Source organism: Amycolatopsis sp. w19, from assembly GCF_051373225.1.
Lineage (GTDB): Bacteria > Actinomycetota > Actinomycetes > Mycobacteriales > Pseudonocardiaceae > Amycolatopsis > Amycolatopsis japonica.
This window is the reverse complement of sequence record NZ_JBPQFM010000006.1, coordinates 169,585-227,255: the sequence shown is the minus strand read 5'-3', so window position 1 is coordinate 227,255 and position 57,671 is coordinate 169,585. Positions and strand designations below refer to the sequence as shown.

The following is a 57,671-nucleotide window of genomic DNA, read 5'->3' as shown; positions in this document are numbered from 1 at the left end:
TCACGCGGCCGCCGTTGCTGCGGTTGATGCTGATCCGGCTCGGCCCGGACAAGCACTGTCTGGTGACCACGAGCCATCATCTGCTCATCGACGGCTGGTCGCGGGCGATCATGGAGGCGGACCTCCTGGAGATCTACGCGACGGGTGGCGTCGCGCGTGCCCCTGGTTCCTACGGGAACTACCTGGCCTGGCTGGGAAAGCAGGACAAGGAGGCGGCCAAGGCGGCTTGGCGCACGGAGCTGGACGGAGCGGACGGCTCGGCGCTCGGTTTGCCGGAAAACCCCGGCAAGGCGCACGGGCTGCCGTCGAGCGAGGTGGTCCGTCATTCGCCGGAGTTCACCACCGCGCTGGCCGAGTTCGCTCGTGGCAACGGTTTGACGTTCAACACGCTCGTTCAGGGCGCGTGGTCGCTGGTGCTGGCGAGGCTTTCCCGCCGTCAGGACGTGGTGTTCGGCGCGGTGGTCTCCGGACGGCCCGCCGAACTGCCCGGTGCGGAACAGACCGTGGGCCTGTTCATCAACACCGTGCCGGTGAGGGTGCGGTTGGACGCGGCTCAGCCGGTCTTGGGGATGCTCACGGAGCTTCAGGGGCGGCAGTCGGAGATGATGGCGCACCACCATCTCGGCCTTCCGGAGATCCAGAAACTGGGCGAGGCGGGCTTCGACACGATCGTCGTGTTCGAGAACTACGCCGACCCGGCGAGCGACTCGCCGTCCGCGCTCAGCCTGACCTTGCGGGACTTCAACCAGGCGACGCCGTACGCGATCACGCTGGGTGTCATGCCGGGCGAAAGCCTCGAAATCGAACTGCAGTATCACGCGGACGTCGTCGAAGACTCCGTCGCCAAGGCGGCGCTGGACGGGCTCACCCTGGTGCTGGAGCAGATCATCGCGGAGCCGGGGACGCCGGTCGGCAGGCTGGACGTGCTGGACGCCGCCGGGCGTGCGCTGGTGGTCGAGCGCTGGAACGAAACGGACGACATCGTCGACGCGGCGTCGGCGGTGGAGATGTTCGGCCGTCAGGTGAAACGGACCCCGCACGCGACGGCGATCGTGGCCGCGGACCGGGAATGGTCGTTCGCGGAACTCGACGAATGGTCCGGGAAACTCGCCACGGTGCTGACAGCCCGGGGTGTGCGGCGCGGCGACCGTGTCGGCGTGGTGGTCGAAAGGTCGGCGGAGCTGCTGGCGGCCTGGCTCGCGGTCTGGAAGGCCGGGGCGGTGTACGTGCCGATCGATCCGGACTATCCGGCCGAGCGGGTCGCGTTCATGCTGGAGGATTCCTCGGCGGCCGCGGTGGTGTGCCGGGCCGGGACCGCGACGCCGTCCGGATATCAGCGGATCCTCGTGGACGATCGCGTTTCCGGTGAGGCTTCGCTGGTACCGGTCGGTGCGAACGATCTGGCGTACGTGATGTACACGTCCGGGTCGACCGGGACACCGAAGGGCGTGGCCGTCTCGCACGGCGGCGTCGCGGCGCTGCTGGGGTACAAGGTGTGGGACCTGCACCCCGGCGACGCGGTGCTGATGCACGCGCCGCACACGTTCGACCCGGCGTTGTACGAGGTCTTGGTACCGCTCGTGGCGGGGGCGCGGGTGATCCTCGCCGGCCCTGGTGTGATCGACGCGGACCGGCTCGCCGCCCACGCGGCGGAAGGCCTCACCTCGGTGAACTTCACCGCCGGGCAGTTCCGCGCGCTGGTGCAGGAGAAGCCGGACTGCTTCGCGGGGCTGCGGTACTTCCAGACCGGCGGGGACGTGGTGCCGCTCGGTGCCGTGGAGCGGGTGCGGCAGGCCTGTCCGGATCTGCGCGTGCTCCACACTTACGGTCCGACGGAAACGACGTTCTGCGCGTCGTGGAAGGTGATCGAGCCCGGTGACGAGCTGGGCACGACGCTGCCGATCGGGAAGCCGCATCCGGGACGGCGGCTGTACGTACTGGACGTCTTCCTGCGGCCGCTGCCGCCGGGCGTCGCGGGCGACCTGTACATCGCGGGCGCCGGGGTGGCGCACGGCTACCTGGGCCGGACGGCGCTGACGGCCGAACGGTTCGTCGCCGACCCGTTCGCGTCCGGCGAGCGCATGTACCGGACGGGGGACCTGGCCTACTGGAACGACGAAGGCGAGCTGGTCTTCGCCGGACGGGCGGACACGCAGGTCAAGATCCGCGGCTATCGCGTGGAACCGGGCGAGGTCGAGGCGGTACTGGCGGACCAGCCGGGCGTCGACCAGGCGGTGGTGGCGGTCCGTGATGGACGGCTGATCGGGTACGTCGTGTCCGGCGCGGGGGTGGATCCGGTGCGGCTGCGGGAGCGGATCGCCGGGCTGTTGCCGGAGTACATGGTGCCGTCGGTGGTGATGGCGCTGGCCGCGCTGCCGGTGAACGCGAACGGCAAGGTCGACCGAAAGTCGTTGCCGGAACCCGATTTCAGCGGGCACATCGCCGGCAGGGAACCGGTCACGGAGATCGAACGGCTGCTGTGTGAGCTGTTCGCCGAGATGCTCGGGCTGGCGCGGGTCGGCGCGGACGACAGTTTCTTCGAGCTGGGCGGCGATTCGATCGTCTCGATGCAGCTGGCGGCGCGGGCGCGGCGCGAGGGGATGACCTTCGGCGCGCGGGAGGTGTTCGAGTACCGGACCCCGGCGGGGCTCGCGTCGTTCGTCGAGCTGGGGGAGGAGCCGGACGAGGTCCCCGCGGCGCGGAAACCCGCCGCCGACTTCGAACTGGTCGACATGGGGAAGGACGAGATCGAGGAACTGGAGTCGGAGTTCGACACCGTGTGAGGCTCGCTTTTCGCCCGGTGAGGGCCAACGGTTCCTGGACGAAGGGGACTTTCGCCGCATGGGATGCGGCGAAAGTCCCCTTCGGCACATCCGGCACCTTGGCCACGTGAAGCGTTGTGAAAGCCACTTTCCCAATCTTCAAGGTTGCGAAAGTGGCTTTCGCAACACCGTCGGCTGGACGCCTCCGCGCCGCAGTCCCTTTCACCGCAGGAAAAGCGGCCGTTGGACATGTTGTCCGTGCCGACCCTTCGGGCGACGATTCTGTGGGGGGACATGCCGCGTTCGACGTCGGCTCTTCGACTTCGCGCAGGACGGGATTCGCCGAAGGACTTCGCTGATCGAGGGAGAAATTGATGGCTCAGTCGCGGATCGAGGACATCTGGCCGCTGTCGCCGTTGCAGGCAGGGCTGGTCTTCCACGCGGTCTACGACGGTGAGGGGCTCGACGTCTACATCGGACATTGGGTCCTGGAGCTGGACGGGCCCGTGGACGCGGCGAGGTTGCGCGCGGCGTGGGAGGCGCTGCTGGCCCGGCACGCTTCACTGCGGGCCTGCTTCCGGCAGCGCAAAACCGGTGAGACCGTGCAGATCATCGCCAGGCAGGTCGAACTGCCGTGGCGCGAGATCGACCTGTCCCACCTCGAAAACCCCGAATCCGCCGTGCACGAGCTGGCCGAAGAGGACCGGACGAAGCGGTTCGACCTCGCGACGGCGCCGTTGCTGCGGCTGACCTTGATCCGGCTCGGCGACGACAGCCATCGCCTCGTGGTGACCTGCCATCACGCGATCATGGACGCCTGGTCGCTGCCGATCGTGTTCGACGAGCTGTCGGCGTTGTACGCGGCGGCGGAGCTGCCGGAAGTGACGCCGTATCGCGAATATCTCGCGTGGCTGAGCCGTCAGGACAAGACGAAGGCGCTTTCGGCCTGGACGAAGGAACTGGGCGATCTCGAGTCGCAGACGCTGGTCGCGCCCGCCGATCCGGGACGGGCGCCCGGAATTCCCGAGAGCGTCACGGTCGAACTTCCCTCGGAGCTCACCCGCTCGCTGGAGGAGCTGGCCCGCGGCAACGGGCTCACGCTGAACACGGTGGTGCAGGGCGCGTGGGCGCTGGTGCTCGCCCAGTTGTCCGGTCGCACCGACGTCGTGTTCGGCGCGGTGGTCTCGGCGCGCCCGCCGGATCTGCCCGGCGTGGAAGGAATGGTGGGGCTGTTCCTCAACACCGTCCCGGTGCGCGCGCGGCTGCGTGGTTCGGCGCCGGTCGTCGAGATGCTGGCGGAGCTGCAGAAGCGGCAGTCGGCGCTCATCCCCGACCAGTTCGTCGGGCTGGCGGACATCCAGCAGGCGGCCGGTCCCGGCGCGAGCTTCGACACGATGATCGTCTTCGAGAACTTCCCGCGTGAGCTCGGCGGGCCGGAGTCCGCCGCCCCGTTCGGCATTCGCGTGAACCAGGGCCAGGAAGCGGCCCACTATCCGCTGACGCTGGTCGCCGTTCCCGGCGAGTCGATGCTCGTCAAACTCGACTACCTCACGGATCTCTTCGACGAGGCCGCCGCGTTCGCCATCGTCGAACGGTTCACCGGTGTGCTGCGGCAGCTGACGCGTGGTCTCACCGTCGCCGACATCGAGGTCATCAGCGAGGCCGAGCGCGAAACGGTCGGTCAGTGGGGCGTTTCGTCCGAGGCACCGCCGAATGTCCTGGCGCCGGATCTGTTCTCGCGTCAGGACGAAAGCGCGGTGGCCGTCGTCGCCGGTGACGAGACGCTGTCGTACGGAGAGCTGGCCGAGCGCGCCGAGCGGCTCGCCGGGTACCTGAGCGGCAACGGAGTCCGGCGCGGAGACCGCGTCGCCGTCGTGATGGACCGGTCGCCCGACCTGATCGCGACCCTGCTCGCCGTGTGGAAGGCGGGTGCCGCGTACATCCCGCTGGACCCCGCGTACCCGGCGGAACGCGTGAAGTTCATGCTGGCGGACGCCGAACCGGCGGCGGTGGTGTGCACGGAAGCCCACCGGAGCGCCGTGCTGGACGGCGGGCTCGCCCCGATCGTCCTCGACGAGCCGGAAACCCGGCGAGCGGTCGCGGAGTCCGCGCGGCGGTCGATCGGCGTCACGGCCGACGACGTCGCGTACGTGATGTACACGTCGGGCTCGACGGGCACGCCCAAGGGTGTCGCGGTGTCGCACGGCAACGTCGCGGCACTGGTCGGCGAGCCCGGCTGGGACGTCGGTCCCGAAGACGCCGTGCTGATGCACGCCTCACACGCCTTCGACATCTCCCTGTTCGAGATGTGGGTGCCGTTGCTGACGGGCGCGCGGCTGGTGCTCGCCGGATCGGGGGCGGTGGACGGCGAGGCGCTGGCCGGTTACGTGGCCTCCGGGGTCACGGCCGCGCACCTGACCGCCGGCAGTTTCCGGGTGCTGGCCGAGGAGGCGCCGGAATCGGTGGCCGGGCTGCGTGAAGTGCTGACCGGCGGCGACGCGGTGCCGCCCGCAGCGGTCGAGCGTGTCCGGCGGACCTGCCCGGACGTGCGGGTGCGGCATCTGTACGGGCCCACCGAGGCCACGCTGTGCGCGACGTGGTGGCTGCTCGAACCCGGTGCCGAGATGGGGGCGGTGCTGCCGATCGGCCGTCCGCTCGCGGGACGCCGGGTCTACGTGCTCGACGCGTTCCTGCGGCCCGTTCCGCAAGGCCTGCCTGGCGAGCTGTACGTCGCCGGAGCCGGTGTGGCGCAAGGCTATCTGGGCCGGTCGACGCTGACGGCCGAGCGGTTCGTCGCGGATCCGTTCGTCGCGGGCGGCCGGATGTACCGGACCGGCGACCTGGCGTACTGGACGGAGAACGGCACGCTGGCGTTCGCCGGCCGCGCCGACGACCAGGTGAAGATCCGCGGCTACCGCGTGGAGCCCGGGGAGATCGAGGTGGCGCTCGCCCGGCTGCCCGGGGTCGCGCAGGCCGTGGTCGTCGCCCGGGGCGAGCACCTGATCGGCTACGCAGTCCCCGAAGCGGGGCAGGCCCTGGACCCGGCGCACCTGAGCGGACAGCTCGCCGAGACGCTGCCCGAGTTCATGATCCCGGCCGCGATGCTGGTGCTGGACGACTTGCCGCTGACCGTCAACGGGAAGGTGGACCGGCAGGCGCTGCCCGAACCGGACTTCTCCGCGAAGGCGGCGGGCCGCGAGCCCGCGACCGAGGACGAACGAGTCCTTTGTGGAGTGTTCGCCGACGTCCTCGGGCTGGAGCGGGTCGGTGTCGAGGACAGCTTCTTCGAGCTGGGCGGCGACTCGATCTCGTCGATGCAGGTGGCCGCCCGCGCCCGGCGCGAGGGCATCTCCCTGACCCCGCGGCTGGTGTTCGAGCACCGGACGCCCGAACGGCTGGCGGCGCTGGCCAAGGAAACCGCGGTACCGTCCACAGTGGAGTCCGGCGTGGGCGAGATCCCGATGACGCCGGTGATGCTCGCCCTCGGCGAGAACGCCGTGCGGCAGGGCTTCGCGCAGGCCAGAGTCCTCGTCACCCCGGAAGGATTCAGGCAGGAAGCGCTGGTCAAGGCGCTGCAGGCCGTGCTGGACACGCACGATCTGCTGCGGGCGCGCGTGGACGCGGGACGGCTGATCGTGCCCGAGCCGGGTGCGGTGGACGCGGCCGGTCTGGTGACGCGCGTCGAGGCCCGAGACCTGGACGAGGCCGCCGGACGCGAGGTCCGGAAGGCGACGGCCACGCTGGATCCGGCGGCCGGGACCATGCTGCGCGCGGTGTGGATCGACGATCCGCAATCCGGGCAGGGCAGGCTCGCGCTCGTGGCGCATCACCTGGCCGTCGACGCGGTCTCGTGGGGAATCCTGCTGCCCGATCTGCGGTCGGCCTACGAAGGCGCGGCGCTCGAACCCGTGACGACGTCGTACCGACACTGGGCGCGGCGGCTGGCCGCGCAGGCGCGCGACGAGCGTGCCGTGGCCGAAACCGGCCGCTGGCTCGCCCTCCTCGACGGGGCGGAACCGGCCGTGGACCTGAGCGCGGGCAAGACGCACTCGTGGTCCGCGACGCTGTCCGGCGCCGTGGCGGACGACCTGCTGACCCGGCTGCCGAACGCCTTCCACTGCGGGATCCAGGACGTCCTGCTGGCGGGTCTCGCGGGTGCGGTGACGAGACTGCGCGGGACCGGCGCGCTGCTGGTGGACGTCGAAGGACACGGGCGCGAGGCCGCCGACGACGAGGACCTGCTGCGTACCGTGGGCTGGTTCACCAGCGTGCACCCGGTCCGCTTCGACGTCTCGTCGGGGAATCTGCTGAAGACCGCCAAGGAACAGATCCGCGCGGTCCCCGGCGACGGACTCGGCTACGGGCTGCTGCGGTACCTCAACCCCGAGACCGGCGCCCGGCTGGCGGAGTCGCCGTCCGCGCAGATCGGCTTCAACTATCTCGGCCGCACAAGTCTTTCCGCCAAGGACCGTGCGTGGCAGCAGGCGGGCGAAGGGCCGCTCGGCGGTGGGCCGGACATGATCCTGGCCCATCCCGTCGAGGTCGGCGCCGAGGTGCAGGACACGCCGGACGGGCCGCGGCTCGGGCTCGCCATCGACGGCCGGGATGTCGATCCCGCCACGGTCGAGCGTCTCGGTGAGGCCTGGCTGGCGACGCTGAACGCGCTCGCCGACGATCGCGCGGCGGGCGGGTACACGCCGTCCGACTTCGCTCTCGTCGAGCTGGCGCAGCAGGACGTGACGGAGCTGGAAGCCGCGACGCCGGGGCTGACCGACATCTGGCCGCTTTCGCCGCTCCAGGAAGGCATGCTCTTCGAGCGGGCCGTCGCCGACGACGGCGTCGACGTCTACCAGAGCCAACGGATCCTGGACCTCGACGGACCGCTCGACGCGGACCGGCTGCGGGCCGCGTGGAACCAGGTGGTCGCCCGGCACGATTCGCTCCGGGCGGGCTTCCACCAGCTGGGTTCCGGCACGCCGGTGCAGGTCGTCGCCGCCGAGGCCGAAATCCCTTGGCGCACGGTCGATCTGTCGCACGTCGGCGAGGAGGACGCGGCCGCGGAGATCGAGCGACTGCTCGCCGAGGACCAGGCCGAGCGGTTCGACGTGACGAAGGCGCCGCTGCTCCGGCTGATGCTGATCAAGCTGAGCCCGGTGCGGCACCGGTTCGTGCTGACGTCGCACCACGTTCTTTTGGACGGCTGGTCGACGCCGCTCGTCCTGGGCGAGGTGTCGATCGCGTACGCGGGTGGACGAGGCCCGGCGAAGACACCGTCCTATAAGGACTATCTGAGCTGGCTGAGCCGCCAGGACGAGCAGGCGACCCAGGAGGCCTGGCGCGCCGAACTCGCCGGTTCCGACGAGCCGACCGTGGTGGACGCCGACGCGGACAAGGCGATGGTCGTTCCGGGCGAGCACGCCGAATGGCTGCCTGAGGCGGCGACACGGGCGCTCACCGGATTCGCCCGCGGACACGGCCTGACGCTGAGCACGATCGTGCAGGGCGCGTGGGCGCTGGTGCTGTCGCGGCTCGCGGGCCGGACGGACGTCGTGTTCGGGACGGTCGTCTCCGGCCGTCCGGCGGATGTGCCGGACGTGGAGCAGATGGTGGGGATGTTCATCAACACCGTCCCGGTCCGCGTGCGGCTCGACGGTGACCTGCCGGTGCTGGAACTGCTCCAGGACCTGCAGAGCCGTCAGTCCGCGTTGACCGAGCACCAGTACTTGGGGCTGTCGCAGGTGCAGCGCGCGGCCGGGGCGGGCGCGGTCTTCGACACCATCGTGATGATCGAGAACTATCCGCACGACGCCGACGGTCTCGGCGACGACGGCGGGGTGTCGATCAGTTCGGTCGTGACCAGGACCGGCACCGGCTATCCGCTGACCATGAGCGTTTCGCCCGGCAAGACCCTGCAGATCCGCGTGGCCTACCGGCCCGACCGGATCGAGGCTGCGACGGCGGCCGAGGTCGCCAGGCAGGTCGTGCGGGTGCTGGAGCGGGTGTCGGCGGAGGCCTCGCTTCCCGTGGGCCGGCTCGGCGTGACGAGCGAACCGGCGCGCGCTTCCGTGGTGGAGCGCTGGAACGCGACGGGCGAGGCGACGTCCGGGACCACGGTGCCGGAGCTGTTCCGGCGGCGGGTCGCGGAATCGCCGGACACGGTCGCTGTCGTCGACGGGGATCGCACGCTGTCCTACGCCGAACTCGACCGGGAATCCGATGGGCTGGCCGGGTATCTGGCCTCGCGAGGGGTGCGGCGCGGTGACCGCGTCGGTGTCGTGATGGAACGCGGTGCGGATCTGCTCGTCGCCCTGCTCGCGGTCTGGAAGGCCGGCGCGGCCCAGGTTCCGGTGAACGTGGACTACCCCGCGGAGCGGATCGAGCGGATGCTGGCCGATTCCGGTGCGGCGCTGGCGATCTGCGTGGCGGCGAGCCTCGACGCGGTGCCGCAGGGGATCGAGCCGGTCGTCATGGGCGCGAGGGAGTACGCGGCGCCGCCCCTCCTCGTCGGCGCGCACGACACGGCGTACGTGATGTACACGTCGGGATCGACCGGCGTGCCCAAGGGTGTCGCGGTGCCGCACGGCAGTGTCGCGGCGCTGGCAGGCGACCCTGGCTGGTCGCAGGGAGCCGGGGATCGCGTGCTGCTGCACGCTTCCCACGCTTTCGACGCGTCACTGGTCGAGATCTGGGTGCCGCTGGTGAGCGGGGCCACCGTCGTGGTCGCGGAACCGGGCGCGGTCGACGCGCAGCGGGTGCGGGAGGCGATCGAGCGCGGCGTCACCACCATCCACCTGACCGCCGGGACTTTCCGTGTGGTGGCCGAGGAAGCGCCGGAGTCGTTCGTCGGGCTGCGGGAGATCCTGACCGGCGGCGACGCGGTGCCTCTCGCGTCCGTGGAGCGGATGCGCCGTGCCTGCCCGGACGTGCGATTCCGTCAGCTGTACGGCCCCACCGAGATCACTCTGTGCGCCACGTGGCTCGTCCTCGAACCGGGTGCGGAAACGGGTGATGTCCTGCCGATCGGCGGACCGCTGGCCGGCCGCCAGGCGTATGTGCTCGACGCGTTCCTGCAGCCGGTGGCGCCGGGGGTGACCGGCGAGCTCTATCTCGCCGGTGCCGGTCTGGCACACGGCTATCTGGGTGCTCCGGACGCGACGGCCCAGCGTTTCGTCGCGAATCCGTTCGCGGCCGGTGAGCGCCTGTACCGCACCGGTGACCTCGCGCGCTGGACCGAGGACGGCGAACTGCTGTTCGGCGGCCGGGCCGACTCCCAGGTGAAGATCCGGGGCTACCGCGTCGAACCGGGCGAGATCGAGGCCGTGCTGACCGCACTGCCCGACGTCGCCCAGGCCGTCGTGGTCGCTCGGGAGGAACGACCCGGCGAGAAGCGGCTGATCGCCTACGTCACCGCGGAATCGGAGCTGGACGCCGGGACGGTCCGCGCGCGGCTCGCCGAACGGCTGCCGGAGTTCATGGTGCCCGCGGTGGTGCTCGTGCTCGACACCTTCCCGTTGACCCTCAACGGAAAGATCGACCGCGCAGCCCTGCCCGCGCCCGAATTCGCCGGGAAGCCAGCCGGCCGTGAACCGCGCACCGAGGCCGAACGCGTGCTGACCGATCTGTTCGCCGAGATCCTCGGCGTGGACCGGGTCGGCGCGGACGACAGCTTCTTCGAACTGGGCGGCGACTCGATCCTCTCGATGCGGCTGGCCGCCCGCGCCCGGCGCGAGGACTACGTCTTCGGTGCCAAGCAGGTCTTCGAGCAGAAGACCCCCGCGGGGATCGCGGCGGTCGCCGGACGTGGTGTGCGGCAGGCGGAGGTCGCCGACGGCGTCGGCGAGGTGCCGTGGACGCCGGTCGTGCGGGCGCTGCTCGAACGCGATCCCGGCGCGATGTCCCGGGGCGCGCTGGCGCAATGGGTGACCGCGGGAGTGCCCGGCGACCTGACCGAGACGGCGCTGACGGCCGGCCTGCGTGCGGTGATCGACACGCACGACCTGCTGCGGAGCCGGGTGATCGACTCCAGTCTGGTCGTGGCGGAGCGGGGAACCGTCGACGTCGCCACAGTGCTTCAGCGGGTCGAGGTGGGCGACGGTGACCTCGACGAGATCGCGGAGCGCCACGCCCACGAGGCGGCCGGACGGCTCGATCCCGTCACGGGTGTGATGCTCCAGGCCGTTTGGGTGGACGCGGGAACCAAGGGGCGGCTCGTGCTGGCCGCCCATCACCTCGCGGTCGACGTCGTGTCGTGGCGTGTCCTGGTGGCCGATCTGCAGGCGGCGTGCGAGGAACCGGTGCTCGACCCGCCGCCCGTCTCGTTCCGGCGCTGGGCGCGGACACTGGCCGGGCAGGCCGCGCGGCGGACCGGGGAACTGGAGACCTGGAAGGAAATCCTCGACGGCGCGCGGGCGCGGGTCGGCGTACTCGACCCGAAACGCGACACCATCGCGACCTCCGGCCGCCGCTCGTGGACGTTGCCGCGGGACCGCGCGAGCGTCCTGGCGGAGAAGGCGACGGCGGCGTTCCACTGCGGCATCCACGAGGTGCTGCTGGCCACCCTCGCCGGTGCGGTCACCCGATGGCGCGGCGGCACTGCCGTCGTGGTGGACGTCGAAGGCCATGGCCGTGAGCCCCTCGAAGACATGGACCTTTCGCGGACGCTCGGCTGGTTCACCGATGTCCACCCGCTGAGGTTGGACACCGCCGGGGCGGACACGCCTGGCCAGTTGATGAAGCAGGTCAAGGAAAACGTGCGTTCGGTCCCCGACGGCGGGCTCGGCTTCGGGATGCTGCGGTATCTCGACGACGAAGCCGGGAAGGTGCTGGCGGCGCTGCCATCGCCGGAGATCGGGTTCAACTACCTCGGCCGGTTCTCGCCCCGGTCCGACGGTGACGCGGAACCCTGGCAGCTGGCCGGAACCATCGGCGGCACGGCGGAGGACGACCTGCCGCTGCGGCACGCCGTCGAAATCGACGCGGTGGTGCTCGACGGCGACGCCGGACCCGAGTTCACCCTCACCATCACCTGGGCCGAACGGCTGCTCACCGAAACCGACGCGGAATCGCTCGGCAAGGCGTGGCTGGACGCGCTGACCGGGCTCGCCATCCACGCCGAGGGCGGCGCGGGAGGACACACGCCATCCGACTTCCCGCTCATCGAACTGACGCAGCAGGACGTGGCGGACGTCGAGGCGCTCGTCCCGAGCCTGCACGACATCTGGCCGCTTTCCCCGCTGCAGGAAGGGTTGCTGTTCCACGCGGTCGACGAGCGCGGCCCGGACGTCTACGCCGGTATCCGCGACATCATCCTCGACGGTCCGCTCGACGTCGCCCGGTTCCGCGCGTCGTGGCAGACCCTGCTCGACCGGCATCCCGCGCTACGGGCGGGTTTCCACCGGCTCGGCTCCGGCACGGCCGTCCAGGCGGTCGTCCGCGATGTTCCGGTGCCGTGGCAGGAAACCGACCTGTCCCACCTGCCCGAGGCCGAGGCACTGGCGGAGTTCGAGCGGCTCGCGGCGGAGTCCCACGCCGAGCGGTTCGACCTGGCGAAGGCGCCGCTGCTGCACCTGCACCTGGTGCGGTTCGGCGACCGCAGGCACCGGCTGGTGCTCCGGTCGCACCACATCTCGGCCGACGGCTGGTCGCTTCCGGTCTTCCTCGGCGAGGTGATGGCGGCGTACGAAGGCGAGCGGACGCTTCCCACCCCGACGTCGTACCGGGAGTATCTCGCCTGGCTTTCCCGTCAGGACAAGGCGGCCGCGAAGGAGGCGTGGCGGACCGAACTCGCCGGGCTCGACGAGGCGACCCACGTGGTGCCGCCGGACACGATCGCCGTGCCCATCGAGCCGGACCGCGTCCGCTTCGAACTCGACGCCGAACTCGGCGCCCGTCTGATGGAGTTCACGCGGCGCCACGGCGTCACGACGAACACGCTTTTCCAAGGTGTCTGGGCACTTCTGCTGGCCAGGCTGACCGGACGCGACGACGTCGTCTTCGGGACCACGGTGGCCGGACGGCCGATCGAGATCCCGGGTGTCGAATCCGCGGTCGGCCTGTTCATGAACATGCTGCCGGTCCGTGCCCGGCTCACCGGCGCCCAGCCGTTCCTGGAGATGCTGACCGATCTGCAGGAACGCCAGGTCGCCCTCATGCCGCATCAGCATGTCGGGCTGACCGAGATCAACCAGCTCGCCGGTCCCGGCGCGGCCTTCGACACGATCGTGGTGTTCGAGAACTACCCGCCGCCGCCCCCGCCGTCCGACGATCCCGACGTCCTCGCGTTGCGCCCGGCGGGGATCCCGGACGACACCGGGCACTATCCGTTGTCCATCCGCGCTTCCGAAGGCGGTGGCGTGCACGGTGAGGTGATCTACCGGCCGGACGTGTTCGACCGGACGCGGATCGAGGAGATCGTCGCCTCGATCGTCCGGGCGCTCGACCAGGTCGTGACCGAACCGCGGGTGCCGGTCGGGCGGGTCGCCCTGATCGGGCCGGAGCAGCGCCGCCTGGTGATCGACGAGTGGAACCGGACCGAGGTGCCGTTCGAGGCCGAAGCCCTGCCGGTGCTGTTCCGCCGTCAGGTGGAGAAGTCTCGTGACGCCGTGGCGATCGAGGACGCGAAGCGGACCCTGACCTTCGGCGGGCTGCTCGGCGAGGTCGAGACGCTGGCGCGGTTGCTCGTCGGGCTCGGTGTCCGGCGGGAGACCCGGGTCGGTGTCCTGGTGGAGCGGTCGGCCGAACTCGTGGTGACGATGATGGGCGTGTCGTTCTCCGGCGGCGCTTTCGTGCCGGTCGACCCGGACTATCCGGCCGAGCGCATCGAGCTGATGCTGACGAGTTCGGCGCCGCAGGTGCTGGTGTGCACGGCGGCCACGCGGGCGGTGGTGCCGTCGACGTTCGACGGCGAAATCCTGATGCTGGAAGAACTTCCGGCCGCGGATCCGGCTGTCGTGCTGCCGCCGGTGAAGCCGACCGACGCGGCGTACGTGATCTACACGTCGGGGTCGACGGGGGTGCCGAAGGGTGTCATGGTCACCCATTCCGGGCTCGGGAACCTGGCGACGGCGCATATCGAACGCCTCGGTGTGACGTCGTCCTCACGGGTTCTGCAGCTGTCCGCGATCGGCTTCGACGCGATCGTCTCCGAGCTGTACATGTCGCTGCTGGCCGGCGCGACCCTCGTGCTGGCCGGCGCGGAGACCATGCCGCCGCGGGTGACGCTCGGCGACGCGTTGCGGCGCTGGGGGATCACCCATCTCACGGTGTCGCCGAGTGTGCTGGCGGTGGAGGAGGATCTGCCGGACACGCTGCGCGGCGTGCTGACCGGCGGCGAGGTGTGCACGCCCGCGCTGGTCGACCGCTGGTCGCCGGGCCGCCGGTTCATCAACGCCTACGGCCCGACCGAGACGACGATCTGCTCGACCATGAGCGCCCCGTTGTCGCCGGGACACGAGGTGGTCCCGCTCGGTGGCCCGATCCGGAACGTGAAGCACTACATCCTCGACGCGTACCTGCAGCCGGTGCCGCCGGGTGTCGACGGCGAGCTGTACATCGCCGGTGCCGGGCTCGCTCGCGGGTACCTGGGGCGGCCGGGCCTGACCTCGGAACGGTTCGTCGCGGACCCGTTCACCCCTGGCGAGCGCATGTACCGCTCCGGCGACCGGTTCCGCTGGGACCCCGACGGCGAACTGATCTTCGTCGGCCGGGTCGACGCGCAGGTCAAGGTGCGCGGCTACCGGGTCGAGCCCGCGGAGATCGAGAACGTGCTCGCCGAACATCCGGGCGTCGCGCAGGCGGCGGTCGCCGTGCACCGGGACGGGCCGGGCGACAAACGGCTCGTGGCCTACGTCGTGCCGTCGGACGGCGCCGACGGCTCGCTGACGTCGGTGCTGCGCGAGATGGCGGCGGAACGCCTGCCGGAGTACATGATGCCCGCGGCGTTCGTGGCGCTGGAGAAGATGCCGCTCACCCCGAACGGCAAACTCGACCACCGGGCGCTGCGGGCACCCGACTTCTCCGGCATGTCCTCCGGACGCGATCCGCGCACGGCCATGGAGGCGAGGCTGTGCGACCTGTTCGCGGAGGTGCTCGGCCTGGAGCAGGTCGGGCCCGACGACAGCTTCTTCGAACTCGGCGGCGACTCGATCATCTCGATGCAGCTGTCGGCCCGCGCCCGCCGCGAAGGGCTCGAACTGAGCCCGTGGCAGGTGTTCGAAGAGAAGACACCGGAACGGCTGGCGACGCTCGTCAAGGAGATCCCGGCCGAAGGCGAAAGCACCCCGGAACCGGAGCCCGCCGGGGGCTCGCTCCTCGCCCTTTCCCCTGACCAGCTGGACCAACTCGAGGCCGGGTTCTCGTGAGTGGCAAGGACGGTTCCAGTGAGAGGTAAGTCAAATGTGGCGTGGAGATGGCGGCGAGAGCTTGCTCGCCATGGAGACCTCGCGCGCACCCTTGACTGTCCACAAGGGACGCCAGGTCGGGTTTTGCCGTCCGCTTTGAGCACTTTGTGTCGTATCGCCTGGGGGTCGTGAGTGGCGATGGTCGTTCTAACCCTCTTTGTCACTCACGACCCCGCGCAGAAACGTACATATATGCATCAATCGGACGCCAGGTCGACACGAGCTGTCCCTTGTGGACACTCGGAGCCGGTCTGCCCGCATCGCCAGTCCGGACTCGCGCCGCATAGGCCTTCCTGCCCGCCTGAAGCAAGCGAAGAAGACCTCCGCGGCAACGGCGCGGACGCGCTCACCTGCAGCTCGATGGAACGACCATTGCCACTCACGAGCCCCATCGCGAACGCGAGTTCACCCACCCACCAAGGAGCAGATCGTGACCGTTGACGACACTCGCGCGAAACCGCGTTCCAGCGTGGAGGACGTCTGGCCTCTTTCCCCGCTGCAGGAGGGAATGCTCTACCACACCGCGCTCGACGACGACGGGCCGGACACGTACACCGTGCAGACCGTCTATGGCATCGACGGCCCGCTGGACGCCGCGCTGCTACGCGCGACGTGGCAGGCACTGGTCGATCGGCACGCCGCGCTGCGGGCCTGTTTCCGGTACGTCAGCGGCGCGCAGATGGTGCAGGTCATCACCCGCGACGCGCAGATCCCTTGGCGGGAAACGGATCTGACCGGGCTGCCGGAGGAGATCCTCGAAAGCGAAGTGGACCGGCTGGCCGCGGACGAGCTGGCCGAGCGGCTCCGCATCGAGGTGGCGCCGCTGATGAAGCTGCACCTGATCCGGCTCGGCCCGGACCGCCACCGGCTCGTGCACACGCTGCACCACGTGCTGACCGACGGCTGGTCGATGCCGATCATCCACCGCGAGCTCGCCGCGATCTACGCCGCGGGCGGGGACGCGTCCGGGCTGCCGCCCACAGTGTCCTATCGGGACTATCTCGCCTGGCTCGGCAAGCAGGACAAGGAAATCGCCCGCGCGGCCTGGCGCGAGGAGTTCGCCGGGATCGACACGCCCACCGCGGTCGCGCCCGCCGATCCCGGCCGGGTGCCGGAGATCGACACCGAGATCGTCGAGCTGTCGACGGAACTCACCGACGGGCTGGCGAATCTGGCGCGCGGACACGACCTCACACTGAACACCGTCGTGCAGGGTGCGTGGGCCGTCGTGCTGTCGCAGCTCGCCGGCCGCACCGAGGTCGTGTTCGGCGCGACGGCGTCGGGTCGTCCCGCCGAATTGGCCGGTGTCGAGTCGATGGTCGGCCAGCTGCTCAACACCCTGCCGGTGCGTGTGCGGCTCGACGGCGCCCGGCGCGCGGTCGACCTGTTCGCCGAACTGCAGCGCGACCAGTCGGCGCTCATGGCCCACCAGCATCTCGGCCTGCAGGACGTCCAGGCCGTGGTCGGTCCCGGCGCGGTCTTCGACACGCTGGTCATCTACGAGAACTTCCCCCGCAAGGGGCTCGGCCAGGCCCACGACGGCCTGACCCTGCGTCCGGTCAAACGCGGGCGCAACTCGTCGCACTACCCGTTCACGCTGGTCACCGGTCCGGGTGAGCAGATGCCGCTCATCCTCGATTACGACCGCGGCTTGTTCGACGAGAAGGTCGCCGGATCGGTCGTCGGCGCGCTGGCCCGCGTGCTGGAGCGGCTGGTCGCCGAACCCGACGTCCTCGTCGGCCGGCTGACCCTGCTGAGCGAGGCCGAACGCGCCCTGGTGGTGGACGAATTCAACGCGACCGAAGGCCCGGTCCCGGGGGAATCCGTCGTCGAATTGTTCGCGCGGCGGGTGACCGAGGCGCCCGAGGCGGTGGCGATCACCGACGCCGACGGCGCGGATCTGACCTACGCCGCCCTCGATCAGGCCTCGAACCGGCTGTCCGCGCACCTCGCCGCCCGTGGCGTCGGCCGCGGCGACCGCGTGGGTGTCGCCATGGAAAGGTCGCCGGAGCTGCTGATCGCGTTCCTGGCGATCTGGAAGGCGGGCGCCGCGTACGTCCCGGTGGACGTCGAGTACCCGGCCGAGCGGATCGCGTTCATCCTCGAAGACTCCGGGGTCTCGGTCGTCGTGTGCACCCAGGCCACCAGCGGGGTCGCGCCGGAGGACGCGATCGTCCTCGACGCGCCGGAGACACGCGCCGCCATCGACTCTTTCGCCGGAACGGCAACGGAATTCCGGCCGAGCGCGGACGACCTGGCGTACGTCATGTACACCTCCGGATCCACCGGTCTGCCCAAGGGCGTCGGCATTCCGCACGGCGGCGTGGCGGGACTGGCGGGCGACCGGGGCTGGCAGATCGGCCCCGGCGACGGCGTGCTGATGCACGCGACGCACGTCTTCGACCCGTCGCTGTACGCGATGTGGGTGCCGCTCTCGACCGGTGCGCGTGTCCTGCTCACCGAGCCGGGTGTCCTCGACGCGGCGGGGGTGCGGCAGGCCGTCGCGCGCGGCGCGAACTACGTCCACCTCACCGCCGGGACCTTCCGCGCCCTGGCGGAGACGTCGCCGGAATGCTTCGACGGCCTGGTCGAGATCGGCACCGGCGGCGACATCGTTCCCGCGCAGTCCGTGGAAAACCTGCGGCGGGCCCAGCCGAACCTTCGGGTGCGCAACACCTACGGGCCGACCGAGACCACGCTGTGCGCGACGTGGCTCCCGATCGAACCCGGTGACGTCGTCGATCGGGAACTGCCGATCGGGCACCCCATGACCAACCGCAGGATCTACATCCTCGACGCCTTCCTGCGGCCGGTCGCGCCGGGTGTGGCGGGCGAGCTGTACATCGCGGGAACGGGACTGGCGCGGGGATATCTCGACAGCCCGGGCCTGACGTCGGAGCGGTTCGTGGCGTGCCCGTTCCTGCCGGGCGAACGTATGTACCGCACCGGCGACCTGGCCCGCTGGACCCGCGGCGGCGAGGTGGTGTTCCTCGAACGCGCCGACGACCAGGTGAAGATCCGCGGCTACCGCGTCGAACTGGGCGAGGTCGAATCCGTGCTGGCCGCGCAGCCGGGCGTGGTCGAGGCCGTCGTCATGGCGCGTGAGGACCAGCCGGGGGAGAAGCGGCTGGCCGGGTACTTCGTCTCCGACGGCGGCGACGCCGGCCCGGAGGAGATCAAGCGGCAGATGGGTCTGGTGCTGCCCGCGTACATGGTCCCCATGGCGGTCGTCGCGCTGCCCGGCCTTCCGGTCACGCCCAACGGAAAGGTGGACCGCAGGGCACTGCCCGCCCCGGATCTCGCGGGCCGCGCGTCGGAGAAGGCGCCCGAGAGCGAGTCCGAGAAGGTGCTCTGCGACCTGTTCTCGGAGATCCTCGGCGTCGACAACGTCGGTGTCGACGACGCCTTCCACGACCTCGGCGGCAGTTCGGCGCTGGCGATGCGGCTCATCGCGCGGATCCGCGAGGTGATCGGCGTGGATCTGCCCATCCGGCAGCTGTTCTCCTCGCCGACGCCCGCCGGTGTCGCCAGGGCGCTCGCCGCGAAGTCGCGGCCCGCGCTGGAACCCGCCGAGCGGCCCGAGCGGGTTCCGCTGACCGCGCGGCAGCTGCGTGCCTGGCTGCTGGCCAGCCCCGGCGAGGAGACCGCCGGACTGCAGATCTCGGTCGCGCTGCGCCTGCGCGGCAGGCTCGACGTGGCCGCGCTGGGGGCGGCACTCGGCGACATCGCCGCCCGGCACGAGGTGCTGCGCACGACCTTCCCCGGAGACGCGCAGAACGTCCGGCAGCTCGTCCACGAGCCCGCGGCCATCGAGCTGTCCCCGGTGCCCACCACCGAGGAGGAGCTTCCCGGGCTGCTCGCCGGGCTGCGTGCGTCGGTCTTCGATCTCACCAGCGAAGTTCCTTGGCGCTGCGACCTTTTCGCGCTCGCGGAGAAGGAACACGTGCTGCATCTGCGGCTGCACCGGATCCTCGCCGACGACGACTCGCTCGACGTGTTCTTCCGCGACCTGGCGGCCGCGTACGGCGCACGGCGTTCGGGCCGCGTCCCGGAACGCGCGCCGCTGGCACTGCAGTTCGCCGACTACGCGATCTGGGAGCAGCGGCTGCTCGCGGACGAGGACGAACAGGGCAGCCTGATCAACGAGCAGGTCGTCTTCTGGCGGGACACCCTGACCGGGATCGACGGGGAGACGGTGCTCCCGTTCGACCGGCCGCGTCCGGCGGTCCCGTCACGCGAGGCGGGCACGGTCGGGTTGCGGCTGGGCGCCGGACCATACGAGCGGCTGACGAAAGCGGTGGAGCGGCTCGGCGCGGACACGATCCACGTCGTGCACGCCGGGCTCGCCATGCTGCTGAGCAAATTCGGTGCGGGCCAGGATCTGGTGATCGGGACGAAACTGGCGCGGGACGAGGACCTCATCGACCTCGAACCGATGATCGGGCCGTTCGCCCGGCCGCTCGCCCTGCGCACGGATCTCTCCGGTGACCCGACCTTCCTCGAGGTCGTCACGCGGGTGCAGGAGGCCGTCCGAGGTGCACGCCAGCAGCTGGACGTGCCGTTCGAGCGGATCGTCGACCTGCTGGACCTGCCCGCCTCGCTGTCCCGTCACCCCGTGTTCCAGGTGGGGCTGGAGGTCGACGAGGAGGACATCGGCGCGTGGGACGCGGCGGAGCTGCCCGCCCTGCGCACCAGCGTCGAATCCGGCGGAACCGAGGCCACGGAACTGGATCTCGCGTTCAAGCTCACCGAGCGGCTCGACGAGGACGACGACGAGGACGGTCTCGAAGGCACGCTTCGGTACGCCGCCGACCTGTTCGACGAGGCGACGGCGGAATCGGTGGCGCGGCGGCTGGTCCACGTCCTGGAGCAGGTCGCGGAGGATCCCCAGCGGCGGATCAGCGAGCTGGACCTCTTCCTGGACGAGACCGAACGCGGCCGTCCGGCGATCGCGCCTGCCCGGTGGGCGGGCGAGGTGCCCGCGGCGGTCGCGGAACTGGGCCCGCTCGGCGCGCTCGTGCTCGACGAGCAGCGCCGTCCGGTCGCCCCGGGCGTCGTCGGTGATCTCTACGTCACCGGTCCGGCGGTCGACGAGGGCAAGTCCGGCGAGCCCTGCCCGTTCGGCGAGCCGGGGCACCGGATGCTGAACACCGGCCTGCTCGCCCGCAAGACCCCGGCCAAAACCCTGATCGTGGTGGGGGAGCGGCGCCGCACGAGTACCGCGGTGAAGACGGGCGACTACGAGATCCTGTTGCCGCTGCAGGCGAACGGCGACCGGCCGCCGCTGTTCTGCGTCCACGCGAGCGGCGGGCTGAGCTGGAACTACGGGCCGCTGCTGCGGCATCTGCCCGCCAACCAGCCGGTCTACGGCGTGCAGGCACGCGGTCTCGCGCGGACCGAACGGCTGCCCGAGAGCGTCGAAGAAATGGCGGCCGACTACCTCGCGCATATCCGTGCCGTGCAGCCGACCGGGCCGTACCACTTGCTCGGCTGGTCGCTCGGCGGCCGGATCGCGCAGGCGATGGCCGCGATGCTCGAAGCCGACGGGGAAGAACTCGGCCTGCTCGCCCTGCTCGACGCGTATCCCGTCTACATGGGACGGAACGCGACCGGCACGGTGACCGAAGAGGCCGCGCGCGACGAAGACGGTCTCCAGAAACGGAAACAGCGGGATCTGGAGCTGGCGGGCGGCATGGTCCAGGGCCCCGGTGCCCGGGAGCGGCTGGAAGCGGTCATGAAGAACCTCTGGAAGGTCGGGCCGCAGCACACGGCCTCGCCGTTCAACGGCGACATCCTGCTCTTCGTCGCCTCGGAGGACCGGCCGGCGCACCTGCCCGTGTCGGAGGCCGTCGCGGGCTGGAAGGACTTCACCAGCGGGGCCATCGAACACCACGAGATCCCGACCAACCATTACGACATGGTGCAACCCGCGGCGTTGGTCCAGATTGGGTCCATCGTCGCCGAGAAGCTCCGGCCGCGGCCGGGCGCCTGAAAGGAAAACCGATGAGCAATCCCTTTGACAACGAAGACGGTTCCTTTTTCGTGCTGGTGAACGACGAGGGCCAGCACTCACTCTGGCCGACGTTCGCCGAGGTGCCGGCGGGCTGGACCCGCGTCCACGGCGAGGCCCCGCGCCAGGAATGCCTCGCCTACGTCGAGGAGCACTGGACGGACCTGCGGCCGAAGAGCCTGATCGCCGAAGTCAACGGCTGAGCGGGGGTGTCCAGCCGCTCAATGCGGACGGTTGGACGAGCCTCGGCGAAGGGGACTTTCACCGCGTGACACGCGGTGAAGGGCGCTTTCCTCGCATCTCATGCGGGGAAAGCGCCCTTCAGCCCCCGCCGCCCCCGATCAGGCCCCGACGGCGAAGTTGCGAAAGCCACTTTCGCAACCTTCAACGTTGCGAAAGTGGCTTTCGCAACACGCCTTCCGGAACGAGGCACCGCACCCCGATCCGACGGTTGGACGAACTCGACGCTCGTCCGGCCGACCGGGAACATCCCTATCCGCGCGCGACGGCCGGTTGAGGCGAAAGGAACTGCCGTGTTCGAGGAGCTCAACGTCGTCAAGGGCTTGGAAATCCACCGGAGGAACCGATTCGACCCGGGGGCCGAACTCCTTTCCCTGATGGCCGAAGGCCCCATCTCCGCCCTGGGCACCGAGGAAGACGGTGAACGGCGGACGGCGTGGCTCGCCACCGGATACGACGAGGTCCGCCAGGTCCTCAGCTCGGACAAGTTCAGCGCGCGGCTGATCTACGGCGGGACCGCGGCCGGGATCGCCTGGCCCGGTTTCCTCACCCACTACGACCCGCCGGACCACACGCGCCTGCGCCGGCTGGTGACCCCGCCGTTCGCCATCCGGCGGATGCAGGGGTTCCGGCCGGAAGTCCGGCAGATCGTCGAAGACACCTTGGACACCATCGAGGACATGGGCGGGCCGGCCGACTTCGTCCCGCATTTCGGCTGGGCCGTCGCCACGACGGCGACCTGCGACTTCCTCGGCATCCCGCGCGACGATCAGGCCGATCTGTCGCGCACCCTGCATGCCAGCCGGACCGAGCGGACGGACAAACGGCGCAACGCGGCGGGCAACAAGTACATGCAGTACATGAACAAGGCCGTCGCCCGCGTCCGCCGCGATCCCGGCGACGACCTGTTCGGGGTCGTGGTGCGCGAACACGGTGACGAGATCACCGACGCGGAACTGGCCGGGGTGGCCGCGTTCATCATGGGCGCGGGCGGCGACCAGGTGGCCCGGTTCCTCGCGGCGGGCGCGTTGCTGATGGTCGATTTCCCGGAGCAGTTCGACATCCTGCGGGAACGGCCGGACACCGTCCCGGACTGGCTGGAGGAGCTGAACCGGTACCTCACGACCGACGAGAAGCTCCACCCGCGTATCGCCAAGGAGGACGTGAGGATCGGCGGCCGTCTCGTCAAGGCCGGCGACACCGTCACGTGCTCCCTGCTGGGGGCAAACCGCGCGAACTTCCCGGCACCGGAAGACGAATTCGACATCACGCGGGAGAAGTCGCCGCACGTCTCGTTCGGGCACGGGATCCATCACTGCCTCGGCAGGCCGCTGGCGGAGATGGTGTTCCGGGAGGCGATTCCCGCGCTGGCGAGACGTTTCCCCAAGCTCAGGCTCGCCGAGCCCGAGCGCAAGCTCAAATTCGGCCCGCCCCCGTTCGACGTGGAAGCCCTGCTGCTCGACTGGTAGCGCCGGAGACCTGAGGAGAATCATGGTAGTTCCCTTGCCGCATCAGCGGATCCGGCTCGATCCGGCGCCGGAGCTCTCCGCGTTGCAAAAAGAAGGTCCCCTGCACCGGTACGACACGGAAACGGGGCTGAACGGCCGCAGGCAATGGTTGGTCACCGGATACGACGAGGTGCGCGAGATCCTCGCCGACGCCACCCGGTTCAGCTCGATGCGGCCGGTCGACGACGAGGCGGACCGGGCCCATCTGCCGGGCATCCTGCAGGCCTACGACCCACCCGACCACACCCGCCTGCGTGGCACGGTGGCCGGGGCGTTCAGCGTCCGCCGGATCGAACGGTTGCGGCCCCGGGTGGAAGAAATCATCGAAGAGGGCTTGGACGATCTGGAGAGCATGGGCTCGCCGATCGACTTCGTCCGGTACGCGGGCTGGCCCATGCCGGCGCTCATCGCGTGCGAGTTCCTCGGTGTCCCGCGTGACGACCAGGCCGATCTGTCGCGCATGATCCGCGACAGCCGGGAAAGCCGGATACCGAAGCAGCGGGCGCAATCGAGCCTCGGTGTCGTCAACTACTGCGAGAAGCTCGCGGCCCGCGAACGCCGCGATCCCGGCGACGAGCTGATCGGGTTCATCGTGCGCGAGCACGGCGGCAAGGTCAGCGACGAGGAACTGTCGGGGCTCGCCGAGGCGATCCTGATCGTGGCCGTCGAGCAGATGGCCGCCCAGCTGGCCATGGCGGTGCTCCTGTTCGCGACCGACCCGGCCCAGCTTTCGCTGCTGCGCGAACGTCCGGAGCTCGTGGACAGTGCGACCGAGGAGGTCTTGCGCTTCCCGACGATCGTCGAGGCCCCTTCGCCGCGGACGGCGCTCGTCGACCTGGACATCGCCGGATACGAGATCCACGCCGGCGACGTGCTGACCTGCTCGATGCTGGCGGTCAACCGCACGCTCGGCGACAAGTTCGACATCACGCGGGAGAACAGCCCGGGGCATCTCGCCTTCGGGCACGGCATCCACCACTGTGTCGGCGCTCCGCTGGCCAGGCTCGAACTGCGGGTCGCGCTGCCGATCCTGGCCCGGCGGTTCCCCGGCCTGCGGCTGGCGGTGCCGGAGGAGGAGCTGCGGTTCGTGGCCGGCAAACCCGCGCCGTTCAACATCGAGGAGCTCCCCGTTGAGTGGTGAGGACACGCGTCCGCTGCACATTCGCAGGCAGGACCTCGATCCGGCGGACGAACTGCGCGCCGCCGGACCGCTGTCGAAGGTCACGGTGGGCACCGGCGCGGACGCCGAGACCATCTGGATGGCCGCGGGACATTCCGTCGTGCGCCAGGTTTTGGGCGACCACAAGCGCTTCAGCACCCGGCGCCGGTGGCACGAGCAGGACGAGGTCGGCGGGGAAGGCATCTTCCGGCCGCGGGAGCTGGTCGGCAACCTGATGGACTACGACCCGCCCGAGCACACCCGGATGCGGCAGAAGCTGACGCCGGGGTTCACGCTGCGCAAGATGCGGCGCATGGAGCCGTACATCGAACAGATCGTGTCGGAACGGCTCGATGCCATGGAGGACGAGGGTTCTCCCGCCGACGTGATCGAACTCGTCGCCGACGAGGTGCCGGGAGCCGTGCTGTGCGAACTGATCGGGGTGCCCCGTGACGACCGCGCCATGTTCCTCAAGCTGTGCCACGGACATCTCGACGCCTCGCTGAGCCAGCGGAGACGAGCGGCCGCGGGCGAGGCGTTCTCCCGCTACCTGCTGGCGATGATCGCCAGGAACCGCGAGGAACCCGGCGAGGGGCTGATCGGGGCCGTCGTCGCCGAACACGGTGACGAGGCCACCGACGAGGAGCTGAGAGGCTTCTGCGTGCAGGTGATGCTGGCCGGTGACGACAACATCTCCGGCATGATCGGCCTCGGCGTGCTGGCGTTGCTGCGGCATCCCGAACAGCTCGCCGCGGTGCGGGGCGACGGGCAGGCGGCGGACCGGGCGGTCGACGAGCTGATCCGGTATCTCACCGTGCCGTACGCCCCGACCCCCCGGACGGCGATGGAGGACGTCGCCATCGGGGACGAGGTGATCAAGGAGGGCGAGACCGTTCTGTGCTCGCTCCCCATGGCGAACCGCGATCCCGCGCTGGTCCCGGATCCGGACCGGCTCGATCTGACCCGCGAGCCCGTGCCGCATGTGGCGTTCGGGCACGGGATCCACCACTGTCTCGGCGCTTCGCTGGCGCGGCTCGAACTGCGCACGGTCTTCACGTCGCTGTGGCGGCGTTTTCCCGGCCTGAGGCTCGCGGATCCCGAGAAGGACACCATGTTCCGCCTCACCACACCGGCCTACGGGCTCACAAGCCTGATGGTCGAGTGGTGAACGAGGGTGCGGTGAGTCGTGGGTCAAGCGGGTCGTGAGTGATAAGTGTCGTTCTAACGCTATTTACCACTCACGACCCACCGGACCCATCGCGCACTGAGCGTCCATGGCGGCGCTGGACGTCCCGCCCGATCGCGGATGAAGATTGCGGCGCGGCCCCGGGCCGGACCGCGATTCCTGGTCTATGAAGGAGCTTCCACTCGGTATGGAGCACGCAATCGACGAGGTCGCGCCGGCCGTGGAGCCGACCGCGAACTACATGATGAGGACGCACTGCGACCCGCACGAGGACATGTTCACGTTGCGGGAGAAGGGCCCCTTGGTCCGGATTCTCGGTGACGCGTCCACGCAGCTCGGCAAGGGCTATGTCTGGCAGGCACTCGGGTACGACGTCGTGCGCAAGATCCTTGGCGACCACGAGAACTTCACGACGCGCCCCCGGCTGACCGAGGCCGAGGCCGAGCGGACGACCAACGGCGAAGACGTTCCCATGGCGCCGCAGTTCGTCGGGCAGATCTCGACCTACGACCCGCCCGACCACACGCGGCTGCGCCGGATGCTGACGCCGGAGTTCACCGTCCGGCGGATCCGCCGGCTGGAACCGGCGATCCAGGAACTCATCGACGAACGTCTCGACGAGGTGGAGGCCGAAGGCGCACCCGCTGACTTACAAGGACTTTTCGCCGATCCGGTGGGCGGCGGAGTCCTTTGTGAACTGCTCGGGATCCCGCGTGACGATCGCACCGAGTTCATCCGCCGCATCCGGCGCAACGTCGACCTCAGCCGCGGATTCAAGGCGAGGGCCGCCGACAGCGCGGCGTTCAACCAGTACCTGCTCGGTCTCATCACCCGCCAGCGCGAGGATCCCGACGACGGTTTCCTCGGCATGCTGGTCCGCGAGCACGGGGACAACGTCACCGACGACGAGCTGAAGGGCCTGTGCACGGCGCTGCTCCTCGGCGGTGTCGAGACCGTCGCGGGAATGCTGGGCTTCGGCGTGCTCGCGCTCCTGGACAACCCTGAACAAAAGCAGTTGCTCTTCGAAGGCCGTGAACAGGCGGACCGGGTCGTCAACGAACTGCTGCGCTATCTCTCGCCCGTGCAGCAGCCGAATCCGCGGATGGCGCTCCGGGACGTCGTCGTCGGCGGACAGCTGATCAAGGCGGGGGATTACGTCCTCTGCTCGATCCTGATGGCCAACCGCGACGAAGCGCTGACGCCGAACCCGAACGTTCTCGACGCGCGGCGCCCACCGGTTTCGGACGTCGGCTTCGGGCACGGCATCCATTACTGCATCGGCGCCGCGATCGCGCGGTCGGTGCTGCGGATGGCTTATCAGTCGCTGTGGCAGCGATTCCCCGGGCTGCGCCTGGCGGTGTCCAACGACGAGGTCAAGCTGCGGAACGCGTTCATCGACTGCCCGGATCAGTTGCCGGTCACCTGGTAGAGGGGAAGCGCAATGCGCGTGTTGTTGTGGGCGTGTGGATCACGCGGCGACGTCGAACCGCTGGTCGCGTTGGCGGCGCGGTTGAAGGAATCCGGCGCGGAAGTGCGGGTGTGCGCGCCGCCGGACAGCGCCGAACGGCTGGCCGAGCTCGACGTGCCGCTGGTGCCGGTCGCCCGGCCGGACCGCGGGATGAACGACGGCGAGGGACGGGACCCCGAGCTCGCGGCCGCCGGGATCGCCGTTCAGTTCGACCAGATGCCCGCCGTCGCCGAAGGCTGCGACGTCGTGGTGGCGACCGGTCTGCTGTCCGGCGCCGTCGCGGTGCGGTCGGTGGCCGAGAAGCTCGGAATCCCGTACCACTACGTCGCTTTGTGCCCGATCCACCTCCCGAGCCACCTCGAAGCGCCGCAGCGGGAGATGTACAACCAGGGCGCCGACGGCCTGTTCGGTGAAGCACTCAACGACAAGCGTGCCGAGATCGGCCTGGCGCCGGTGAAGAACCTCTTCGACTACTGCTCCACCGAAAAGCCTTTGCTGGCGGCGGATCCGATCCTCGCGCCGCTGGAGCCGCGGCACGAAGCCGTGCAGACCGGCGCGTGGATCCTGCCCGACGAGCGGCCGCTTCCCGCGGACCTGGAAGCGTTCCTCGCCGCCGGAGCGCCGCCGGTCTACGTCGGTTTCGGCAGTTCGTCCGGCACCGCCGACGCGGCGAAGGTGGCCATCGAGGCCATCCGCGCGAAGGGTCACCGTGTGATCCTTTCCCGCGGCTGGGCCGGTTTGGACCTGCCCGAGGACGAGGCCGACTGCTTCGCCGTCGACGAGGTGAACCTGCAGGAGCTGTTCCGCCGGGTCGCCGTCTCCATCCACCACGACGGCACCGGCACGACCCATATCGCCACCCGGGCGGGCTCCCCGCAGATCATCGTGCGATCGATCGTCGGCCAGCAGTACTACTCCGACCGGGTCGCCGAGCTGGGGATCGGGGTCGCCCTGGAGGGGCCGGCGCCGAGCTTCGAAGCCATGTCCGCCGCGCTCACCACGGCACTGGATCCCGAGACCCGGGCCAAGGCGATCGAAGTCGCCGAGACGACCAGCGCCGACGGGACCACGGTGGCCGTGGACCTGCTGCGTGACGCGGTCAGCCGCGAAAAGCCGTCGGTTCCCGCCTGACCTGAAAGAACGGGGAATTACGTGAAGCGCGTGTTGCTGGCGACGTCCGGAAGCCGCGGAGACGTCGAACCGCTGGTGGCGTTGGCGGTGCGGCTGCGGGAGGCGGGGGCCGAGGTGCGGATGGCCGCGCCGCCGGACTCCTCCGAGCGGCTGGCCGAGGTCGGTGTCCCGCTGGTGCCGGTCGGGCAGTCGACCCGCACGGCGATCAAGGACGCGAAGCCGCCGTCGCCCGAGGACGGGCCGCGGCTTTCGGCCGAGGCGATGGCCGTCCAGTTCGCCGAGGTCCCGGCCGCCGCCGAGGGCTGTGACGTCGTGGTGACGACCGGGATGCTGGCCACCGCGGTCGCCGTCCGGTCGGTGGCGGAGAAGCTGGGCATCCCTTACTACTACGGGTTCTACTGCCCGCGCTTCATCCCGTCGCCGCGCTACGCGCCGCCGCCTCCGCTGGGCGAGCCGCCCGCGCCGGAGGGGGCCGACAACCGCGCGTTGTGGGAGCGCAACAGCCGCAGCGCCCTCAGACGGTTCGGCGAGCCGCTCAACGCTCAGCGGGCCGCGATCGGCCTGCCGCCGGTCGAGGACGTCTTCGGCTACGGCTTCACCGATCACCCGTTGCTCGCGGCCGACGCGTCGCTGGCCCCGCTGCAGCCGACGGATCTCGAGGTCGTCCAGACCGGCGCTTGGACACTGCCCGACGTGCGGCCGCTTTCCGCGGAGCTGGAGGAGTTCCTCGCCGCGGGTCCGCCGCCGGTGTACGTCGGTTTCGGCAGCATGCGCGCCCCCGAAGAAGCCGCCAAGGTCGCCGTCGAGGCGGTGCGTGCCCACGGGCACCGCGTGATCCTTTCCCGTGGCTGGGCCGATCTGGCGCTGATCGACGACCGGAGCGACTGCTTCGCCGCGGGCGAGGGCAACCAGCAGTTGCTGTTCGGCCGGGTCGCCGCCGCCGTCCACCACGGTGGCGCGGGGACGACGACCACCGCCACCCGGGCGGGTGTTCCCCAGGTCGTGGTCCCGCAGATCGCGGACCAGCCGTACTTCGCGGGCCGGGTGGCCGAGCTGGGCATCGGCGTGGCGCACGACGGCCCGACCCCGACCTTCGAATCCCTGTCCGCCGCGCTCGAGACGGCGCTCGCCCCGGAGATCCGGGAGCGGGCGACGGCCGTGGCGGGCACGGTCCGCACCGACGGGGCCGCCGTGGCCGCGAACCTCCTCCTCGACGCGGTCGACCGCGTTTCCGTCTGAAACTCAAGGGATACGAAATGCGTGTGTTGTTGTCGACGACCGGACTCCGCGGCGACGTCGAGCCGGTGGTCGCGCTGGCGGTGCGGTTGCGGGAACTCGGCACCGAGGTGCGGGTGTGCGCGCCGCCGGACACCGTGGAGCGGCTGACCGAGTTCGGCATCGAGGTCGTCCCGGTCGGGCAGTCGTTGCGCGCCATGATGCGGGGGATGGCGGAAGGCCCGGAACCGCGACGCCCCGCCGACGAGCTCGCCGAGCAGTTCGACGCGGTCCCGGCGGCCGCAGAGGGCTGCGACGTGGTGCTGGCGACCGGCGTCCTCTCCGCCGCCATCGGCGTGCGGTCGGCGGCGGAAAGCCTGGGCATCCCGTACTTCTACGCCGCCTACTGCCCGATCTACCTGCCGTCGCCGTACTACCCGCCGCCGCTGTCGCGGGGCGACGGACGGCCGCCGGAGGAGGCGATGGACGACAACCGGGCGCTGTGGGACTTCTACACCGACGTCTTCTCACAGCGCTATGCGGACGCGCTCAACGGCCGTCGCGCGAAGCTCGGCCTGGCGCCGGTGGGGAACCTCGTCGAATACGGTTTCACCGAACAGCCCTGGATGGCGGCGGATCCGGTCTTGGCCCCGCCTCGGCCGGAACTCGGCGCCGTCCAGACCGGCGCGTGGATCCTGCCCGACGAGCGGCCGCTCCCCGCGGACCTGGAGGAGTTCCTCGCCGCGGGTCCGCCGCCGGTGTACGTCGGTTTCGGCAGCACGCCCGAGATCGCGGACACGGTGAAGCTGGCCGTCGAGGCGATCCGGGCGCGGGGACACCGGGTGGTCCTGTCCCGTGGCTGGGCGGACATGGCGCTTCCCGACGACGGAGCCGACTGTTTCGCCGTCGGTGAGGTGAACCTGCAGGCGTTGTTCGGCCGCGTCGCCGCCGTCGTCCACCACGCCGGCGGGGGTACGACGACCGTGGCCGCGCGGGCGGGCGTCCCCCAGGTTGTCCTGCCGCAGATCACCGATCAGCCGTACTTCGCCGAGCAGGTGGCCGCGCTGGGCATCGGTGTGGCGTTCGAGGAGTTCGGCCCGGCCCCGACCTTCGGCTCGCTGTCCGCCGCGCTCGTCACCGCGCTCTCCCCGGAGACCCGGGCCCGGGCGAAGGCCGTCGCGGGCACGCTCCGCGGCGACGGGACGACCGTGGCCGCGGAGCGCCTGCGCGCCGCCGTCGGCCGCGTTTCCGTTTGACCATCAACCGACCAGGGTGAGGAACATGTCCGATCTGGCTGCAGCACCGCACGAGAACCGGCAGATGGCGCAGTGGTTCGGCGCCGACGCCGAACGGTACGACCGCGCCCGTCCCACCTATCCCGAGGCACTGGTCGACCGGATCGTCTCGTTGAGCCCCGGCAAGAGCTTCGTGGACGTCGGCTGCGGGACCGGTCTCTCGTCGCGCCCGTTCCAGGCGGCGGGATGCACGGTGCTCGGTGTCGAACCGGACGCGCGGATGGCGGAGGTCGCCCGCAGGCGCGGGCTCGACGTCGAGGTCGCCAAGTTCGAGGACTGGGACCCGGCGGGCCGCACCTTCGACGCGGTCACTTCGGGGACCGCGTGGCACTGGGTCGACCCGTTCGCGGGCGCGGCCAAGGTGGCGGACGTACTCGTTCCCCAGGGGCTGATCGCGTTGTTCGACAACGGGTTCGAACTCCCGGAAGCCGTCATGACGGCGCAGGGGGAGGCGTACCGGCACGCGATGCCGGACGCGACGTTCGAGCCTCCGTCCAAAAAGGACGAAGACGTCGAAGAGTACGTCGAGCAGATCTACGCCAAGCAGTACGTGAAGGCGGCCGAAGGCATCCTCCGCACCGGCGCGTTCACTCAGCCGGAGGAACTGCGGTTCGAGTGGTCGCGTGTCTGCACACGGGACGAATGGCTCGACCAGATCCCGACCCAGGGCGGGCTCAACCACCTCGCGGAAGACGCGCGTGCCCGGTTCCTGGCGTACCTCGGCTCGGCGATCGACGAGATCGGCGGCTCGTTCACCATCAATTACGCCACGGTCGGCATCGCCGCGGTCCGGCGCTGAAGCATCCAGGGGATACGAAATGCGCGTGCTGTTTTGGTCGTACGGAACCCGCGGCGAGATCGAACCGCTGCTGGCACTGGCACTCCGGTTGCGCGAGCAGGGCGACGAGGTACGGATGTGCGCCCCGCCGGACTACACCGCGCGGCTGGCCGAGGCCGGCGTGCCGCACGTCGTCGTCGGCAAGCCGGTGCTCGAAGAGGCGGGCGCGCTGGGCGGACCGCCCGAATCGCCGGAGGCCGCGATCGCGGGGATCGCCGAGCAGTTCGAGAAGATCCCGGCGGCCGCCGAGGGCTGTGACGCGGTGGTGGCGACCGGTTTGCTGTCGGGCGCGATCGGTGTCCGTTCGGTGGCCGAGAAACTGGGCATCCCGTACTTCTACGTCGTGCCTTCGCCGGTGCTCGTGCCGTCGCCCGAACACCGGGGGATGTACAACAACGGCGCCGACGGCATGTTCGGCGGCGCGCTGAACGAACTGCGCGCCACGATCGGCCTCCCGCCGGTGAAGAACCTGTACGACTTCAGCAGCACCGACAAACCCTTCCTGGCGGCGGATCCCGTCCTGGCCCCGGCCGGCGGCGGTGTCCGGACCGGTGTGTGGATACACCCCGACGATCGCCCGCTTTCTGCGCGGCTGGAAGCGTTTCTCGCCGCGGGCGAGGCGCCGGTGTACGTCGGCTTCGGCTGCTCGCCCGCCCCCGCCGGCATCGCCAAGGTGGCCGTCGAGGCGATCCGCGCGCAGGGCCGCCGGGTCGTGCTTTCCACCGGCTGGGCCGGTTTGACGCTGCCCGACGACGGCGCCGACTGTCTGGCCGTCGGTGAGGAGAACCTGCAGGCGCTGTTCGGCAGGGTCGCCGCGGCCGTCCATCACGGCGGCACCGGAACGACACATGTGGCGGCGCTGGCCGGCGTTCCGCAGATCGTGGTCCCGCAGATCGCGGATCATCCGCATTTCGCCGCCAAGGTGGCCGAACTGGGCATCGGCGTGGCGCACGACGGCCCGAACCCGACGGTCGATTCGCTGTCCGCCGCGCTCGTCACCGCGCTGGCACCGGAAACCCGCGCCCGCGCGAAGGCCGTCGCCGGCACGATCCGCACCGACGGCACGACGGTGGCCGCACAGGCGCTGTCCAGGCTCGTCGGTTGAAGCGCGACAAGGCGGTGACCAAAATCAGCACCATGCCTCCACGTCGGCTGCTGGCGATCTCCCCGCATTTGGACGACGCGGTCCTTTCCTTCGGCGCCGGTCTCGCCCAGGCGGCGCGGGACGGCGCGGAGGTACTCGTCGACACGGTCTTCGCCGGAACGGCGCCACCTCCGTATTCCGCGGCGGCGGAGCGTATGCACGCGGTCTGGGGTCTTTCCCCGGAGGACGACGCGCCCCTCCATCGCCGGAACGAGGACATCGCCGCGCTCGTCCATCTCGGGCTGGCGTACCGGCACGGCCGGTTCCTCGACTCCATCTACCGGAGGCTGCCGGACGGCCGATGGCTCACGGATCACGTGGAGGGCGGGCAAAAGCTCGCTTTGGCCCAGGATTCACCGGGCGATGACGGTCTGGTCGCCGAGATCAAGGACGACATCGAGGCGATCGTCGCCGAATTCGAGCCGACGCTGATCGTCACGTGCGCGGCCGTTGTCGACCATCCCGACAACCTGGCCACCCGTGACGCCGCGTTGTCCGCCGCGCGTGCGATGAACGTTCCGATACGGCTGTGGGAAGACCTCCCGTATTCGATGTTCACTCCGGGAAAGATCGAATTGCCGCCCGGTTTCCGCCTCGGGGATTCCGAATTCGTTCCCGCGACCGCGGAGAATTGGGAACGGAAGAACGAAGCCGTGGAGTGTTATTCTTCCCAGCTGACGATGCTCAACGGCCGGAACAAGAATCTCTTCGCGAGGCTGGACGAGCACGCGCGGAAGAACTCACCGCGGGGCGGATTCGGCGAAACCATCTGGCCCGTTCTCGTCGACGAAGACAACGGTTAAGCGAGGTACCGGAGTGTCCGCAACACTCACTCATCTGCCGTCACCATCATTATCGGACGCCCCCGAGGGCGTGCGCGGCCGCTGGGCGTTCTGGCGTTCGCCTGCCGATCAGCCGCCGTGGGCGCGTCCGGCGCTGCTGGGCATCGCGTTCGTGGCGCTGGTCCTCTACGCCTGGAACCTGCCGAGGGTCGACTTCGCGCCGCTGTACTCGGACACGGCCAAGAGCATGTCCGAGAGCTGGAAGGCGTTCTTCTACGGCACCGTCGACCCGGGAGCCACGTACACGCTCGACAAACTCGCCGGATCGTTCGCGCCGCAGGCCATCTCGGCCAAGATCTTCGGCTATCACGAATGGTCGCTGGCGCTGCCGCAGGTGATCGAGGGCGTGATCTCGGTGCTGGTGATGTACCGGGTCGTGCGGCGCTGGGCGGGAGTGGTGCCCGGCCTGCTCGCCGCGGGCGTCTTCACCCTCACCCCGGTCCTCGCGTCGATGTTCGGCCACAGCATGCAGGACGGCCTGCTCACGATGTGCCTGGTCCTCGCCGTCGACGCCTACCAGCGCGCCGTGCTCGAGGCGCGGCTGAAGTGGCTGGTGCTGGCGGGCGTCTGGGTCGGGATCGGCTTCCAGGCGAAAATGGTGCAGGCGTGGATGATCCTGCCCGCACTGGCGATCGGCTACCTGCTCACCGCCCCGGTCGAACTGCGCCGCCGCGTGACGCATCTGGGGATCGCCGGTGTGGTGACGCTGGCGGTGTCGCTGTCGTGGATCGCGCTCTACACCTTCACCCCGGACAGCGCGCGGCCGCATGTCAGCGGCACCACGAACAACAGCGCGTTCGCCATGGTCTTCGGCTACAACGGTCTCGGCCGCATCGGTGTCCACCTGCCCGGCGCCGAAGACCCCAACGGCCGCGGCGGCCTGCCGTCGCTCGGGCCGGGCGGTCCCGGCGGCGGACCCGGTGACTTCCCCGGTGGCCCTGCCGGCCCTGGTGGCCCCGAGGGCGGTCCTGGTGACGGCCCCGGTGGCGGCCCTGGCGGGCCGGAAGGCGGCCCCGGGGATCCGCAAGGCCCCGGTGGCGGTCAGGGTCTCGACGAGAACGGGAACTTCGGGACCAAGCACCAAGACGAGCAGAACGGGAACCTCGGCCCGAAGGCCGACGGCGACCAGCCGCTCGGTCCGGGCGGTCCGCAGCCTGATCAGTCCAAAGTGGAGACACGAGCGGATCCGATGGGGGCGACCAAACTCCTCGACGGTCACCTCGGTGTCGCGATCGCCTGGCTGTTCCCGCTCGCCCTGCTGTCGCTGCTGTGCGGGCTCTGGTGGTGGCGCCGCGCCGAGCGCACCGACCCGGTGCGCGGCGGACTGGTGATGTGGGGCGTCTGGCTGGTGACCTTCCTCTTCGTCTTCAGCGTGAGCGACGTCGCACACACCGCGTACGTCGCCTCACTCGCTCCCGCGATCGCGGCCCTTTCCGGGCTCGGCATCGTGACCTTCTGGCGCGCGTACCGCAACGGCGGCAGGCAGGGCTGGATCCTGCCGATCGCGATCGCCGCGGAACTGGCCTGGGGCGCCTGGCTGTGGTCCCATTACCCGAACTTCCTGCCGTGGGCGAAATGGGGCTCGCTCGTACTCGGCGTCGCCGCCCTCGTCGTGCTGATCCTGGCGCGAGTGCGGGAAAGCGCGTCGAAATCCCTGGTCACGGCGGCGCTCGTCCTCGGGGTCGTGGCGATGATCGCCGCGCCCGCCACCTATGCCTTCTCCGTACTCCATCCCGATTACTCCGGCAGCTCTTTCGACGCCAATGCCGGACCGGCGTCCGGCTCCTTCTGAGGCGGGCCGGTGTCGTTCTCAACGTCTGCGGAAGTCTCCGCCGGCCGGAAAGGAAATCTGCCGATGCAGGAATCGCTCGACTCCACCGAGGTCCACCGTCGTTTCCAGCTGATCGCCAACGGCCCCGCGCTGTTCAACGCGGTGGTGTCCGGCATCGAGTTGGACATCTTCGACTTCCTGGAAGAGCGCGGCGGTGCCGACGCCGCGGCGCTCGGTGAGTTCACCGGCCTGGAACCGCACAAGGTCCGCGTGCTGATGCTCGCGCTGACCACCTCGGGCCTGATCGAGAAGCGAGGCGTCGACTATGTGAACCACCCCGTCGCGACCGAGCTGCTCGCCACGACCGGACCGGAGAGCTGGCAGCACATCCTGCTCAGCTGGAAGACCATCTACTACCCGGCGTTCGCGCGGATGACCTCCGCGCTGCGCGCCGGCACCAACGAAGCCCTCGACGCCCTCGAGGGCCCGGGCGACACGCTGTACGCGCGGCTCGGCAACGACCCGGAGAAGGCGCGGATCTTCTACACGGCGATGTCGGCGTTCTCGCTGCAGACGATGCCGGGCCTGCTGGAACACATCGACGTGAAGTCGTCGCGGCATCTGCTCGACGTCGGCGGCGGTGACGGCACCACGGCGGCGGCCCTGCTGAAGGCCAACCCCGGCCTCAAGGCCACCCTGCTCGACCTGGCCAGCAGCGTGGCGCTCGCCGAACAGCGGGTGCCCGCCGAGGTCACCGACCGGCTCACCCTGCACCCGGCCGACCTGCTGACGGATCCGTTCCCCGGCGGCACCGACCACGCCCTGTTCAGTCACGTCCTCGATACCTTCACGGCCGAGCAGTGCGTGATGTTGCTGGCCAAGGCGTACGAGGTGCTGCCGTCCGGCGGGAAGATCTCGATCTACGGGTTCGCGGCCGCGGACGACGAGACCGGCGGCCCGCTTTCGGCGCGGCTTTCGTTGTACCTCAACATTCTCGCCACCGGGCGGGGGATGGCCTGGCCGGTGGCCGAGGCCGCGGCGTGGCTCAAGTCGGTCGGATGCGTCGATGTGCGCTCGGTCGAGCTGCCGTTCGAGCACGCGCTGGTGACCGGTACGAAGCCCTGACCGACGGCGGTTGGTGTCGCGAAAGCCACTTTCGCGACGTCAGACGTCGCGAAAGTGGCTTTCGCGACATGCCTCGTTTCGCCAGAGGTACATGAAGGCCCCCTTCCTTGCGCTAGACGCAGTGAAGGGGGCCTTCATGTACTTCCGAGGGGTCGGTCGTGGGTGCGGGGAGGTTGCGAAAGTGGCTTTCGCAACCTTCAACGTTGCGAAAGTGGCTTTCGCATCACGGATCTCGGGACCCGACGCAACCCAGGCTGCCGGAATGGGATGAAGGGGCCCATCGCCGCATCAGACGCGGTGAAGGGGGCCTTCATGTACTTCCGAGGGGTCGGTCGTGGGTGCGGGGAGGTTGCGAAAGTGGCTTTCGCAACCTTCAACGTTGCGAAAGTGGCTTTCGCATCACGGATCTCGGGACCCGACGCAACCCAGACCGGCCGAAATGGGATGAAGGGGCCCATCGCCGCATCAGACGCGGCGATGGGCCCCTTCACCCCAGCCGCAGCACCCACTCGCACCCGACGCACGAAAAAGCCCCCATCCTCACCAAAGGATGGGGGCTTTCGCGTGAAACGCTCAGGGAAGCCGCGGCTTGATCAACGCCGCGAGCCGCGCGACGCCCTCTTCGATCAGTTCCGGCGTGAGCAGGCTGATCGACAGCCGGAGCTGGTGGAATCCGCCCTTGCCGCCGTAGAAGTGGTGCATCGGGGTGAACAGCACGCCGTGTTCGCGGGCGGCGGTTTCGAGCAGTTCGTCGTCGACGACGAACGGAACCGTGACGGTGACGAAGAAACCACCCGTCGGCGTGTTCCAGCTGACGCCCTCGCACGAGCCGAGCCCGCGCTCCAGCGCGTCGAGCGTCAGCCGCAGGTTCCGTTGGTAGATGGCGATTTCCCGCGCGTTGGCCTTGGTGAGGCTGAAGTCGTTGAGCAGGAGCTTCCCGGCGATCACGGCTTGGGCGATGGGGGAGGTGTTCACCGTGAGCATGCCCTTGAGCTTCGAAAGCTGGTCGGCGAACAGGCCGCCGTCGGCCATCCGCTGGTCGGCCACCGCGCAACCGACCCGGGCGCCGGGCATGCCGGTCTTGGCGAAGGAACCGAGGTAGACCACGGATCCCGACCGGTCGAGTGATTTCAGCGAGGGCAGCCGCTCGGAGCCGAACAGGCCGTACGCGTTGTCCTCCAGGAGCAGGATGCCGTTCGATTCGGCGACGTCGAGGAGCCGGTGGCGCGAAGGCAGGTCCATGCTGGTGCCGGTGGGATTGGCGAAGTTGGGGGTCACGTAGCAGGCGCGCACCCGCTTGCCCTGCTCGTCGGCGCGCTTCAGCTGGAGGACGAGATCGTCCGGATCGATGCCGTTCTCGTTCGACCGCACCGGCCACACGGGAGTGTCGGTGAGCAGCGCCGCCCCGGTCAGGCCGACGTAGGTGGGGGCGGGGGCGAGCAGCACGTCGCGCTCGCCCGCCCGCAGCGTGCGCAGGACCAGGAACATCGCCTCCTGCGCGCCCACCGTGACGACGACGGATTCCGGGGCGGCGTCGATGTTCTCGTCTTCGGCGAGGTTCTTGGCGATGAGATCGGCGATGACGCCCTTGGTGGTGCCGTATTGGAAGAGCGTGCGGGTCACCACGGCCTCGTCCATTTTCCGGTCGCGCCGGAGATGGTCGCAATAGGCGTCGAGGTAGGTGTGAATGAGTCGTATGTCGAAGAACTCTTCATACGGCCGGCCTGCCGCCATGGAAATGGCCACAGGGTATTCGTCGATCAGTTCGTTCAGCAGGTTCATCGACGAGATGGCCGGATCGGTGAGCGATCCGTGCAGCGTTTCCACGTTCAAGTGAGTGGACAGACCGTTTGAATCCATGAATACTAGGATTTCCATACGCCGTCGGAGTGTCAAGAAGAGGCGGTGGACGCCCCCTTTTCCGGGAATTGTCCATTGTCACCGCTCTCGGACACCGGATCTCCGAAGGTACGGTCGGATCCGCGCCACGTCTTGGCGCAGCAGCCCTTTTCCCTCAAGGAGCATCATGCTGATGACAACCGAGAACGGGATCCGGTTGTCCTACAACGATTGTGGCGACGGTCCGGCGGTCCTTCTGCTGACCGGCACCGGTGCGCCGAGTTCGGTGTGGGACCTGCATCAGGTGCCCGCGCTCCGCGCCGCCGGTTTCCGGGTGATCACGATGGACAATCGCGGGATCCCGCCGAGCGACGACGGCGCGGACGGATTCACCATCGATGACCTCGTCGCGGACGTGGCCGCCCTGATCGACTACCTGGACGCGGTGCCGTGCCGGATCGTCGGCACGTCGATGGGTTCCTATATCGCGCAAGAGGTCGCGCTCGCCCATCCGGAACTGCTGGAATCGGTCGTGCTGATGGCCGCCTGCGGCAAGAGCAGTCTCGTCCAGCGCGAGCTCGCCGAGGGAGAGGCGAAGCTGATCGAGCAGGGCATCGAGCTGCCGCCGGGTTTCCTGGCCGCGGTCCGCGCCATGCACAACCTGGGGCCCGCGACGCTCGCCGACGACGACCTCACCGGAGACTGGCTCGACCTGTTCGCGGCGGCCGGATCCTGGGGCCCGGGTGTCCGGTCGCAGTTGCTGCTGAGCGCGTTGCCGGATCGCCTCGCTTTCTACCAGGAGATCAAGGTGCCCTGTCACGTCGTCTCGTTCGAGCACGACCTCGTGGCGCCACCGGCGGCCGGGCTGGAGCTGGCTTCCGCGATCCCCGGCGCGACCTACCGCACGATTCCCGAGTGCGGGCATTTCGGCTACCTGGAGAACCCGGAAGCGGTGAACCGCGAGTTGATCCGGTTCCTCCGCACCGAATCGTCCGAGACACTGGGAGAGACCGTATGACCGTCCTTTCGGCGGCCACGACCCCCGCCCTGTTCGAGGCGACCGCAGCCGTGCTGCCGGATCGGCCGGCGGTGGCGATGGACAGCACCACCCTCACCTACGCCGAGCTGAACGGCGAGGCCAACCGGCTCGCCCGGCGGCTCGTCGCGCACGGCGTCGGCCCGGAGCGGCTCGTCGCGCTGGCGATGCCGAGGTCGATCGAGTTCGTCATCGCGATTTTGGCCGTGCACAAGGCGGGTGCGGCGTACGTGCCGGTCGATCCGGACTATCCGGAGGAACGCAAGCGGCAGATGCTGGACGACGCGGCGGCGCACTGCCTCTTGTGCCTGCCGGGGCAGGACGTGACCGGCGCCCCCGTCATCCTGAGCGTGGCGCGGGAGCCTGGCCGGGAAGAGCCGAACCTGGGCGACGAGGACCGGATCGGTCCGTTGCGTCCAGGCCACCCCGCGTACGTCATCTACACCTCGGGCTCGACGGGTCGGCCGAAGGGCGTGCTGGTCACGCATCGCGGGATCCCGAACCTGGCCGACGACTACGTGCGCCGTCAGGAACTGGGGCCCGACAGCAGGTTGCTGGCCTTCGCCTCACCCAGCTTCGACGCCGCGGTCGCCGAATTCTGGCCGATCTGGCAGGCGGGTGGCTGTCTCGTCCTGGCTTCCGCGCCGGATCTGGTGCCCGGTGAGCCGCTCTCCCGGCTGGTGCGCGACCAACGGATCACCCATGTCACGTTGCCGCCGTCGGCGCTGGCGCCGTTGGAGGAGGCGGGCGGCCTGCCCGCCGGGCTGACCCTCCTGGTCGCCGGCGAGGCGTGCCCGGCCCCGGTCGCGAAACGCTGGGCCGTGGACCGCGTGATGATCAACGCCTACGGTCCGACCGAGACCACGGTGGCGGTCACCGCGAGCGAGCCGTTGACCGGGGAGGAGACGCCGCCGATCGGCAGGCCGATCACCGGTGTCCGTACCTATGTCCTGGACGATCGGCTGCGCCCCGTGGAGGACGGCGACGTCGGCGAGCTGTACGCGGTGGGGCCCGGTCTCGCCCGCGGCTACCTCCGGAGAGCGGCCGCGACCGCGGAACGGTTCCTGCCGGATCCCTTCGGTGGCCCGGGCGGGCGCATGTACCGCACCGGAGACCGGGTCCGGACGCGTCCGGACGGTCAGTACGTCTTCGTCGGCCGGGTCGACGACCAGCTGAAGGTGCGCGGTCACCGGATCGAACCGGGCGAGGTCGAAGCCGCCCTGCTGGCGGTGGACGGCGTGGCCCAGGCGGTGGTGACCGAGCACGAGAACAGGCTCGTCGCCTATGTGGTCGGTGTCGGCGGCGAACGCGTGCCCACCGAAAAACTCCTGACGCCGCTTCGTGACCAGCTGCCCGGATATCTGGTGCCCGACGTGGTCGTCGGTCTGCCGAGCCTGCCGGTCTCGCCCAACGGCAAGATCGACCGGGTCGCCCTGCCCACTCCCGAAGAGGAACACGCCGGACGCGCGGCCGGACGGGCACCGCTCACCCCCACGGAGATCATCCTCGCCGAGCTGTTCGCCGAAGTCCTCGGCGTCAGCACCGTCGGGGTGGAGGACAGCTTCTTCGAGATCGGCGGCCATTCGCTGCTCGCGACTCGCCTCGTGAGCCGGGTCCGCGAACGCTTGAAGATCCGGCTGAGGGTGCAGGCGTTCTTCGACGCCCCGACAGTGGCTCGGCTCGCCAAGGTGCTCGACGGCGCACACACCTGACCTGGAGACCATTCATGCAGACGACGACAGCCGTCGACCTCGGCGATCCCGACCTGTACACGACCTTGGCCCGGCACGACCGGTGGCGCGAGTACGCGGCGGAAGACGCGATGGTGTGGAGCGGCCCGGGCAGCTCGCCCAGCGGGTTCTGGTCCGTGTTCTCGCATCAGGCGTGCGCGGCGGTGCTCGCGCCGTCGGCCCCGTTCACCTCCGAGTACGGGATGATGATCGGCTTCGACCGCGATCATCCCGACAACTCGGGCGGTCAGATGATGGTGGTCTCCGAACAGGACCAGCACCGGAAACTGCGCAAACTGGTGGGGCCGCTGCTTTCGCGGGCGGCGGCGCGGAAACTGTCGGAACGGGTGCGGACCGAGGTGACCGGCGTCCTCGACCGGGTGCTCGACGCCGAGGTGTGCGACGTGGCCGCGGCGATCGGCCCGCGGATCCCCGCCGCCGTCGTCTGCGAAATCCTCGGTGTGCCCGCCGAAGACCAGGACATGCTCATCGACCTGACGAACCACGCGTTCGGCGGCGAGGACGAACTGTTCGACGGGATGACGCCCCGTCAGGCGCACACCGAAATCCTCGTCTACTTCGACGAGCTGATCACCGCTCGCCGGGCGAGCCCCGGCGAGGATCTCGTCAGCACCCTGCTTTCCGACGACGAGCTCTCGATCGACGACGTCCTGCTCAACTGCGACAACGTGTTGATCGGCGGCAACGAGACCACGCGGCACGCGATCACCGGCGCGGTGCACGCTTTCGCCACCGTGCCGGGACTTCTGGCCCAGGTGCGGGACGGGGACGCCGACGTCGACACCGTCGTGGACGAGGTGCTGCGCTGGACTTCGCCCGCGATGCACGTGTTGCGGGTGACGACCGGCGAGGTCACGATCAACGGCCACGACCTCGAAGCCGGCACACCGGTGGTCGCGTGGCTTCCCGCCGCGAACCGGGATCCCGCCGTGTTCGACGAGCCGGACACGTTCCGGGCGGGGCGGAAACCCAACCGGCACATCGCTTTCGGGCACGGCATGCACCACTGCCTCGGGTCCGCGCTCGCGCGGATCGAGCTGGCGGTGGTGCTGCGGGAGGTGGCCGAGCGGGTGTCGCGGGTGGAGCTGGTGAAGGACCCGTCCTGGCTGCGGGCGGTCGTCGTGCAGGGATACCGGGAGCTCCCGGTGCGGTTCACGGGCCGCTGACCCGACGTCTGTCCGATGTGGACCGAAGTGTCAAGCGGACACCATTGATGCGGAAATGGCTTCGCGCCATCCTGTGATTGAGGATTACATCTATTCCACGGAGGAATGTCTTGTCTTCTCACGAAAGCACGCAGAATTTCGAGATCGACTATGTGGAAATGTATGTGGCCAACCTCGAGGTGGCCGCGTCCGGCTGGCTGGACAAGTACGACTTCTCCGTCACGGCCACCGACCGGTCGGCCGACCACCGGAGCGTGACGCTGCGGCACAGCGCGATCGCGCTGGTGCTGACCGAGCCGCTGTCGGACCGGCACCCAGGGGCGACCTACCTGCAGACCCACGGTGAAGGGGTGGCCGACATCGCGCTGCGCACCCCCGACGTGGCCGCGGCCTTCGAAGCCGCGGTGAAGGCGGGCGCGAAACCCCTCCGCGAGCCGGAGAAGGGCGTGGACTCGGTCCTCACGGCCACCGTCAGCGGTTTCGGCGATGTCGTGCACACCCTGATCCAGAGCGACGTCGCCGAGGAGGCCCCGCGCGGCAAGGGCGGCGTGGAGCTGGGCGTGATCGACCACTTCGCGGTGTGCCTGAACGCCGGCGATCTCGGCCCCACGGTGGCGTTCTACGAGCGCGCGCTCGGTTTCAAGCAGATCTTCGAAGAGCACATCGTGGTCGGTGCGCAGGCGATGAACTCGACCGTCGTGCAGAGCACGTCGGGCGCGGTCACCCTCACCCTGATCGAGCCGGACAAGACCGCAGACCCCGGCCAGATCGACGACTTCATCAAGGAGCACCACGGGTCCGGCGTCCAGCACATCGCCTTCACCAGTCCGGACGCGGTCCGCGCGGTCAAGGAGCTTTCCGCGCGTGGCGTGGAATTCCTGAAGACCCCGGACACCTACTACGACCTGCTCGGCGAGCGGATCGAGCTGGAGACGCACTCGCTGGACGATCTGCGCGAGACGAAGCTGCTCGCCGACGAGGACCACGGCGGCCAGCTGTTCCAGATCTTCACCGCCTCCACGCATCCGCGTAAGACGATCTTCTTCGAGATCATCGAGCGGCAGGGCGCCGGAACGTTCGGCAGCTCCAACATCAAGGCCCTGTACGAAGCCGTGGAGCTGGAGCGCACCGGGCAGAGCAAGCTCGGCCCCGCCCGGCGATGACCCACCTCTGCCTGGACGACCTCGAACGTGCCGCACGGACCGCGCTGCCCGGCGAGATCTGGGACTTCCTCGCCGGGGGCAGCGGCGCCGAGGCGTCGCTGGCGGCCAATCGCACCGCGCTGGAACGGATCTTCGTGATCCCCCGGATGCTGTGCGAGGTGACCGGCGGCACCACCGAGGCCGAGGTTCTCGGCCGGCGCGCTTCGCTCCCTGTGGCGGTCGCGCCGGTCGCGTACCAGCGGTTGTTCCATCCCGAGGGCGAACTCGCGGCGGCACGGGCGGCGCGTGACGCCGGGGTGCCGTACACCATCTGCACCCTGAGCAGTGTCCCGCTCGAGGAGATCGCGGCGGTAGGCGGACGGCCGTGGTTCCAGCTGTACTGGCTGCGCGACGAAAAGCGGTCACTGGAGCTCGTGCGCCGGGCGGAGGACGCAGGCTGCGAGGCGATCGTGTTCACCGTCGACGTGCCGTGGATGGGACGGCGGCTGCGGGACATGCGGAACGGTTTCGCGTTGCCGGAATCGGTGACCGCGGCCAACTTCGACGCCGGTGCGGCCGCGCATCGCCGTACCGAAGGGCTTTCCGCCGTCGCCGACCACACCGCGCGGGAGTTCGCCCCGGCCACTTGGGAATCCGTCGAGGCGGTCCGTGCGCACACGAACCTTCCGGTGGTGCTCAAGGGGATCCTCGCGGTCGAGGACGCGGTGCGCGCCGTCGACGCGGGAGCCACCGGGATCGTGGTGTCCAACCACGGAGGCCGTCAGTTGGACGGCGCCGTTCCGGGGATCGCGATGCTGGAGGAGATCGCGGACGCCGTCTCCGGCGGCTGCGAAGTGTTGCTGGACGGCGGGATCCGGACCGGCGGGGACGTGCTCAAGGCGCTCGCCCTCGGCGCGTCGGGGGTACTGATCGGGCGGCCCTTCATGTGGGGCCTGGCCGCGGACGGCCAGGCGGGCGCCCGTCAGGTGCTCGACCTGCTCGCCGTCGAACTCCGGAACGCACTGGGCCTGGCGGGCTGCGACTCGGTGAGCGCGGCCCGGCGGTTGCGCACTCGGTACGAAAGGTGAGGTCCATGCTGCCCCTTCTCGCGCCCGCGACGGTGCGTCCTCGTGCCGATCGCGACCACGCCGACCGCATCGCCCGGTCGGCCGCGACGACCGACGGCGTGCACATGCGGACCGAGGACGTCCGCGCCTGGATCGCCGAACGCCGTGAGGCCAACGTCTTCCACGTCGAACGCATCCCCTTCGCCGAGCTCGACCAGTGGTGGTTCGAGGACGTGACCGGGAATCTCGTGCACAGCAGCGGACGGTTCTTCGCCATCGAGGGCTTGCACGTGGTCGAGGCCGACGGCCCCCACGGCGACGGGCCGTACCGCGAATGGCGGCAGCCGGTCATCAAACAGCCCGAGGTGGGCATTCTCGGCATCCTGGCCAAGGAGTTCGACGGTGTCCTGCATTTCCTCATGCAGGCCAAAATGGAGCCGGGGAACCCGAACCTCGTGCAGCTCTCACCGACCGTGCAGGCCACCCGCAGCAACTACACCAAGGCGCACGGCGGCACGAACGTCAAACTGATCGAGTACTTCGCCCCGCCCGATCCGGAGGGGATCATCGTCGACGTCCTGCAGGCCGAGCAGGGCTCGTGGTTCTTCCGCAAGTCCAATCGCAACATGATCGTCGAGACCGTCGACGACGTGCCGATGTGGGACGACTTCTGCTGGCTCACCCTCGGCCAGATCGCGGAGCTGATGCACGAGGACGAGACGATCAACATGAACGCCAGGAGCGTGCTGTCGTGTCTTCCGTACCACGACAGGGCTTCCGGCGCGCTGCTCTCCGACATCCAGCTCCTGTCGTGGTTCACCAACGAGCGTTCGCGCCACGACGTCCGCGCGCGGCGCATCCCGCTCACGGACGTCGACGGCTGGAAACAGGGCGTCGAAGCGATCGAGCACGAGGACGGCCGGTACTTCAAGGTCCTCGCGGTCGCGGTCAAGGGCAGCAACCGCGAGAAGATCAGCTGGACCCAGCCGCTGCTGGAATCCGTCGGCACCGGGGTCGTCGCGTTCCTCGTGCGCGAGATCGACGGCGTGCCGCACGTCCTGGTGCACGCCCGCGCCGACGGCGGCTTCCTGGACACCGTCGAGCTGGCCCCGACCGTCCAGTGCACGCCCCACAACTACGCGCACCTGCCGCCGGAGAGCCGCCCGCCCTTCCTCGACCTCGTCCTCGACGCGCCGCGCTCGCGGATCCGGTACGAGGCGGTACATTCCGAGGAGGGCGGCCGTTTCCTCAACGTCAGGGCCCGCTATCTCGCGATCGACGCGGACGACACGACCGTGGTCCCGCCCGGCTACGCCTGGGTCACGCCCGCCCAGCTCACCGCGCTCACCCGGCACGGGCACTACGTCAACGTCGAAGCCCGCACCCTGCTCGCCTGTATCAACGCCGCGACGGCGCAGCCGCAAGGAAAGGCATGAAATGAAGCTGATCACCGTCCTCGGGGCGTCGGGCTTCGTCGGCTCGGCCGTCACCCGCGCGCTGGCGCGGCAACCGATCCGGTTGCGAGCGGTGGCGCGCAGGTCTGTCACGCCGCCGCCCGGCCCGGCCGAAACGACCGTCGTCGCCGCCGATCTCACCGACCGCGCCGCTTTGGCCGAAGCGGTCGCGGGCTCGGACGCGATCGTGTACCTGCTGCTGGCGGACGGCGGCTGGCGGGTTGCCGAGACCGAGGAAGCCGAACGCGTGAACCTGGGCGTGATGCGGGATCTCGTCGACGTAATCGGCGCTGTCAGCGGGAAACCTCCGCTGGTGATCTACGGCGGGGCCGCGTCGCAGGTCGGTGTGCCGCCCCGGGAACCGATCGACGGCAGCGAGCCCGACGAGCCGGGAACCCCGTACGACAAGCAGAAACTGGCGGCGGAACAGGTTCTCAAGAAGGCCACGGCCGACGGCCTCGTGCGCGGGATCAGCCTGCGGCTGCCCACGGTGTTCGGCGAGAACCCGGCCGTGGGCGCGAATCCCGACCGCGGTGTCGTGTCCGCGATGGCGCGGCGGGCGCTCGACGGCCAGGACCTCACCATCTGGGGCGACGGCACCGTGCGCCGCGACCTCGTCCACGTCGAGGACATCGCGGCGGCGTTCACCGCGGCGCTGGCCGCCCCGGACGCCTTGGTCGGCGGTCACTGGCTGCTCGGCGCCGGCCGGGGAGACCAGCTGGCCGACGTCTTCCGGCTCGTGGCCAAGGAAATGGCCGACCACACCGGACGCGGCCCGGTGGACGTGACCTGTGTGGAACCCCCGTCGCACGCGCCGGCGACGGATCTGCGCAGCGTCACCATCGATTCCACGCCGTTCCGGGCGATCACCGGCTGGCGTCCGGAGATCTCACTGCCCGAAGGAGTGCGCCGCACCGTCGCCGCGCTGACCACCCCTGTTCACGGAAAGGCTCGCACATGACCACGCGCGTATGGGACTACCTCGCCGAATACGAGACCGAACGCGAAGACCTGCTCGACGCGGTCGAAACCGTCTTCAACTCGGGGCAGCTCGTGCTCGGCGCGAGCCTGCGCGGCTTCGAGACGGAATTCGCCGCGTACCACGGCATCGGGCACTGCGTCGGGCTCGACAACGGCACGAACGCGATCAAACTCGCCCTGCAGGCGCTGGGTGTCGGGCCGGGCGACGAGGTGATCACGGTGTCGAACACCGCCGCCCCGACGGTGGTCGCGATCGACGGCACCGGCGCCACTCCCGTCTTCGTCGACGTCCGCGAGGACGACTTCCTGATGGACACCCGCCAGGTCGAGGCCGCGATCACCGAACGCACCAAATGCCTGCTTCCCGTCCACCTGTACGGCCAGTGCGTGGACATGGCCCCGCTGAAGGAACTCGCCGCGGAACACGGACTGTCCCTTTTGGAGGATTGTGCCCAGGCGCACGGCGCCCGGCAGGACGGCACGATCGCGGGCACGACCGGCGACGCGGCCGCGTTCTCCTTCTATCCCACCAAGGTGCTCGGCGCCTACGGCGACGGCGGCGCGGCGATCACGTCGGACGAGAAGGTGGCCGCGAAGCTGCGCCGGTTGCGGTACTACGGCATGGAAGAGCGTTACTACACGGTCGAGACGCCGGCCCACAACAGCCGGTTGGACGAGGTCCAGGCCGAGATCCTGCGGCGCAAGCTCAAGCGGCTCGACGCCTACACCGCCGGCCGCCGCGCCGTCGCCCAGCGCTATGTCGACGCCCTCGGCGACACCGAACTGAAGCTGCCGAAGACCGTCCCGGGCAACGAGCACGTGTACTACGTGTACGTGGTGCGGCACCCGCGTCGTGACGAGATCCTCGAACGCCTCAAGGCCTACGACATCCACCTGAACATCAGCTACCCGTGGCCGGTGCACACCATGACCGGATTCGCCCACCTCGGTTACGAGAAGGGTTCGCTGCCGGTCACCGAGAAGCTGGCGGGCGAGATCTTCTCGCTGCCGATGTACCCCGCGCTCTCACCCGACCTGCAGGACAAGGTCATCCACGCCGTCCGCGAAGTCCTTTCCACCCTCTGACCGAGCACAGGAGCAAGCCGTGCAAGCACGTAAACTCGCCGTCGAAGGCGCGATCGAGTTCACCCCGCGCGTCTTCCCCGACGACCGGGGCCTGTTCGTCTCGCCGTTCCAGGAAGAGGCCTTCGCCGAAGCCCACGGCAGCCCGCTCTTCCCGGTGGCGCAGACGAACCACAGCATGTCCAAACGCGGTGTGGTGCGGGGAATCCACTACACCGTGACGCCGCCGGGCATCGCGAAGTACGTCTACTGCGCCCGCGGCAGGGCGCTGGACATCGTCGTGGACATCCGGGTCGGCTCGCCCACGTTCGGGAAATGGGACGCGGTCCTGATGGACCAGCAGGACTTCCGGACGATGTACTTCCCGGTCGGCGTCGGCCACGCCTTCGTGGCGCTCGAGGACGACACCGTCATGTCGTACATGCTTTCCGCGGGCTACGTGGCGCAGAACGAACTCGCGCTTTTGGCGCTGGACCCCGCACTGGGCCTGCCGATCGGCACCGAGGTGGAGCCGATCCTGTCCGACCGCGACCAGGTCGCCATCACGCTCGCCGAGGCGGAGCGGCAGGGGCTGCTGCCCGACTACGCCACCAGCGTGGAACTGGAGCGGCAGCTGACCGGAGTTTCGCTCTCCGCCTGAGTTTCTTCTCCACCAAGGCGCTGATCCCAGCGCCCCCAATGTGGCGTTAGGGACGCTCAACGATGCTGTTGGTTTATTCGGGCGGGGCGGGTCTCGGCCGCCAGTTCCGGCTGGTGCCGCTGGTCAAGTGGGCGACGGAGGGCTTGTCAGGGCCCTGGCTCCCTCGCGCCGGGGTCGTGAGTGATAAAGAGCGTTCTAACGCTCTTTATCACTCACGACCTCCATCGAAAACCCATCCGGCCTTGAACTGACCAACGGCATCGCTCAACGTCCCCAATGCCGCTTTGGGAGCAAGTCTTGCTCGGAACACCGCGATCCACCACCTCTTGACAGCTCTTCCACCAACACCCGGCCGACGAGGGCCATCACGGACCCGACTCGGCGTCGCCCACCGGCGGCGCCGACCGTGATGGCCCTCGTCGGCGCGGGCGCATAGCCGAGTAATCGATATCCAGGGCGAGCCGGACGCACCGGCCCGCCGGGGGAAGGACGCCGAACTTGACGACCGATGGCCTTCAGCCGTCAGTGGACCCTTCGAACGACAACGCGATTCTCCGCTGGGTGCGCAGACACCAGCGGTGGTTGTACGCGGGCGTGGTGATCGCCCTGCTCACGCAGATGGCGATCGCGATGATCACGACCGCCGTGGAACAGTCCCCGACCATCGACGAGCCGGTCTACGTCGGCACCGCGGTGGTCTACCTCGAAGAGCACAGCCTGCGGTACAACCCCGAGCATCCGCCGCTGGGCAAGCTGATCATCGCGGCCGGGGTGGCCTTCACCGACCCGAAGATCGCCCCCGGCTTCAGCGGCCACGAGTGGGAACTCGGCAAGCACGTGGTCTACGAGGCGGGCAACGATCCGGACCGGCTGATGCTGGCCGCCCGGCTCCCGGTGATCCTGCTGACGTTGTTGTTCGGGCTGGTCGTCTTCGCGTTCGCCTCCGATCTGGCCGGTCGCGCCGGCGGGGTGCTGGCGCTCACCCTGTTCATGTTCTCGCCCGACGTCATCGCGCACGGCTCGCTGGCCACGCTCGACGTGCCGGTGGCCGGGTTCCTGCTGACGTCGGTCTGGCTGGTGTGGCGCGCCCGGCGCCGCCCCGGGCTCTACCTCCCGCTCGCCGGACTGGCCCTCGGCGCGGCCACGGCCACGAAGGTGCTTTCCCTGGTGGTGGTCCCGGTCCTGGTCCCGCTGGCCGTGCTGTCGGTATGGCACGCCCGCCGCGCCCGCGGGCTCGACCTGAAGACCCCGGCCCTGCTGATCGGACGCGGTGTGCTGGCGGGAGCCGGGATGGCGCTGATCGCGATCGCCGTGGTGTGGGCGTCGTACCTTGTCGTGGATCCGGGCCTGCGCTGGGAGACGCCGTCGGGTATGCAGCCCCTGCACGGGATGCGCACGCTCGTCGAGTGGCTGCCGTTCCCGCAGCCGCTGCGCGACGGTATGCGCTTCCAGTTCGAACTCGAAGACCATGTGTGGCACAACTTCCTGTTCGGCAGGCACTACACGGGTTCGCTCTGGTACTACGGGCCCGCCGCGCTGCTGGTGAAGACACCATTGGGGGCGCTGGCGATCTGGCTGGCGGGCGCCGCCGTGCTGCTGTCGGTCCGGCGCTTGCGCCCGGCGGCGCCGTACGTGCTCGTCCCGACGGCCCTGCTCATGGCCACGGCCATGGTCATCGTCCGCGACAACGGCGTGCGGTACCTGGCCTTCGCGCCGATGTTCCTGGCCGTCGCCGCGGCCGCGGTGCTCGTCGTGCGACGGCGGTGGGTGAAGGTGGCGGCGGTCGCCGTGGTGGCCTTCGCCGCGGTCAGCTCGCTGATGACGTTCCCGTACTACCTTCCGTACTCCAACGAGGCGTTCGGCGGCCCGGAGAACACGCACCGGTACCTGCTGGACTCGAACGTCGACTGGGGGCAGGATCTGGGCCGCCTGGCGGATCGCCTGAAACAGGACTACGCGGGCGAGCGGACCTGGCTCGTCTACCAGGGGAGCGGTCTGCCGTCCTACTACGGCATCGATGCCGCCGACCCGCTCACGGTGCCCGAGGATCAGGTGCACGGTGTGCTCGCCGTGTCGGATTCCGCGGTCCTCGGCGCGTTCGCCGATCCCATGGGCGGGGGAGGGGCGCCCGGAAACGGCCACGGCGGCGACCTCGGCTCGCTGATCGCGGGCAGTACACCGATCGAGCGAGTGGGCCATTCCATGACGATCTACCGCCGCCCGTAACGCACGTTCAGTCCACTTGAGACGGTCGGTCGCCTGATGACGCTAGCGGGCTTGGGCAGGCCACTGATGTTGCGAAAGCCACTTTCCCAACCTTCAACGTTGCGAAAGTGGCTTTCGCAACCTGCCCCACCGGGTACCGAATCGTGAGCCGGTAACGGTTTCCGGGCTTGGACGCGTTGACCATCGAGTTCGCCGAAGCCTAATTTCGGAAATGTCCACTGAGATCCGCGAAAGGTGAGACCAATGCCCGCTGCGCAGTTCAAGCAGCTGCTTCGTAGCAAGCTCAGAACATGGGGGTGGATGTACCGATGACGGCCATCATCGAACCGGCCGAGGACCTTTCCGTCCTCACCGGACTCACCGAGATCACCCGATTCGCCGGCGTGGGCACCGCGGTGTCCGAGTCGTCGTACTCACAGACCGAACTTCTCGAAATCCTCGACATCGAGGATCCGAAGATCCGCTCGGTCTTCCTGAACAGCGCCATCGACCGGCGTTTCCTCACCCTGCCGCCGGAGGGTCCCGGCGGCGCCCGCGCGACCGAACCGCAGGGCGACCTCCTCGACAAGCACAAGAGGATCGCCGTCGACATGGGTTGCCGCGCCTTGGAAGCCTGCCTGAAGTCGGCGGGCGCGACGCTTTCGGATCTGCGCCACCTGTGCTGTGTCACCTCGACCGGGTTCCTGACGCCCGGCTTGAGCGCGCTCATCATCCGGGAAATGGGCATCGACCCGCATTGCAGCCGCTCGGACATCGTGGGCATGGGCTGCAACGCCGGTCTCAACGCGCTCAACGTGGTCGCGGGCTGGTCCGCGGCGCATCCCGGCGAACTCGGCGTCGTCCTGTGCAGCGAGGCGTGTTCCGCCGCCTACGCGCTGGACGGCACGATGCGGACCGCGGTGGTCAACAGTCTTTTCGGCGACGGATCCGCGGCGCTCGCGCTCGTTTCCGGTGACGGGCGCGTGCCGGGTCCGCGCGTCCTCAAATTCGCCAGCTACATCATCACCGACGCGGTCGACGCGATGCGCTACGACTGGGACCGTGACCAGGACCGGTTCAGTTTCTTCCTCGACCCGCAGATCCCCTACGTGGTCGGTGCGCACGCCGAAATCGTCATCGACCGGCTCCTGTCCGGGACGGGCCTGCGCCGCAGCGACATCGGCCACTGGCTGGTGCATTCGGGCGGGAAGAAGGTGATCGACGCCGTCGTCGTCAACCTCGGCCTGAGCCGGCACGACGTGCGCCACACCACCGGTGTGCTCCGCGACTACGGGAACCTCTCCAGCGGCTCCTTCCTCTTCTCCTACGAGCGGCTCGCCGACGAAGACGTCGCCCGCCCGGGGGACTACGGCGTGCTCATGACCATGGGGCCTGGCTCCACAATCGAAATGGCGCTTATTCAATGGTGACGCGTAACGAAATCAAGGGCGAACTGGTGCTGCGCTTCGACGGATCCCGTCCGCTGTCGGCCGCGGCCGTCGAGGAGATCGGCGCGTTCTGCGATCGAGCCGAGGACCAGCGTGAACCGGGACCGGTGACCATCCACGTCACCGGGGCCCCGCCCGCCGACTGGGCGAAGGGGCTGGCGGTCGGGCTCGTGTCCAAATGGGAGCGGGTCGTGCGCCGGTTCGAACGCCTCGGCAGGCTCACGGCCGCGGTGGCGTCGGGCGAATGCGCCGGGACGGCCTTGGACCTCCTCCTCGCCGCCGACATCCGGATCGCCGAACCGGGCACCACGCTGCGGCTCGCGTCGGCGGGCGGTGGCACCTGGCCGGGTATGACCGTCTACCGGCTCACCAAACAGGCCGGAGCGGCGGGCATCCGCCGGGCCGTCCTGCTCGGGGCCCCGATCGGGACGGAGCGCGCGCTCGCCCTCGACCTGATCGACGAGGTCTCCGACGATCCGGCGAAGACGCTGGCGGAGCTGGACGTCGTCGTGGACGGCGCCGAGACGGCGATCCGGCGGCAGCTGATCTTCGAAGCGGGCTCGACCACCTTCGAAGAGGCGCTCGGTTCCCACCTGGCCGCGGCGGACCGGGCCCTGCGGCGGGAAGCCAAGTCGTGACGGCTCTTTCGCCAGGGCTCGACCTCCGGGCCCTGGCGGGGGAGGCCCACCGGGTCGACGACGAGGTCCGGACGCTGCGCGCGGCCTTCGTCGAGGCGCACGCCGAGGAGCTCTACGCCGAACTCACCGGCGGCCGGACGCGGTACCTGCGGCTCGACGAACTCGTCCGCGCCGCCGCGCTCGCCTTTCCCGGTCTGGTGCCGTCGGAGGAGCAGATGGCGGCCGAGCGGGCGCGGCCGCAGGCGGAGAAGGAAGGGCGCGAGATCGATCAGGGCATCTTCCTGCGCGGGATCCTGCGCGCGCCGAAGGCGGGCCCGCATCTGCTCGACGCCATGCTCAGGCCCACCGCCAGGGCTCAGCGGCTGCTCCCGGAGTTCCTCGAAACCGGGCTCGTGCGGATGGAGGCCGTCCGGCTGGAGCGCCGGGACGGTGTCGCGCACCTGACCCTGTGCCGGGACGACTGCCTGAACGCCGAGGACGCCCAGCAGGTCGACGACATGGAGACCGCGGTCGACCTGGTGCTGCTCGACCCGTCCGTCCGGGTGGGACTGCTGCGGGGCGGGGTGATGAGCCATCCCCGCTATCTCGGGCGCCGGGTGTTCTGCGCGGGGATCAACCTCAAGAAGCTCAGCTCCGGCGACATCCCGCTGGTGGATTTCCTGCTGCGGCGGGAAACGGGGTACATCCAGAAGATCTTCCGCGGTCTGCTCACGGACGATTCCTGGCATTCCCGGTTCACCGGCAAACCCTGGATGGCGGCCGTCGATTCCTTCGCCATCGGCGGCGGAACCCAGCTGCTGCTGGTCTTCGACCACGTGCTGGCGGCGTCCGACGCGTACCTCAGCCTGCCCGCGGCCAAGGAGGGGATCATCCCCGGCGTGTCCAACTTCCGGCTTTCCCGGATCGCCGGGCCGCGCGTGGCCCGGCAGGTGATCCTCGGCGGCCGCAAGCTCCGGGCGGACGAGCCGGACGCCCGCTCGATCGTCGACGAGGTCGTGCCGCCGGAGGAGATGGACGCGGCCATCGACGGCGCGCTCGCCCGGCTCGACGGGGAAGCCGTCGCCGCCAACCGGCGCATGGTGAACCTTTCGGAGGAACCACCGGAGGAATTCCGCCGGTATATCGCCGAATTCGCGTTGCAGCAGGCTTTGCGCATCTACGGCGCGGACGTGATCGGCAAGGTGGACGGCTTCGCGGTGGGCTCGCGATGAACGGCGTCCGGTACGAGAAGAAGGACCACGTCGCCTACGTGACGATGGACCGGCCCGAGGCGCTGAACGCGATGGACCGGCGGATGCACGCGGAACTCGCCGGGATCTGGGACGACGTCGAAGCCGACGACGACGTCAGGGCCGTGGTCCTGACCGGGGCGGGGGATCGGGCGTTCTCCGTCGGGCAGGACCTCAAGGAACGCGCGCGGCTGACCGACGAAGGCGTCGAAGCGTCGACGTTCGGCAGCAGCGGTCAGCCGGGCCATCCCCGGCTGACCGACCGGTTCACACTGTCCAAACCGGTGGTCGCGCGCGTGCACGGCTACGCGCTGGGCGGCGGTTTCGAACTGGTGCTCGCGTGCGACATCGTCGTCGCTTCCGACGACGCGGTCTTCGGCTTGCCGGAGGTCCGTCTCGGCCTGATCGCCGGGGCGGGCGGGGTGTTCCGGCTGCCGCGCCAGCTTCCGCAGAAGGTGGCGATGGGATATCTGCTGACCGGGCGCAGAATGGACGCGGCGACGGCGTTGCGCCACGGACTGGTCAACGAAGTCGTCCCGTTCCCGGAATTGGATCGGTGCGTCGCCGAATGGACGGACGACCTGGTGCACGCCGCTCCGCTTTCGGTACGGGCGATCAAGGAGGCCGCGCTGCGATCGCTCGACCTCCCGCTCGAAGAGGCGTTCAAAACCTCGTATCCGTGGGAAGAACGGCGACGGACGAGCGCGGACGCGGGCGAGGGCGCCCGTGCCTTCGCCGAGAAACGGGATCCGATCTGGACCGGTCACTGAATTCGGGTTGGACCATTGTTCCGCGTGGCGGATGGTGGAACATTCGGGGTAAGAGAACTCTCGCTCGAGTAAATGCCGGGCCTGCTTCTTAGTTCACCCGAGACCGCCGCCCGGGCCGGGAAACCCCGGCTTTCCCGCACCCGGTGCAGGCAGAAACCCTGGATATCTGTGATGACAACGATCGCCACGGTCGAACTCGACAACCAGCGCATCGACCGGATGGTCCCGCTGGTCACACCCGCCCTGCTGCACCACGAACTGCCGCTCAGCGCGACCGCGGCCGACACGGTGCGCCACGGCAGGGAAAACGTCCTCCGCGTCCTCGACGGCACGGACGACAGGCTGCTCGTGATCGCCGGGCCCTGTTCCATCCACGATCCCGCCGCGGCACTCGAATACGCCGACCGGCTGGCCGCGCTCGCCGGCCGGTTCGTCGACGAACTCCTGGTCGTCATGCGCGTGTACTTCGAAAAGCCCCGTACGGTCGGCGGCTGGAAGGGGCTCATCAACGATCCGCACCTCGACGGCACCGGCGACGTCAACCGCGGGCTGCGCGTCGCCAGGGACCTGCTCCTCGAACTCGCCGAGGGTGGTCTGCCCGCCGCTTGCGAATGGCTGGACACCACGATCCCGGCGTACCTGGCCGACACCGTCTCGTGGGGCGCGATCGGCGCGCGCACCGTGGAAAGCCAGAACCACCGCATGCTGGCGAGCGGCCTGTCCATGCCGGTCGGGTTCAAGAACCGCCGCGACGGCGATGTCGGTGTCGCGGTCGACGCGATCCGCGCCGCCGAAGCCCGGCACGTCGTCCCCGGTGTCGACCCCAGTGGCCTGCCCGCGATCCTGCACACCGTCGGCAACCCGGACTGTCACCTCGTGCTGCGCGGCGGCAACAGCGCGCCGAACCACAACCCGGCGTCCGTCCGCGCGGCGCTCACCACGCTGCAGAACGCGGGACTGCCCCGCCGGGTCGTGATCGACGCCAGCCACGACAACAGCCGCAAGGACCACCTGCGGCAGCCCGTCGTCGCGGGCCAGATCGCCGAACAGATCAAGAACGGTCAGCGCGGCATCGTCGGCGTCATGCTCGAATCCAACCTCCAGGCCGGCCGCCAGGACCTCCACCCCGACCGGCCGCTCACCTACGGCCAGTCCATCACGGACGCCTGCATCGACCTCGCCGCCACCCAAGAGGTCCTGCAGACCCTCGCCACGGCCACCGCCGCCCGCCGCTCCGGAGCGCGCTGACCTCGTGTGCGCCCTCCAATCACGCGAGATCGCTCTTCAATCACGCATGATCGCCGTTCAATCACGCGAGATCGCTATCCGATCGCGTCGGCGCAGCCCATCGCGGCGTTCGGTGCGGCGTCGCCACGGGTGCGTTCGAGATGCGCCTCGCCCCAGACCCGGACTCCCTCGACCACCGGCAGAACCGTGGCACCGTAAGGAGTGAGCCGGTAGATGACGCGCGCCGGGACCGGCCCGGTGACCACGCGTTCGACGAGTCCGTCGGCTTCGAGTTCGCGGAGCTGTTCGGCCAGCACCTTGGGCGTGATGGGGGCGCCCCGGCGGCGGAGGCCGGCGAAATGGGATTCGCCGTGGGCGAGCCAGTACAGCAGCGTCAGTTTCCATTTCCCGCCGATCGCGGCGAACGCCGCGGCCATCGGACAGCCCGGCAGCGGGTTGGGACGGGGAAGGTTACCCGGAAGTGCCTTCTTGTCCATGGTCGTCCTCCGCTCGGATAGTTCGGACCATGACCGTGCCATACAAACGAATCCTGACAGTGGGCCTTTCGGCCCTGATGCTGGTCGCGACGGCGGCGTCGGGCGACGCGTCGACCTCGGGCACCGATCCCCAGCGCGCGTTCGACTGGGAGATCGGCACCTGGCGCTCCACGGTGCGGGTGCTCGCCGAGCCGCTTTCGGAGTCCGCGGACCAGTGGCTCCAGTTCGCGGGCACCAGCACCGTCCGCCCGCTCATGGACCGGCGGGCGAACGCCCTCGAATTCGAGGTTTCGGGCCCGGACGGGCGCATCGACGCGCTCAACCTGCGGCTGTACGAACCGCAGGCGCAGCGGTGGAGCCTGACCTTCGTCAACATGCGCGACGGGCTGCTCACCCCGTCGGTCTACGGCGGGTTCCATGACGGCGTCGGCGAGTTCCACGGCGACGACCAGCTCGGCGGCCGTCCGATCAAGGTGCGTTTCCTCGTCTTCCGGCAAGGCGCGGACGAGGCGCGATTCGAGCAGGCGTTCTCGGCCGACGGCGGGACGACCTGGGAGACGAACTGGGTCGCCGTGGACCGCCGGGTCCGCTGGTGAGGCTTCGGTGCGGGATCGGCCGTTTCGCGTGACTGGTTGGACGACACGCGTGAGCCGATGGACGACACGCGTGACTGGTTGGACGACACGGCGAGGCGTCCCGCTGATCACGCGTGTCGTCCAACCGCGCACTGCGGTAGGAACGCCGCTCACGCGAGGTCACCCTCGACCCACACCGTCCAGCAAGGCGAGCTCCTCCTCGCTCAACCGCAGGCCGCCCGCCGCGACGTTCTCCGCCAGATGCCCGGGATCGCCGGTCCCGGGGATGGCGAGGACGTGCGCGCCGCGGTGCAGCGTCCAGGCGAGCCGGATCTGCGCCGAAGTCGCGTCGTGCGCCGCGGCGACCTTCGCGACCTCGGCCTCGCCGCGAACGGTGCCAGGCGAAGCAGCGCCGGGAATCGAGGTCGTGACGGCGAAGAACGGCACGAACGCGATGCCGAGCTCGCCGCACAGGCCGAGCAGGGCGTCGTCCTCGCGGTCGGCCAGGCCGTAGCGGTTCTGCACACAGACCACCGGAGCGATCGACAAAGCCTCGGTCAGCTGATCCGCCACGACGTTGGAGACACCCAGATGGCGGATCAGGCCCGCCTCGCGCAGCTCCGCCAGCGCGCCGAAATGGTCGGCCACCGAGCCGGGCTCCTTGCCCATCGCGGCGCCCCAGCGCAGATTGACGACGTCGAGGTGGTCGAGGCCGAGTTGCCGGATGTTCTCCTCGACCTGGCCGCGCAGCCGATCCGGCCGGGCGAAGGAGAACTCGCTGTCACGGTCGCGGCCCGCGCCGACCTTCGTGGTGATCACGAGGTCTTCGGG

General features: G+C 69.7%; 34 protein-coding genes and 1 pseudogene (2 of these 35 only partly in view). 32 read left to right on the top strand and 3 right to left on the bottom strand.

Annotated features, from left to right (window positions below; all coding sequences use genetic code 11):
• From ACSMFO_RS15800 to ACSMFO_RS15725, 16 genes and pseudogenes are all read left to right on the top strand, one after another.
• Positions 1-2,783 (top strand): annotated as a pseudogene (locus ACSMFO_RS15800) (amino acid adenylation domain-containing protein); it begins 6,516 nt to the left of the window's first position.
• Between the two features lie 353 nt (positions 2,784-3,136).
• Positions 3,137-15,121 carry an amino acid adenylation domain-containing protein gene (locus ACSMFO_RS15795; RefSeq protein ID WP_436459190.1) on the top strand — a complete coding sequence of 3,995 codons (11,985 nt, stop codon included), beginning with the start codon at positions 3,137-3,139 and terminating at the stop codon, positions 15,119-15,121.
• 469 nt (positions 15,122-15,590) lie between these two features.
• Complete coding sequence (locus tag ACSMFO_RS15790; RefSeq protein ID WP_436459189.1) at positions 15,591-21,152, top strand: amino acid adenylation domain-containing protein; 5,562 nt, start codon at positions 15,591-15,593, stop codon at positions 21,150-21,152.
• 11 nt (positions 21,153-21,163) lie between these two features.
• Positions 21,164-21,373, top strand: coding sequence for an MbtH family protein (locus tag ACSMFO_RS15785; RefSeq protein WP_037346390.1), 210 nt, complete (start codon positions 21,164-21,166; stop codon positions 21,371-21,373).
• Positions 21,374-21,703: 330 nt separating this feature from the next.
• Positions 21,704-22,879: a cytochrome P450 gene (locus ACSMFO_RS15780; protein ID WP_436459188.1), complete on the top strand. Its 1,176-nt coding sequence runs from the start codon at positions 21,704-21,706 to the stop codon at positions 22,877-22,879.
• A 22-nt stretch (positions 22,880-22,901) separates the two neighbouring features.
• A complete protein-coding gene (locus ACSMFO_RS15775; RefSeq protein WP_436459187.1) occupies positions 22,902-24,059 on the top strand; it encodes a cytochrome P450 in 1,158 nt (385 codons plus the stop codon).
• Positions 24,049-25,245, top strand: coding sequence for a cytochrome P450 (locus tag ACSMFO_RS15770; RefSeq protein WP_436459185.1), 1,197 nt, complete (start codon positions 24,049-24,051; stop codon positions 25,243-25,245). The genes ACSMFO_RS15775 and ACSMFO_RS15770 overlap by 11 nt, the downstream gene beginning before the upstream one ends.
• Positions 25,246-25,450: 205 nt before the next feature.
• On the top strand, positions 25,451-26,692 hold the full coding sequence (locus tag ACSMFO_RS15765; protein WP_436459183.1) for a cytochrome P450: 1,242 nt from the start codon (positions 25,451-25,453) through the stop codon (positions 26,690-26,692).
• Positions 26,693-26,704: 12 nt separating this feature from the next.
• Entirely contained in the window at positions 26,705-27,862 is a 1,158-nt protein-coding gene (locus ACSMFO_RS15760) for a glycosyltransferase (protein WP_436459182.1), read from the top strand.
• Between the two features lie 21 nt (positions 27,863-27,883).
• Complete coding sequence (locus ACSMFO_RS15755) at positions 27,884-29,101, top strand: glycosyltransferase (RefSeq protein ID WP_436459181.1); 1,218 nt, start codon at positions 27,884-27,886, stop codon at positions 29,099-29,101.
• Between the two features lie 17 nt (positions 29,102-29,118).
• Positions 29,119-30,333: a glycosyltransferase gene (locus ACSMFO_RS15750; protein WP_436459180.1), complete on the top strand. Its 1,215-nt coding sequence runs from the start codon at positions 29,119-29,121 to the stop codon at positions 30,331-30,333.
• Between the two features lie 64 nt (positions 30,334-30,397).
• Positions 30,398-31,171: a class I SAM-dependent methyltransferase gene (locus tag ACSMFO_RS15745; RefSeq protein WP_436459275.1), complete on the top strand. Its 774-nt coding sequence runs from the start codon at positions 30,398-30,400 to the stop codon at positions 31,169-31,171.
• Positions 31,172-31,190: 19 nt separating this feature from the next.
• A complete protein-coding gene (locus ACSMFO_RS15740; RefSeq protein WP_436459179.1) occupies positions 31,191-32,315 on the top strand; it encodes a glycosyltransferase in 1,125 nt (374 codons plus the stop codon).
• 32 nt (positions 32,316-32,347) lie between these two features.
• Positions 32,348-33,157, top strand: coding sequence for a PIG-L deacetylase family protein (locus ACSMFO_RS15735; protein ID WP_436459178.1), 810 nt, complete (start codon positions 32,348-32,350; stop codon positions 33,155-33,157).
• Positions 33,158-33,227: 70 nt separating this feature from the next.
• Positions 33,228-34,988, top strand: coding sequence for an ArnT family glycosyltransferase (locus tag ACSMFO_RS15730; protein ID WP_436459177.1), 1,761 nt, complete (start codon positions 33,228-33,230; stop codon positions 34,986-34,988).
• 63 nt (positions 34,989-35,051) lie between these two features.
• On the top strand, positions 35,052-36,092 hold the full coding sequence (locus tag ACSMFO_RS15725; protein WP_436459176.1) for a methyltransferase: 1,041 nt from the start codon (positions 35,052-35,054) through the stop codon (positions 36,090-36,092).
• A gap of 573 nt (positions 36,093-36,665) precedes the next feature.
• Here ACSMFO_RS15725 and ACSMFO_RS15720 read toward each other — a convergent pair.
• Positions 36,666-37,952: a PLP-dependent aminotransferase family protein gene (locus ACSMFO_RS15720; RefSeq protein ID WP_436459174.1), complete on the bottom strand. Its 1,287-nt coding sequence runs from the start codon at positions 37,950-37,952 to the stop codon at positions 36,666-36,668.
• Between the two features lie 166 nt (positions 37,953-38,118).
• Between ACSMFO_RS15720 and ACSMFO_RS15715 the strand changes: the two genes are divergently transcribed.
• From ACSMFO_RS15715 to ACSMFO_RS15645, 15 genes are all read left to right on the top strand, one after another.
• Entirely contained in the window at positions 38,119-38,949 is an 831-nt protein-coding gene (locus ACSMFO_RS15715; protein WP_436459173.1) for an alpha/beta fold hydrolase, read from the top strand.
• Complete coding sequence (locus tag ACSMFO_RS15710) at positions 38,946-40,679, top strand: amino acid adenylation domain-containing protein (RefSeq protein ID WP_436459171.1); 1,734 nt, start codon at positions 38,946-38,948, stop codon at positions 40,677-40,679. The genes ACSMFO_RS15715 and ACSMFO_RS15710 overlap by 4 nt, the downstream gene beginning before the upstream one ends.
• A gap of 14 nt (positions 40,680-40,693) precedes the next feature.
• On the top strand, positions 40,694-41,884 hold the full coding sequence (locus tag ACSMFO_RS15705) for a cytochrome P450 (RefSeq protein WP_436459169.1): 1,191 nt from the start codon (positions 40,694-40,696) through the stop codon (positions 41,882-41,884).
• 110 nt (positions 41,885-41,994) lie between these two features.
• The gene (gene hppD / locus ACSMFO_RS15700) at positions 41,995-43,047 is read left to right on the top strand and encodes a 4-hydroxyphenylpyruvate dioxygenase (protein ID WP_360082543.1); all 1,053 of its coding nucleotides are present in this window, start codon (positions 41,995-41,997) and stop codon (positions 43,045-43,047) included.
• Positions 43,044-44,114, top strand: coding sequence for an alpha-hydroxy acid oxidase (locus ACSMFO_RS15695; RefSeq protein ID WP_436459168.1), 1,071 nt, complete (start codon positions 43,044-43,046; stop codon positions 44,112-44,114). The genes hppD and ACSMFO_RS15695 overlap by 4 nt, the downstream gene beginning before the upstream one ends.
• A gap of 5 nt (positions 44,115-44,119) precedes the next feature.
• A complete protein-coding gene (locus ACSMFO_RS15690; protein ID WP_378417236.1) occupies positions 44,120-45,529 on the top strand; it encodes an NDP-hexose 2,3-dehydratase family protein in 1,410 nt (469 codons plus the stop codon).
• Position 45,530: 1 nt separating this feature from the next.
• Positions 45,531-46,508 (top strand): NAD-dependent epimerase/dehydratase family protein, encoded by a 978-nt coding sequence (locus ACSMFO_RS15685; RefSeq protein WP_436459166.1) that lies wholly within the window; start codon positions 45,531-45,533, stop codon positions 46,506-46,508.
• Complete coding sequence (locus tag ACSMFO_RS15680; RefSeq protein WP_436459165.1) at positions 46,505-47,614, top strand: DegT/DnrJ/EryC1/StrS family aminotransferase; 1,110 nt, start codon at positions 46,505-46,507, stop codon at positions 47,612-47,614. The genes ACSMFO_RS15685 and ACSMFO_RS15680 overlap by 4 nt, the downstream gene beginning before the upstream one ends.
• A 19-nt stretch (positions 47,615-47,633) precedes the next feature.
• On the top strand, positions 47,634-48,251 hold the full coding sequence (locus ACSMFO_RS15675) for a dTDP-4-dehydrorhamnose 3,5-epimerase family protein (protein ID WP_436459163.1): 618 nt from the start codon (positions 47,634-47,636) through the stop codon (positions 48,249-48,251).
• 561 nt (positions 48,252-48,812) lie between these two features.
• Complete coding sequence (locus ACSMFO_RS15670) at positions 48,813-50,477, top strand: ArnT family glycosyltransferase (RefSeq protein WP_436459161.1); 1,665 nt, start codon at positions 48,813-48,815, stop codon at positions 50,475-50,477.
• Positions 50,478-50,785: 308 nt separating this feature from the next.
• Positions 50,786-51,886: a 3,5-dihydroxyphenylacetyl-CoA synthase DpgA gene (dpgA, locus tag ACSMFO_RS15665; RefSeq protein ID WP_038518209.1), complete on the top strand. Its 1,101-nt coding sequence runs from the start codon at positions 50,786-50,788 to the stop codon at positions 51,884-51,886.
• Entirely contained in the window at positions 51,880-52,542 is a 663-nt protein-coding gene (gene dpgB / locus ACSMFO_RS15660) for an enoyl-CoA-hydratase DpgB (RefSeq protein ID WP_038518205.1), read from the top strand. The genes dpgA and dpgB overlap by 7 nt, the downstream gene beginning before the upstream one ends.
• Positions 52,539-53,753, top strand: coding sequence for a (3,5-dihydroxyphenyl)acetyl-CoA 1,2-dioxygenase DpgC (gene dpgC, locus ACSMFO_RS15655; protein ID WP_436459159.1), 1,215 nt, complete (start codon positions 52,539-52,541; stop codon positions 53,751-53,753). Before dpgB ends, dpgC begins: the two co-directional genes overlap by 4 nt.
• Complete coding sequence (gene dpgD / locus ACSMFO_RS15650; RefSeq protein WP_436459157.1) at positions 53,750-54,541, top strand: enoyl-CoA-hydratase DpgD; 792 nt, start codon at positions 53,750-53,752, stop codon at positions 54,539-54,541. Before dpgC ends, dpgD begins: the two co-directional genes overlap by 4 nt.
• Positions 54,542-54,712: 171 nt before the next feature.
• Positions 54,713-55,789 (top strand): 3-deoxy-7-phosphoheptulonate synthase, encoded by a 1,077-nt coding sequence (locus tag ACSMFO_RS15645; RefSeq protein WP_436459155.1) that lies wholly within the window; start codon positions 54,713-54,715, stop codon positions 55,787-55,789.
• A gap of 74 nt (positions 55,790-55,863) precedes the next feature.
• On the opposite strand, the gene ACSMFO_RS15640 is transcribed toward ACSMFO_RS15645, so the two are convergent.
• The gene (locus tag ACSMFO_RS15640) at positions 55,864-56,265 is read right to left on the bottom strand and encodes a winged helix-turn-helix transcriptional regulator (RefSeq protein ID WP_228694658.1); all 402 of its coding nucleotides are present in this window, start codon (positions 56,263-56,265) and stop codon (positions 55,864-55,866) included.
• 29 nt (positions 56,266-56,294) lie between these two features.
• Between ACSMFO_RS15640 and ACSMFO_RS15635 the strand changes: the two genes are divergently transcribed.
• Entirely contained in the window at positions 56,295-56,861 is a 567-nt protein-coding gene (locus tag ACSMFO_RS15635; RefSeq protein WP_038518197.1) for a hypothetical protein, read from the top strand.
• 159 nt (positions 56,862-57,020) lie between these two features.
• Here the strand turns inward: ACSMFO_RS15635 and ACSMFO_RS15630 are convergent, their stop codons facing one another.
• On the bottom strand, positions 57,021-57,671 hold the 3' portion of the coding sequence (locus ACSMFO_RS15630; RefSeq protein ID WP_436459152.1) for an oxidoreductase. Its footprint extends 237 nt past the window's final position; the window shows 651 of its 888 coding nt (coding positions 238-888); its start codon lies beyond the right edge, outside the window; the stop codon is at positions 57,021-57,023.

What these genes read in the sequence shown, in the direction of transcription:
- ACSMFO_RS15795 (WP_436459190.1), top strand. Translation starts at nt 3,137, where the DNA reads ATGGCTCAGTCGCGGATCGAGGACATCTGGCCGCTGTCGCCGTTGCAG.
- ACSMFO_RS15785 (WP_037346390.1), top strand. Translation starts at nt 21,164, where the DNA reads ATGAGCAATCCCTTTGACAACGAAGACGGTTCCTTTTTCGTGCTGGTG.
- ACSMFO_RS15775 (WP_436459187.1), top strand. Translation starts at nt 22,902, where the DNA reads ATGGTAGTTCCCTTGCCGCATCAGCGGATCCGGCTCGATCCGGCGCCG.
- ACSMFO_RS15765 (WP_436459183.1), top strand. Translation starts at nt 25,451, where the DNA reads ATGGAGCACGCAATCGACGAGGTCGCGCCGGCCGTGGAGCCGACCGCG.
- ACSMFO_RS15760 (WP_436459182.1), top strand. Translation starts at nt 26,705, where the DNA reads ATGCGCGTGTTGTTGTGGGCGTGTGGATCACGCGGCGACGTCGAACCG.
- ACSMFO_RS15750 (WP_436459180.1), top strand. Translation starts at nt 29,119, where the DNA reads ATGCGTGTGTTGTTGTCGACGACCGGACTCCGCGGCGACGTCGAGCCG.
- ACSMFO_RS15745 (WP_436459275.1), top strand. Translation starts at nt 30,398, where the DNA reads ATGGCGCAGTGGTTCGGCGCCGACGCCGAACGGTACGACCGCGCCCGT.
- ACSMFO_RS15740 (WP_436459179.1), top strand. Translation starts at nt 31,191, where the DNA reads ATGCGCGTGCTGTTTTGGTCGTACGGAACCCGCGGCGAGATCGAACCG.
- ACSMFO_RS15735 (WP_436459178.1), top strand. Translation starts at nt 32,348, where the DNA reads ATGCCTCCACGTCGGCTGCTGGCGATCTCCCCGCATTTGGACGACGCG.
- ACSMFO_RS15725 (WP_436459176.1), top strand. Translation starts at nt 35,052, where the DNA reads ATGCAGGAATCGCTCGACTCCACCGAGGTCCACCGTCGTTTCCAGCTG.
- ACSMFO_RS15720 (WP_436459174.1), bottom strand. Translation starts at nt 37,952, where the DNA reads ATGGATTCAAACGGTCTGTCCACTCACTTGAACGTGGAAACGCTGCAC.
- ACSMFO_RS15715 (WP_436459173.1), top strand. Translation starts at nt 38,119, where the DNA reads ATGCTGATGACAACCGAGAACGGGATCCGGTTGTCCTACAACGATTGT.
- ACSMFO_RS15710 (WP_436459171.1), top strand. Translation starts at nt 38,946, where the DNA reads ATGACCGTCCTTTCGGCGGCCACGACCCCCGCCCTGTTCGAGGCGACC.
- ACSMFO_RS15705 (WP_436459169.1), top strand. Translation starts at nt 40,694, where the DNA reads ATGCAGACGACGACAGCCGTCGACCTCGGCGATCCCGACCTGTACACG.
- ACSMFO_RS15695 (WP_436459168.1), top strand. Translation starts at nt 43,044, where the DNA reads ATGACCCACCTCTGCCTGGACGACCTCGAACGTGCCGCACGGACCGCG.
- ACSMFO_RS15690 (WP_378417236.1), top strand. Translation starts at nt 44,120, where the DNA reads ATGCTGCCCCTTCTCGCGCCCGCGACGGTGCGTCCTCGTGCCGATCGC.
- ACSMFO_RS15685 (WP_436459166.1), top strand. Translation starts at nt 45,531, where the DNA reads ATGAAGCTGATCACCGTCCTCGGGGCGTCGGGCTTCGTCGGCTCGGCC.
- ACSMFO_RS15680 (WP_436459165.1), top strand. Translation starts at nt 46,505, where the DNA reads ATGACCACGCGCGTATGGGACTACCTCGCCGAATACGAGACCGAACGC.
- dpgA (WP_038518209.1), top strand. Translation starts at nt 50,786, where the DNA reads ATGACGGCCATCATCGAACCGGCCGAGGACCTTTCCGTCCTCACCGGA.
- dpgB (WP_038518205.1), top strand. Translation starts at nt 51,880, where the DNA reads ATGGTGACGCGTAACGAAATCAAGGGCGAACTGGTGCTGCGCTTCGAC.
- dpgD (WP_436459157.1), top strand. Translation starts at nt 53,750, where the DNA reads ATGAACGGCGTCCGGTACGAGAAGAAGGACCACGTCGCCTACGTGACG.
- ACSMFO_RS15645 (WP_436459155.1), top strand. Translation starts at nt 54,713, where the DNA reads ATGACAACGATCGCCACGGTCGAACTCGACAACCAGCGCATCGACCGG.
- ACSMFO_RS15640 (WP_228694658.1), bottom strand. Translation starts at nt 56,265, where the DNA reads ATGGACAAGAAGGCACTTCCGGGTAACCTTCCCCGTCCCAACCCGCTG.
- ACSMFO_RS15635 (WP_038518197.1), top strand. Translation starts at nt 56,295, where the DNA reads ATGACCGTGCCATACAAACGAATCCTGACAGTGGGCCTTTCGGCCCTG.